Raw genomic sequence first — 44,399 nt, 5'->3', positions numbered from 1 at the left:
CAGGTCAGCGGCCTGAAGAACGGTGACAGCGCCGGCTCGATCCTGACCGGCGGGCTGAACCGCGACGCAGGCGAGAACGTGGGTGTGTATGGCATCAACCAGGGCGGCCTGGTGCTGACCAGTGGCAACTATGACCTGGCCTACCAGGGTAATGACCTGACCATCACCAAGGCGCTGCTCAACGTATTCGCCGATGCCAAGAGCAAGCAGGTCGGCACCGCCGACCCGGCGCTGACCTATCAGGTTTCCGGCCTGAAGAATGGCGATAGCGCCGGTCAGGTGCTCGCCGGCGGGCTCGGTCGGGTGGGCGGCGAAGCCGTAGGCCAGTACGACATCCTCCAGGGTGGGCTTGCCCTCACCAGCGGCAACTACCAGCTCAACTACCAGGGCAACCTGCTGAGCATCCTGCCGCTGCCGGTCACGCCGGGCGACCTGGGGCAACTGGCAGCGCTCTCCGACTTGCGCGAACTGCAGAAGGGGCGCGATCCGGATACCCCCGGGGATGCGGTCTACCGCACCACCACGCTGGAAAACCCGTTCCTCGAAAACCCGTTCTTGCGCGCCTACGCTCTGGGCATGGACGTCAGCGATCCTAACCTGCTGCCGGCTACCGCCGCGGGTCCGGCGGAGGACGCCAGCGCCAAGCGGGTGGGGCAGTTCACCGATCGTCCGCTCAGGGCAGAGGCCGAGAGTGGGGCGGGTTGCTCGAACCAGAGCTACCTGGCCGACTACTGGAGCTGCTTCAACAAGCCTCTGAATTTCTAACCCTTTTCGCAATGCGCACTATCGTCTCCGGGCGGTAGTGCGTCATCTGCCCGAGGTGAATGATGAAACCTTCGCAATGGACGCTTCGCTGGGTGACGCTCTGTGGCTGCGGGATGCTGGCAGCTTCCGCCGCCGCCGTGGAGTTGCCAGGGACTGTACAGCCATCCCAGCTCGATGAACGCTTCAAGCCCCGCAGCGAGCCGCAGGCCAAGCCCGAGGCGCCGCTGGTGGTGCCCAAGCAGGTCGCGCCGCAAGGCAGCGAACAGATCCGCTTCGAACTGCGCGAGATACGCATCGAAGGCAACACCCGCTATGACAAGGCGGTGCTCGAGTCCTATTACCAGCATATGCTCGGCAAGCAGGTGTCCCTGGCCGAACTGGTCGACCTGGCCAACCGCCTCACCGCCAAGTACCGCCAGGACGGCTACCTGTTGACCCAGGTAGTGGTGCCGGAGCAGAGCATCGAGGGCGGCAAGGTACGCCTGCAGGTGATCGAGGGTTACCTCGAACACGTGCAGATCAAGGGAACCGTCGATGGGCCGCGGGTGCGGGTGGAGGAACTGCTCGCACCGCTGACCGAAAAACGTCCGCTGGATGCCGATACCCTGGAGCGCGGCCTGCTGCTGGTCGGCGACCTGCCGGGGGTCAACGTGCAGAGCGTGCTCAGCCCGGGTCAGGCGCTGGGCTCGTCGAACCTCGACGTGGCCTTGCAGCAGCAGCGATACGAAGGCTTCGTCAGCCTCGACAACCGCGGTTCGCACTACACCGACCCGACCACCCTGGCCTTCGGCGCCACCGAGTTCTCCCGCCTGGGCTTCTACGAGCAGATCGACGTGCTCGGTGCGATCTCGCCGTTCAGCGATGCCACCCGCTACATCCAGTTGCGCGGCACGTTGCCGCTGGGCGGCATGTTCGCCGGCGATACCCTGCAGATCATGGGTTCCTATTCGAAGGTCAACCCGGACATCCCGGACTCGGTATTCCCCTTCGACAGCGTCAGCAAGAGCACCGAAGGCAGCATTTCCTACAACCATCCCTTCATCCGCTCGCGCTCGCAGAACCTGAGCGGCGGCCTGGCGTTGCAGTGGAAGGATACCGAGACCCGCCTGCGCGACTTCGCCAGCGACGCCTCGAACCCCGGTCGTGACCATGTGCGGGTGTTCCAGCAACGCCTGACCTATGACTGGGTCGACCGCTGGATGGGCATCAACCTGGCGGAGGTGCGCAACAACATCGGCCTGGACATGTGGGGCGCGACCAAGAAGGACGATGAACGTCGTTCCCGCGAAGTGGCCGACGGACGTTTCGTCTATCTCAACGGCAACATCGGGCGTCTGCAAGGGCTCGGCGGACCCTGGTCGGTGTATGGCGAGTTGCAATGGCAGTACAGCTTCGACCCGTTGCTGCCGAGCGAGCGCTTCGGCGTTGGCGGCAGCGGGATCGGTCGCGGCTTCGCCCCGGGCAACATCACCGGTGACCGTGGCTTCGCCCTGAAGCTCGAACCGCGCTATGGCCAGGCGGTGGGCTATAGCTGGCTGCGCAGCTACCAGGCCTACGCTTTCTACGACTGGGGCAAGACCTACAACCTCGACGTGGACGATGACGAGCAGCAGAAGCTCGGCTCGATCGGTGCCGGGGTGCGCTTCAACCTCACCGACCAGTTGTCGTTCAACCCGGAGATTGCCCGCCAGGTCATCGGCGAGCCAGCCGACCAGCGCGATGGGAAGCGCGAGACGCGGGTCCTGTTCAACGTGGTGGCGCGCTTCTGAACCCTGCCGGCCTCCGTTCCGGAGGCTGCTGACGGAGCCCCTCTCCGGTTCTGCGGAGAGGGAGGTCCGTGCTCAATTCCGAGTGTTTTTCTCAAACTTTCGATTTCTTCGATTCTTCATATCGATGCCGTCAATCCGTGTCGAGGTCGGTCGGAGAGGCGTATTCTTGCTGTAACTGCTGTGCTAGAGCGGTTGTTCGCACTATTTCAAACGTCGATGAATACTATTGGCGCGCTTCGTTTTCCAATCGAGTTTCCCGAACAGAGAATGGCCCCACGTAACGAATACCTGGAGCCACTGCCATGAAACGCCCGCTGATCCTCGCCATCGCCCTTGCTACCCTGACCGCCAATGCCGCCTTCGCCGCACCGCGGGTCGAATCCATCGCCCTGCGCGGTGCCCAACAACTGATCGCCTCCGACGGTTCCGACCGTACCCTCGAGCGCCTGCGCAAGACCCAGGCGCCGCGCGTCCAGGAAGAACGCCGGGTCGCCGAAAGCGGCAGCGAGCAGACCATCGATCGCTTGCACCGCGACATGACCAGCCGCGAGGCGCGCCTGGCCGAGAACGGCAGCGAACAGACCGTCGACCGTCTGCACAAGGACATGGGGCGCGTCGATCTGCGCCTGGCCGACAACGGTAGCGAGCGCACCGTCGACCGCCTGCATCGGGAGATGCGGCGCCCCGCCTGACACCGCGGATCACGCCGCAAGGTGCGAGAAAAGCCCGGCTCGATGCCGGGCTTTCTTATTGCCGAGAAGGTGCGGTGTTCCATGGGGAGGACGGATAACGCCCCAGGCGTTATCGCCGATACGCCGCTGTCGGGGCAGCGACGCGCGACGGCATTGGCCTCAGTGCAGGCGGTCGCGTTGCGCCAGGCTAGGGAACAGCTTCATCCATGCTCCGGTGACCACCAGGGTGCCGATCCCGCCGAGGACCACTGCCGGTACCGTGCCGAACCAGTGTGCGGTGAGCCCGGACTCGAACTCGCCGAGCTGGTTCGAGGCGCCGATGAACAGGCCGTTCACCGCGCTGACCCGGCCGCGCATCTCGTCGGGGGTCTCGAGCTGCACGAAGGCGCCGCGGATGACCATGCTGACCATGTCCGCGGCGCCGAGTACCACCAGCACGCCGAGGGACAGCCAGAACGATTTCGACAGGCCGAAGGCGATGGTTGCCAGGCCGAAGATGCCCACGGAGAGGAACATGATCCGCCCGACGTTGCGTTCGATGCTGAAGTGCGCCAGCCAGAACGACATCGCCAGGGCGCCCACCGCTGGAGCCGAGCGCAGCAGGCCGAGGCCCCAGGGCCCGGTGAGCAGGATGTCCTTGGCGAACACCGGGAGCAGGGCGGTGGCGCCGCCGAGGAGCACGGCGAACAGGTCGAGGGAGATTGCGCCGAAGATGTCCGGTCGGCTGCGGATGAAACGGATGCCGGCGAGCAGCGAGTCGAGGGTGGCCTTGCCCTGGGTGAGCGGCTGGTTGCGTACCGGCAGGCTGAGCGTCAGGACGCAGGCGAGGACGTAGAGAGTCGCGGTCGGCACGTAGACCCAGGAGGCACCGAACGCATAGAGCAGGCCGCCGAGGGCCGGGGCGGCAATGGTCGCCGCCTGCATCGCCGAAGCCGAAGCGGCCACCGCGCGCGGGAACAGCCCGGCCGGTACCAGGTTCGGCAGCAGCGCCTGGGTGGTCGGCATTTCGAAGGCGCGGGCGGTACCGAGGGCGAAGGCGAGGACGAAGATCATGTTGCGGGTGATCTCTCCCGAAGCCGCGCCGAGCACCAGTGCCACCGCCACCAGGGCCTGGCCGGCCTGGCAGAGGGCGGCGATCCTGCGTCGGTCGTAGCGGTCGGCAACATGCCCGGTGTGGAGCATGAACAGTACCCGCGGGAGGAATTCGACCAGGCCTACCAGGCCCAGGTCGAGGACATTGCCGGTCAGTTCGTAGATGTGCCAGCCGATGGCCACGGTGAGCATCTGGAAGCCGCTGGCGGTGCAGACGCGGGCCAGCCAGAAGGCGAGGAAGGGACGATGGCGGAGCAGGGAGCTGGGTTGGCTGGACATGCTGGGGTCGGGCGTTTCGAGAGGAGGGCGGAGAGTAACATGTGGTTACCTCTTGGCTGTTGCCATTGCCGAAATCGAAGATTCAGAGAAGCGCACGAAAAGGTTGGAGCCGGCCTGGCAGGCGACCAAAGTCGAGTGTCCATGGGGCCTTCCAGCGGTAGACGGGACTTTTCCTCGGGTGCGACTTGTCGCTAAAATTAACTCCTGAGTCAGGTTTTTCCGCCTGCGTGCTCCACTTCGTCCGTCCGGACGAGCTGTTCAAGCCTGAATAACGACATGGGTGGGAACCGTACCACCCAGAGGAACTTGCATGTCCAACCGTGATATATCCCGGCGCGCCTTTCTCCAGGGCGGGTTGATCGCCGGCGTGGGTGTCACCCTGGCGCCGCTCGGCAGCCAGGCGTTCGCTGCCTTGTTCGAGAACCAGGTGACCGTTTCCGCCCAGCGCTGGATGGCGGGCAACGGCCAGGTCCGTTTCCGTAACGACGCCTTGTCCAAGGTCTGCGGCAACAAGGTGTTCGCCCGCGATATCCGCGCCAGGGACATGCCCGGCTGGCCGCAGCAGCAAGGCCACGCCATGTTGCTGAAGACCGTTCGCGCCGACCGCATCTACGAAGGCCACGACCTTTCCTGGCTGGGCGCCGAATTGCAGCCGGACCGTATCGTCACCGCCGCCGACCTGGAGAAGGACGGCATCGTCTTCCCCGAGGCGCATTCGCCCGATCCGCTCCTGCCGCCGGGCAAGGTGCCGATGTTCATCGGCCATCCGGTGGCGATCCTGATCTGGAACGACTTCGAGCGCTTCCGCCGGGCCAAGCTCAAGCTCAAGTTCAACGACAAGGCGATCCGCTATGGCGCCCAGGCCCCGCTGTACCAGGGCGATCCCTACGGCAGCTATCGCTTCGTCCGGGTCGGCGGCAAGACGCCCTACGAGGACGACGAGTTCTCCAGCCTGAAGGACTCGATGCTGTTCCCCACCATCCTCAACCGCAAACCGGTATGGACCCGCGAGCCGAAGCTGCACGGCGACCTCACCGAGCAGGGGTTGTTCCATGCCAAGCGCATGGCCGAGCAACTGGAAAACCCGCCGCAGGACTGGCTGGTCTTCGACGAGCGCTACAAGACCCCATCGATCGAGCCGGCGGCATTGGAGCCGGACAACGGCAACGGCTGGTACGACGCGGCCAGCAAGACCTTGCACTTCGTGGTCGCCACCCAGTGCCCGTTCGAAGTCGCCTACGAAAGCGTGCACATGATCAAGCCGTCGCGCTTCGCCCTGGAGAAGCTCAACATCCATCCGGGCTATACCGTCGGCTACGGCTCCAAGGACAACAACATCTTCGTCTTCTATGCCGCGCTCGCCGCGCTGTATGGCGAGGGTGTGCCGGTGCGCCTGGCCAATGACCGCTACGAGCAGTTCCAGAGCGGCATCAAGCGCCACCCGTTCGACATCCGCTACCAACTGGCGGTAGACAGGAACGACCTCGGCTTCCGCATCTTCCGCGCCGACATGAGCGCCGACGGCGGCGGTCGCGCCAACTACAGCGCCTCGGTGGCGGCGGTGGGCGCCACCGCCGCGCAGTCGATCTACTACATGCCGCAGAACGACCTGGCGGTCACCGCCTATCATTCGCGCGGCGTGGAGGCCGGCTCGATGCGCGGCTACGGTACCCTGCAGACCATGGCCGCGACCGAGATGATGGTCGACGAGATCGCTGGCCGGCTGGGCGTCGACGCCATCGACCTGCGTCGTCGCAACGCTCTGCGCTCGGGCATGAAGAACACCCAGGGCGCGGTCCCGGCCGGTGCCCTGCGCCTGCACGAGATCCTCGACAAGGCCGCTGCCCACGAGGTGTGGAAGGACCGCGACGCACGCAAGAAGCGCTTCGACGCGGAGGACCCGGACAACTGGTATGGGGTCGGCTTCGCCATTTGCCAGAAGGACTTCGGCACCGGTGCCGAGGCGCCGATGGCGAGCATCGAGTTCAGCGCCGACGGGCGCATCAGCCTGCGCCACATCGGCACCGAGATCGGTACCGGGATGTCCACCTCGCAGGCCTTCGTGGTCGGCGACTTCCTCGGCCGTCCGGCGGACGAGGTGAAGACCGCCGAGACCGAATGGCCCGAGCTGCGGCTCACCACCAAGGGCAATCCCTACCTGATGAGCCAGGCCGAGCAGGACGCCGCGCTACGCGATCCGCGCTGGGTCGGCAAGCTGGCCTCGCCGTCGTCGGCGACCAACTCGGCGTTCTATTTCAGCCACGCCACCCGCGAAGCCGCGCGCGTACTGTTCAACCACGGCCTGTGGCCGGCGGCCCTGGCGCTGTGGCGCAGCGGTCCGTTCGGCGGCCAGGCCAATCCCTATGTGGTGCGCCGCGAAAACGCGGTATGGGTCGACGGCCAGTTGACCGGCAACGGCCTGGCGCCGATTCCCTTCGCCGAGCTGGCGAAGAAGGCCCACGAGATGGGCCTGGTCACCGGTGTCAGCGTCCACGGCTTCAACCGCTGGAGCTGGGCCGAGGCGGACTTCGTCATCGATGGCGTGCGCGAACGCCTGCCGCTCGACGCCATGGCGGTGAAGTACGGCGACGGCGCGCCGGGAGTGAAGAAGGCGATGATGAACAGCGCCGGCTTCCACCTGCTCGACCGGCAGAATCCGGCTTATCCGGCGACCCAGCTGAACAACGCGATGGTCACCTACTACAGTCCGGTGGCGACCCTGGTCGAGCTGAAGGTGAACAAGGGCAGCGGCGAGGTGCAGGTGCTCGACCACCATTCCTGGATCGAGTGCGGCCGGGTGCTGGTGCCAGAGCTGGTCAAGGGCCAGCTGGAGGGCGGCATCGCCATGGGTATCGGCCATGCGCTGCTGGAGGAAATGCCGCTCTACGAGGGCGGCCCCGCGGAAGGGGACTGGAACTTCAACCGCTACCGGTTGCCGCGGGCGAAGGACGTGGCGGTGTGGAACCAGACGGCGGAGATCCTCCCGCCGCTGTCACCGACCGATCCGGCCAAGGGCATCGCCGAGGTGGTGATGATCCCGGTGGTCGGCGCCATCGCCAACGCCGTGGCGCACGCCACCGGCAAGCGCGTCCGCGACCTGCCCATCACTCCCGCCCGCATCAAGGAGGCCCTCCATGGCTAACCGCAAGCTCCAGATGACCCTCAACGGTCAAGCCGTCGGTCCGGTGGAGGTCGCCGAAGACCTGCCGATGATCGACTACCTGCACGAATACCAGAACCTCACCGGCTCGCGCCTGGGCTGTGGCCAGGGCATCTGCCATGCCTGCGTGGTGATCGTCGACAATCCGGACGGCACCAGCGAGGAAGTACGCACCTGCATCACCGGCGCGCACTACTTCGACGGCAAGAAGGTTCGCACCATCGAGGGCCATGCCCAGCGCGACGAGAACGGCGACATCCGCGAGCTGAACCCGATCCAGCAGAAGTTCGTCGACCAGTTCGCCTTCCAGTGCAGCTATTGCGCGCCGGGCTTCGTCAACGCCGCCACCGTGCTGGTGGAAAAAGCCCAGCGCCAGCCGATCAAGCGCAGCGAGCTGGAGCAGGCGATCGAGGACAGCCTCGGCCATCACATCTGCCGTTGCACCGGCTACGTGCGCTACTACAGCGCCACCCGCGACGTGCTCGACGAACTCGGCCTGGTCAAGGAGGCTTGAGGATGAAGCGCACCCTTTCCGGCCTCGCCCTGGCGCTGGCCGCGCTGTCGCCGTTCCTGGCCTCCGCCGCCGGCGCCGACGCGGCGCTGGTCAAGCGCGGCGAATACCTCGCCCGCGCCGCCGACTGCATGGCCTGCCATACCGCCGAGGGCGGCGCGCCGTTCGCCGGCGGACTGCCGATCCAGTCGCCGTTCGGCACCATCTACGGCACCAACATCACCCCGGACAAGGAACACGGCATCGGCGCCTACAGCGTCGACGAGTTCTTCGCCGCTCTTACCGAGGGCAAGCGCAAGGACGGCGCCTACCTCTATCCGGCGATGCCCTACACCTCCTATCACCTGATCGAGCGCGAGGATGCCGACGCCATCTACGCCTACCTGATGGCCCAGGAACCGATCGCCCGGCCGGCGCCGCAGACCAGCCTGAGCTTCCCGTTCAACGTGCGCATGGGCCTGGCCGGCTGGAACCTGCTCTACGGCAAGAGCGTGCGCTTGCAGCCGGAGGAAGGGCGCAGCGAGGCCTGGAAACGCGGGCAGTACATGGTCGAGGTGCTCGGCCACTGCGGCGAGTGCCATACCCCGCGCAACCTGGCCGGCGCCCTGGAGCAGGACAAGCGCCTGAGCGGCGGCCTGCTCAACGGCTACCTGGCGCCCAGCCTGCTGCCCGGCGACCTTGCCGCGCGCGGTTGGACCCAGCCGGACCTGGCGAGCTTCCTCAAGCACGGCATGAGCGCCCAGGGCAGCATGTTCAACGAGATGTTCCCGGTGGTGCACCACAGCACCCAGCACCTCGACGACGGCGACCTGGCGGCCATGGCCGCCTACCTGCTCGGCGACCAGCCGCCGGCCAAGGTGGTCCAGGCGCTACCCGAGGCGCAGCTGAACGACAGCGGCAAGCGCGGTCGCCAGCAGTACCTCAACGTCTGCGCCGGCTGCCACGGCGGCGAAGGCGAGGGCAAGCCGCATATCGCGGTGGCGATGAACGGCAACACTACCCTGCGCCTGCAAGACCCGCGTAATCTGTTGCGAGTGATCGAAGACGGCATCGTCGAACAGCAGTTCACCGGCTTCGAACGCATGCAACCGATGCCCGGTTTCGCCGGGAAACTCGACGACGAGCAACTCACGGACCTGCTCAACTACCTGCGCCAGACCTGGGGCGGATTGCCCGGTGACCTCGGTCCCCAACAGGTCGCGCAATTGAAGACGGAGAGCGCTTCGGTGCATACCGTCAAGGTGAAGTGAATCGTGCAACACCTCGATCTACAGGTAGTCCGCCAGGCGCTGAAGTGGTCCGTGGGCGGCGAACGGGTGTGGTTCTGTACCGTGCTCACGACCTACGGCTCGGCGCCCCGTGCGCCGGGATCGCTGCTGGCGGTGAACGCCAACGGCCACTGGATCGGCTCGCTGTCCGGCGGCTGCGTCGAGGATGATTTCCTCGAACGGGTCGCCGCAGGCGGTTTCCCCGATCCCGCGGTGATCGTGCGCTACGGCGAGGGTGACGACCCGAACTCGAACGTGCGCCTGCCCTGCGGCGGCATCCTCGACGTACTGGTGGAAAACCTGGCGCCGGACTGCGACGTCCAGGCCCATCTGCGCGAGCTGGAGTCGGCGTTGCTCGGCCAGCGCCGCCTGCTCCGCGAGGTCGAGCTGGGCAGCGGCGCGCGCAGCCTGCGCGACGATTCCAGCCACGGCCCACGGGCGGAACGCGACGGTGAGCGCGTGCGCCTGCGCGTCGGTGCCGCCCAGCGCCTGTTGCTGGCCGGCTATTCCAGCGTCGCCCATGCCTGCGCCGAGTTCGGCAAGGGCCTGGGCTTCGAGGTGATCCTCTGCGACCCGCGCGAAGAAGCCTTGCGCGGCGTGGTGCTGGAGGGGATCGAGATCCGTCGCGAGCTGCCCTCGCTGTTCATCGCCGACGGCGGTTGCCACGCCGATACGGCGGTGGTGGCGTTGACCCACGATCCGAAGATCGACGACCTGGCGATGCTCGAGGCGGTGCGTACCGAAGCCTTCTATATCGGCGTGATGGGATCGTGGGCGACCTCGGAGAAACGCTTCGAGCGCCTGCGGCGCATCGGCGGCCTGGGCGATGCCGAACTGGCGCGGATCCACGCGCCGATCGGCCTCAACCTGGGGAGCAAGACGCCGGCGGAAATCGCCCTGGCGGTGCTGGCGGACATTCTTCGCATCCGCAACGGCATTCCCCGCGAGCGGCTCTGATGGTCGCCGCCGACGAGGTGCTGTGCCTGGTCCTGGCGGCCGGGCAGGGGCGCCGTTTCGGCAGCGACAAGCGCCTGGCGCGCCTGGCTGATGGCACGACCCTGCTGGCGGCCAGCGTGGCGCGGGCGCGCGAGGCGTTCGCCGAGGTGCGGGTGGTGGTGCGTGCCGGAGAGACCCCGGCGAGCCTGGGCCTGCCGGCGCAACAGCGGCTTGTCCACAGCCTCGACGCCTCGTCGGGCATGGGCCACAGCCTGGCCGCCGGCGTCGCGGCGGCGAGGAACAGCCCGGCCCGGGCCATCGCCGTCCTGCTCGGCGACATGCCCTGGATCGCCGCCGATACCCTCGAGCGTCTGGCCGCGATGGCCACTCCCGAAGCCATCGTGTTTCCCCTGTACGACGGCCAGCGCGGCCATCCGGTGCTGTTCGGCCGCGCTTTCTGGGACGCGCTTGCACAACTGGACGGCGACCAGGGCGCGCGCCGCGTGCTGCTGGCCCATCGTCCGGCCTGGCGCGAGGTACCGTGCGACGATCCGGGCGTACTCCGCGACGTGGACACCCCGGCGGCGCTCGGCTGACTATTTTCCCGCTTTCAGGATCACGAACTTCGGATTCGCCGCGACCTGCTCGACCCCGCGGAACAGCCGCTTGAGCTTGGCGTGGTAGCCCAGGTGGCGGTTGCCGACGATCCACAGTTCGCCGCCCGCCGCCAGGGCATCGCGAGCCTGGAGAAACATGCGCCAGGCGAGGAAGTCGCCGACCACCTGCTGCTGGTGGAACGGTGGGTTGCACAGGACCAGGTCCAGCGAGCCCGCCGCCTGGCCGGCCAGGCCATCGTCGGCGCGGAACGTCGCCGGCCGCTCGCCCAGCGCTGCTTGCCAGTTTTCCCGTGCCGACTGCACGGCCATGTACGACTCATCCACCAGGGTCAGCTCGGCCTGCGGGTTGAGCAGCGCGTAGGCGATGCCGAGCACCCCGTTGCCGCAGCCCAGGTCGGCGGCGCGTAGCGCGCCGAGGCTGCGCGGCAGGTGCGGGAGGAAGGCGCGGGTGCCGATGTCGAGACCTTCTCGGCAGAATACGTTGGCGTGGTTGAGCAGCGTCAGCGGCGGCTGCTCCAGGTGATAGCGGGTCGGATAGGGCGAGCGCGGTTGCGGGCGCTCCGCTGCCTCGGCGATCAGCAGGCGGGCCTTCTTCACCGCCAGCGAAGCGTGCATCGGGCCGATGTAGCGTTCCAGCAGGTCGCCGGCGGCGCGTGGCAAGTGCTTGACCATCCCCGCGGCGACGACCTGCGCGCCCGGTGCCAGTTGGCCGTGCAGGCGGATCAGTTGCTCCTCCAGCAACGCGAGGGTCTTCGGCACCTTGACCAACACGTGATCGAAGGGCCCCACGGCGGTTTCGCTGGCCGGGACGAAGCGCACCGAGCCCAGGTCGAGGCCGTTGCGCGCGAGGTTCTTGCGCAGGGCAAGGAAGCCCAGGTGCGAATCGCCGCTGCTGGTGACCTGGACGTGCGGCGCCAGGCTCGCGGCGAGGGCGCCGAAGGCGTCGTTGAGGACCAGCACCCGGCATTGCGCCGTCACGCCCCGTTCGTGCAACTGGTTGAGCAGGTATTCGTCGGCGGCGTCGAACGCCTGGAGGGGCTCGCCGTCCTGCTCGGGCTGGCGGACCAGATCGAGCTGGGCGAAGGGGGTGGCGAATAGAGGCATCGGGTTCCCGGCGGGGCGAATCCCGCTCGTCAATTAACAATCTGTCGAAACTGAGAGCTGGTTGGAGTTCTCCAGCTTGTGCGGCACACGGATATGCCGAAAAATTCTTTACCCGGCTCTGGTTAGTCGTTTCCTTACCGACGAGTCATCCAGCCGGGCACGCCAATAATAACCGGGCTAGGGCTTCGATAGCGCCTGTCATGACCCGGTAGCGCCTGGACGGGCGCCTTCGCCACTTCGAGCGGCGACCGTCACCCAACCCGTTTTCCGAACGAGACCCGTGCGAGCCGTCGCGGGGCTCGTCGTTGCCATCGCACAGGTACATCGATGTTCAAGCCGTTTGTCGGTGTGGCGCTCGCCGCACTGTTCGCCGTTTCCGCCGTCGCCCATGCCGAGGACGCCGGCCCGATCGTGATCAAGTTCTCCCATGTGGTCTCCGACGACACGCCCAAGGGCAAGGGGGCGCTGTTGTTCAAGAAGCTTGCCGAGGAGCGTCTGCCGGGCAAGGTCAAGGTCGAGGTCTACCCCAACTCGACGCTGTTCGGCGACGCCGACGAGATCGAGGCCCTGCGCGCCAACAAGGTGCAGATGCTGGCCACCTCACTGTCCAAGTTCGAGCCCTATACCAAGCAACTCCAGGTGTTCGACCTGCCGTTCCTGTTCGATGACCTGGAGGCCCTGAAGCGTTTCCAGAAGCGCGACAAGAGCCGCGAACTGCTGCGCTCCATGGCCAAGCACGGTATCTATGGCCTGGCCTACTGGAACAACGGCATGAAGCAGCTTTCCGCCACTCGCGAGCTGCACCGGCCGGACGATGCCAAGGGCCTGGTCTTCCGTATCCAGCCGTCGTCGGTGCTGGAAGCGCAGTTCGCCATGCTCGGCGCCACCGCCAAGCAGTTGTCCTACGCCGAGACCCTCAAGGCCATGCAGGCCGGCAGCGTGCAGGGCACCGAGAACACCTGGTCGAACCTCGCCGGACAGAAGATCGACAGCGTGCAGCCGTACATCACCGAGACCAATCACGGTGCGCTCAGCTACATGCTGATCACCAGCTCGGCATTCTGGACCAGCATCCCCTACCAGACCCGCACCGAACTGGAGAGCATCGTCGACGAGGTCACCCTGGTGGTGAACAAGGAAGCCGAAGTGCTCAACCAGAAGGAGCGCGAGCACCTGCTGGCCGCCGGCAAGAGCCGTCTGGTCAGCCTCAGCGCGGAAGAGCACGAGGCCTGGCGCAACGCCATGAAGCCGCTGTGGAAGAACTACGAGGCGCAGATCGGCAGCGACGTGCTGCGTGCGGCCCAGGTGGTCAACCGCAAGCGCTGATCGGCCGCTGGCTATCCCCGTCAGCGGGGATAGCCACAAGCCTTGCGGGTGTTTCTGCCGGGTGCTTTGCGGGACACTAGGGGAGTATCGGTATCCGGAGCGGACCATGACCGCCAGCGAAGAGAAATTCACCCGCCAGACGCTGCTCGACGTGCAGCCTCTGACTCCCAACCTGTTCACCCTGCGTACCAGCCGCGACGCGGGATTCCGGTTCCGCGCCGGGCAATTCGCCCGGCTCGGCGTGTACAAGCCCAGCGGCAGCATCGTCTGGCGCGCCTACTCGATGGTTTCGGCGCCTCATGACGAATTCCTCGACTTCTTTTCCATCGTCGTCCCGGACGGCGAGTTCACCAGCGAACTCAGCCGCCTGCGCGAGGGCGACCAGTTGCTGGTCGATCGCCAGGCCTTCGGCTTCCTCACCCTCGACCGCTTCGTGGATGGTCGTGACCTTTGGCTGCTGGCCACCGGTACCGGTGTGGCGCCGTTCGTCTCGATCCTGCAGGACTTCGAGGTCTGGGAGCGCTTCGAAAGCATCAAGCTGGTCTACAGCGTGCGTGAGAGCAAGGAGCTGGCCTACCGCGAGCTGATCGCCGGCCTCGCCGAGCGCGAATACCTGGCCGAGCATGCCCACAAGCTGCAGTTCATCCCGGTGGTGACCCGCGAGCAGGTACCCGGTTGCCTGAACGGACGTATCACCACGCTGATCGAGAACGGCGATCTGGAGCGTGCCGCCGACCTGGAACTGACCCCGGAGCATTCGCGGGTGATGCTCTGCGGCAACCCGCAGATGATCGAGGACACCCGCGCCGTGCTGAAGGCTCGCGGCATGAACCTCAGTCTGACCCGGCGCCCGGGGCAGGTGGCGGTGGAGAACTACTGGTAGGTGCGTGCCCGCGGAGTAGCGGCGGATAGCGCCGCCGCCCGGCCTGTTGTCCGGCAATGAAAAAGGGCCCGTTCGGGCCCTTTTTCATTGTTCCGCCGACGCGATCACGACTTGTTCTGCTGGGCTTTCAGCAGGTCGCGGATCTCGGTCAGCAGGGTTTCCTCGGCACTCGGCACTGGCGGTTCGGACGGCGCGACGGCTTCTTCGCGCTTGAGGCGGTTGATCGCCTTGACCCCCATGAAGATGGCGAAGGCCACGATGACGAAGTCGAGTACGGTCTGAATGAACTTGCCATAGGCCAGCACCACCGCCGGCACGTCGCCTTCGGCGGCCTTCAACGTTATCGCCAGGTCGGAGAAGTCGACTCCGCCGATCAGCAGTCCGATCGGCGGCATGATCACATCGCCCACGAAGGACGAGACGATCTTGCCGAAGGCCGCGCCGATGATGATACCGACAGCCATATCCACGACATTGCCCTTGACGGCAAAGGCTTTGAATTCACTCAGAAGACCCATGGGTTCACTCCCTGTATTTCGCTAATAGGTAAAGGCAGTCTAATGCAGCCTTCGGCAAGTTGCTCAGGCTGGAAGATTGGTGTTTTGGTTCCCCCCGGCAACGCGAAAATTCGCAAGGCATACGTTTGCGTCGGGTCTTGTGGGGAGAAACGAAGTTTAGAGGAAAAACATTACACTCATGTCGATTTTCAGGAATTCGCCAAGAAAGAAGACAAAGCAACTTCGGCAACTTGGAACTGCGCCATGCAGATGGCGGAAGTTGAAGTTGGAGTGGCGAGGATCTCCGACCTAACTTCGCATGCAAATAAGAAGGTGAACTCGTTTACCGGCGAGCGGACTGGGAGTGCCTGGTGCATCAGCGCGGGCGTTCTTCGGCTGGCGGTCTTTTTTATTTCTTTTTGCGATTCATGGGTGCATTGATATTCCTAATCGGCGCGGTGAGGTTTTTCAATTTAGCGTCGCCGGCGGCGCTCCTTACCTTGGTCGGGCGCAACAAGACGCCTGACAAGCCATTAGGAGCTCTTCCATGAACCCTTCCCTGAACGCCTTCCGTCCTGGCCGCCTGCTGGTGGCGGCAAGCCTGACCGCCAGCCTCCTGTCGCTGTCCGTGCAGGCCGCGACCCTGACCCGTGACAACGGTGCGCCAGTGGGCGACAACCAGAACTCGCAGACCGCCGGGCCCAACGGTTCGGTGCTGCTGCAGGACGTGCAACTGCTGCAGAAGCTGCAACGTTTCGACCGCGAGCGCATTCCCGAACGCGTGGTGCATGCCCGCGGCACCGGCGCCCATGGCGAGTTCGTCGCCAGCGCCGATATCAGCGACCTGAGCATGGCCAAGGTCTTCCGCAAGGGCGAGAAGACCCCGGTATTCGTGCGCTTCTCCGCGGTGGTGCACGGCAACCACTCCCCGGAAACCCTGCGCGATCCACGCGGTTTCGCCACCAAGTTCTATACCGCAGACGGCAATTGGGACCTGGTGGGCAACAACTTCCCGACCTTCTTCATCCGCGATGCGATCAAGTTCCCGGACATGGTCCATGCCTTCAAGCCGGACCCGCGCAGCAACCTCGACGACGACTCGCGACGCTTCGATTTCTTCTCCCACGTGCCGGAGGCGACCCGCACCCTGACCCTGCTGTATTCCAACGAGGGCACCCCGGCCAGCTACCGGGAAATGGACGGCAACAGCGTGCATGCCTACAAGCTGGTCAACGCCAGGGGCGAAGTGCACTACGTGAAGTTCCACTGGAAGAGCCTGCAGGGCCAGAAGAACCTCGATCCGAAACAGGTGGCGGAAGTCCAGGGTCGCGACTACAGCCACATGACCAATGACCTGGTGAGCGCGATCCGGAAGGGCGACTTCCCGAAATGGGACCTGTACATCCAGGTGCTCAAGCCCGAGGACCTGGCGAAATTCGACTTCGATCCGCTGGACGCGACCAAGATCTGGCCGGGCATTCCCGAGCGCAAGATCGGCCAGATGGTGCTGAACCGCAACGTCGACAACTTCTTCCAGGAAACCGAACAGGTCGCCATGGCACCGTCGAACCTGGTGCCGGGCATCGAGCCTTCCGAGGATCGCCTGCTCCAGGGACGGCTGTTCGCCTACGCCGACACCCAGATGTACCGGGTCGGCGCCAACGGCCTGGGCCTGCCGGTCAACCGCCCGCGCAGCGAGGTCAATACCGTCAACCAGGACGGCGCGCTGAACGCCGGACACAGTACCAGCGGGGTGAACTACCAGCCGAGCCGGCTCGATCCGCGCGAGGAGCAGGCCAGCGCCCGCTACGTGCGGACCCCGCTGAGCGGCACCACCCAGCAGGCGAAGATCCAGCGCGAGCAGAACTTCAAGCAGACCGGCGAGCTGTTCCGCTCCTACGGCAAGAAGGACCAGGCCGACCTGATCGCCAGTCTCGGCGGGGCGTTGGCGATCACCGACGACGAGAGCAAGTACATCATGCTTTCCTACTTCTACAAGGCTGACAGCGACTACGGTACGGGCCTGGCCAAGGTGGCCGGGGCCGATCTGCAGCGCGTCCGGCAACTGGCGGCGAAGCTCCAGGATTGATCGCAACCGGGGCGGCCATCCAGGCCGCCCTTCCTCTATCGGTTTGGCGGGAGATGACGACGATGCGAGGTTGGATTCTGGCAGGCTTGCTGCTCGCGGCGCTGGCCGCGCAGGCTGGCGAGGTGCATGGGGTCGAGGTCGAAGCGCGGTTGCGCGACTACTTCTTCGATGCCGCCCGACGCGGTGACCAGGCCATGCTGAAGGAATTCGTCGAGGCCGGCTTCGACCTCGATGTGCAGGATGCCAAGGGCTATACCGCGCTGATCCTGGCCGCCTACCACGGCCATGGCGGAGCGGTGGAACAATTGCTGGAGGCCGGTGCCGACCCCTGCGTCCAGGATGCGCGCGGCAACACCGCCCTGATGGGCGCCATCTTCAAGGGCGAGGTCCGCATCGCCCGGCGCCTGATCGGCGCGCAATGCAGCCCCGACCAGCGCAACGGCGCAGGGCAGACCGCGGCCATGTACGCGGCGCTGTTCAAGCGCGAGGAGCTGCTCCAGGCGCTGTCGGCGCGCGGTGCCGACCTTGGCGCCCGCGATGCGCTGGGCAACAGCGTGGAAAGCCTGCGACGCGGCGAACTGAACGGCACTGCGGCGGCGAAGTGATCGGGGGCAATGTTCGGAGGAGGCCTGCTGGGCTAGTCTGGAGGTGTCGTATACAACGTCAGAGGAGGTCCGTCATGCCGCTCGAGCAACATCCGCTTTCCCGGGAGTTTCCGGATTTTCATGCCGAACTGAAGCAACTTCATGGCAACGACGCCCACTTCACTCGCCTGGCGACGGACTATGAGAGCCTCGACAAGCGCATCTACGAGGTCGAGGGCGGTCGCGAACCCCTCGACGACCTGGCGCTGCAGGGGTTGAAGCAGCAACGGGTGCAACTCAAGGACGAAATCGCCGAGAGGCTGAGGAAGGCCAACGGAAAAGGCCATTGATTCATTCACGACAACGGTATGAAAGAGGGCATGCTCAGAAGGCGCCGCCGAAACGGAAACTCTGTCCGACCGCGACGAAACACAGGCCCACCAGGGTGATCGCGGCGATGTGCCAGCCCAGCTTCGGCAGGCTCTCGGCGTCCAGGTTCGGGATCAGGCGCAGGCGCGCATGCACGCCCAGGGCGGCGGTCGCCGCCAGGAGCAGCAGCTTGAGCTGCAGGGCACGGGCCACCGGCGTGGCGCCGAACCAGTGGTCGAACGGCAGCCACAGGCTGGCCAGCCACAGGCCGCTGACCACCTGCAGCAGCAGGGCGGGGATGCCGATCCGCTCGTAGACCTGCTCGAAGGCGCGGATCGCCTGGGGATCGCGGCGGCGCAGGGCGCCGGGGAGGATGCCGAGGGCCAGGACCAGGTGGCCGCCGACCCAGATCGCGGCACCCAGCAGGTGCAGGAACAGCAGTGTGCGCATGGAAGTCTCCTTGTCCGGCCATCAGTGTCGCGCGAAGCGCGGTCGATCGAGGCTGATCGGAATCAAGCCAGCGGCTATCATCTGCGCTTTGCCCGCGAGAGGAGTTCCCATGGCCAAGGCCAAGCGCATGTACGGCTGCACCGAGTGTGGCGCGACCTTCCCGAAATGGGCCGGCCAGTGCGCGGACTGCGGGGCCTGGAACACCCTGGTGGAGACCGTCGTCGAGGCCGCGCCGAGCGGCTCCGGGCGCGGCGGCTGGGCCGGCCAGCAGGCCAACCTGAAGACCCTGGCGGAGGTCAGCGTCGAGGAGATGCCGCGCTTCACGACCGGTTCCACCGAACTGGACCGGGTTCTCGGCGGCGGCCTGGTGGACGGGTCGGTGGTGCTGATCGGCGGCGATCCCGGCATCGGCAAGTCGACCATTCTCCTGCAGACCCTTTGCAACCTGGCCAGCCGCGTCCCGGCGCTGTACGTCACCGGCGAGGAATCCCAGCAGCAGGTGGCGATGCGCGCGCGGCGCCTGTCGTTGCCGGAAGACAAGCTCAAGGTGATGACCGAGACCAGCATCGAGACCATCATCGCCACCGCGCGCCAGGAGCAGCCGCGGGTGATGGTGATCGACTCGATCCAGACCATCTTCACCGAGCAGTTGCAATCGGCGCCGGGCGGCGTTGCCCAGGTCCGCGAAAGCGCCGCGATGCTGGTGCGCTATGCCAAGCAGAGCGGCACGGCGATCTTCCTGGTCGGCCACGTGACCAAGGAAGGCGCCCTGGCCGGCCCGCGGGTGCTCGAACACATGGTCGACACCGTACTGTATTTCGAAGGCGAGTCAGACGGCCGCCTGCGCCTGCTGCGGGCAGTGAAGAACCGCTTCGGCGCGGTCAACGAACTGGGAGTGTTCGGCATGACCGACAAAGGCCTGAAGGAAGTGAGCAACCCTTCGGCGATCTTCCTCACGCGGGCCCAGGAAGCGGTGCCCGGCAGCGTGGTGATGGCCACCTGGGAAGGCTCGCGGCCGATGCTGGTGGAGGTCCAGGCGCTGGTCGACACCAGTCACCTGGCGAATCCGCGGCGGGTGACCCTGGGCCTCGACCAGAACCGCCTGGCGATGCTGCTGGCGGTGCTGCACCGGCACGGCGGGATCCCGACCTACGACCAGGACGTGTTCCTCAACGTGGTGGGTGGGGTCAAGGTGCTGGAAACCGCCTCCGACCTGGCGTTGATGGCGGCGGTGATGTCCAGCCTGCGCAACCGCCCGCTGCCGCACGACCTGCTGGTGTTCGGCGAGGTCGGGCTGTCCGGCGAGGTGCGTCCGGTGCCGAGCGGCCAGGAGCGCCTGAAGGAAGCCGGCAAGCATGGTTTCAAGCGTGCCATCGTACCCCTCGGCAACGCGCCGAAGGAGGCGCCGGCGGGATTGCAGGTGATCGCCGTGACGCGCCTCGAGCAGGCCCTGGACGCCCTCTTCGAGTGATCCGCCTCAGTCGTCGTGGGCGCTGACCAGCAGGGCCAGCTCGCGCTCGAGGAGTTCCTCGTCGCCCAGGTTCAGTTCCACCAGGCGGCGCAGGTGGCTGATGGAGTCGAGGTCGATGTGCTGGCATTCGAAGCCGAGCAGGCCGTCGCGAGCCCAGGCCAGGCTGATCTCCATGCGGATCAGTACATCCAGGCCCAGGTACAGGCGGGCCTCGAAGGGCCGTTGCGGGTCGCCGTTCCAGTCCTGCGGCTGGCCGACCAGGATGCCGTGCAGGGAGACGTCGTGGAGCAAGACCTCCCAGCGCCGTTCGCCCTGGAGGATCTCGCTGTCGGCGTCGAAGGCGATCCGGTGGAAACGTCGACGTTCGTCGTGCTGGTCACTCATGTCGCGATCCCTCGGTGCGCGCTGCTGGATACCACTATAGCCAAGCCATGCCGGCGGGGAAGTGGCGGAATTCGATCGGCGGTGCCGTCCGTCCCCGCCTGTGCGGCTGGATCGGCGGCATGTGTCCGAGTTTGACAGTTCGTCAAGTCTCGCCAAAGCTGCTAAAGCGTTTTTCTCCAAAATACAACTGCGGAGCGCAGACATGGACAAGCGACTTTTGAGCAAGGGGTTGGTTCTGGGGCTGCTGAGCCTGGGCAGCATGACGGCACACGCCGACGCGGCAGGCGGTAATGGCTGTGGTTGGGGCAACATGGTGTTCGAGGGCCAGCGCGGCCTGTTCCCGCACCTGCTGGCCACCACCACCAACGGTACCTCGGGCAACGCCACCTTCGGCATGACCTCCGGGACCAACGGTTGCAACACCAATGCTCGCCTGGGCTACGGCGGCCGCTCGATCTTCGCCATGAACGGGATGCTCGACAACATCGCCGAGGACATGGCCAAGGGCCAGGGCGAAGCGCTCGACGCCTATGCCGTGCTGCTCGGCGTGGAAGCCAAGGACCGGGCGCACTTCGCCCAGGTCACCCAGCAGCATTTCGGCGAGATCTTCGCGAGCAAGGATGCGACGGGCGAGCAGGTCCTGAGCAACACCCTGGCGGTGATGAGTCGCGACGGCACCCTGGCGCGCTACGCCAAGCAACCGGCCTGAGATTTCAGGCCCAGGAAAGAGCCCGCTACGGCGGGCTTTTTCGTGTGCGCGGCCTGCCCGCCGGAGGTTGCCGCCTCCGTTGCCACGGCAGACGAGCGGCTTGGGCATACGGCGTTTTCCCAGGGCGCTTCCTACGGAGAGGGCAAGGCCGCGCCGAAGTGTTTTCGCCTGGCCGGCCCTTGTCGGCCATGGACTTTTCCGGCGGATTCCTGCGACATTGCGCCTACCGCCATCGTGCGGTAACCGCTCTAGACTAAGGTCGTATGACCCCTGGTCGGTTCGCGGCTAGAATTTTCGCTGCAGAACTGCGCCCTCCATCTGTCGGAAGCCAAACACTATGAACAATAACAATAGCCTGCTACGTCACCTCGCCTGGCTGGTGGTGGCGATCGTGGGCGCCGCGGCCCTGGGCGTCGTCGCCCTGCGTCGTGGCGAAGCGATCAACGCCTTGTGGATCGTGGTGGCGGCGGTGGCCATCTACCTGGTTGCCTACCGTTACTACAGCCTGTTCATCGCCAGCAAGGTGATGCAACTGGACCCCAACCGCGCCACTCCCGCGGTACTCAACAACGATGGCCTGGACTACGTCCCGACCAACAAGCACATCCTCTTCGGCCACCACTTCGCCGCCATCGCCGGCGCCGGTCCGCTGGTCGGTCCGGTCCTTGCCGCGCAGATGGGCTACCTGCCCGGCACCCTCTGGCTGATCGCCGGCGTAGTCCTCGCCGGCGCGGTGCAGGACTTCATGGTTCTGTTCATCTCCAGCCGCCGCAACGGCCGCTCGCTGGGCGAGCTGGTGCGGGAGGAAATGGGCCAGGTGGCCGGGACCATCGCGCTGTTCGGCGCCTTCCTGATCATGATCATCATCCTCGCGGTGCTCGCGCTGATCGTGGTGAAGGCTCTGGCCGACAGCCCCTGGGGCATGTTCACCGTCCTCGCGACCATTCCCATCGCGCTGTTCATGGGCGTCTACATGCGCTTCATCCGCCCCGGCCGGATCGGCGAGATCTCGATCATCGGGGTGTTCCTCCTGCTCGGTTCGATCTGGCTCGGCGGGCAGGTCGCGGCCAGTCCGGAATGGGCGCCGCATTTCACCTTCAGTGGAATCCAGATCACCTGGATGCTGATCGGCTACGGCGCCGTCGCCTCGGTACTGCCGGTGTGGCTGCTGCTGGCGCCGCGCGACTACCTGTCGACCTTCCTCAAGATCGGCACCATCATCGGCCTGGCGATCGGCATCCTGATCGTCATGCCGGAACTGAAGATGCCGGCCCTGACCCAGTTCACCGACGGCACCGGCCCGGTCTGGAAAGGCAGCCTGTTCCCGTTCCTGTTCATCACCATCGCCTGCGGCGCGGTGTCCGGCTTCCACGCGCTGATCTCCTCGGGGACCACGCCGAAGCTGCTCAACCGCGAGCCCGACGCCCGCTACATCGGCTACGGCGGCATGCTGATGGAGTCCTTCGTGGCGATCATGGCGATGGTCGCCGCCTCGGTGATCGAGCCGGGCATCTACTTCGCCATGAACAGCCCGCCGGCGGTGGTCGGCGCCGACGTCAACGCGGTGGCCGCGACCGTCAGCAGCTGGGGCTTCGCCATCACGCCGGAGCAACTCACCCAGACCGCCCAGGACATCGGCGAGACCACCATCCTGGCCCGTGCCGGCGGCGCGCCGACCCTGGCGGTGGGGATCGCGCACATCCTCCACCAGGTGCTGCCGGGCGAGAACACCATGGCCTTCTGGTACCACTTCGCGATCCTCTTCGAGGCCTTGTTCATCCTCACCGCGGTGGACGCCGGCACCCGTGCCGGGCGCTTCATGCTGCAGGACCTGCTGGGCAACTTCGTGCCGGCGCTGAAGAAGACCGAGTCGTGGACCGCCAACATCATCGGCACCGGCGGCTGCGTGGCGCTGTGGGGCTGGCTGCTGTACCAGGGCGTGGTCGACCCGCTCGGCGGGATCAATACCCTGTGGCCGCTGTTCGGCATTTCCAACCAGATGCTCGCCGGCATCGCGCTGATGCTCGCCACCGTGGTCCTGATCAAGATGAAGCGCCAGCAGTATGTCTGGGTCACCATCCTGCCGGCGGCCTGGCTGCTGATCTGCACCACCACCGCGGGCCTGATCAAGATCTTCGACAGCAACCCGGCGGTCGGCTTCGTCGCCCTTGGCGAGAAGTACGCCACCGCGCTGGATGCTGGCCAGGTGCTGGCGCCGGCCAAGGATATCGGCCAGATGCAGCACGTGGTGCTGAACGCCTACATCAACGCCGGTCTGACCGTGCTGTTCCTGCTGGTGGTGTTCAGCGTACTGTTCTACGCCATCAAGGTCGGCATCGCGGCCTGGGGCAAGAGCGAGCGGACCGACAAGGAAACCCCGTTCGAGCCCATTCCCGACGCCTGACCGGCCGCGCTCCCCGGTTCGCCGGGGAGCCTTAACGAGGAACTCGCCATGTTCAACGACCTCAGCCGCATGGGCAAATACCTGGGCCAGGCCGCCCGGATGCTGGTCGGCATGCCCGACTACGACACCTATGTCGAGCACATGCGCAACAAGCACCCGGACAAGCCGGTGATGACCTACGAGGAGTTCTTCCGCGAGCGCCAGGAGGCGCGCTACGGTGGCGGCAAGGGTCGGCCGATCCGCTGCTGCTGAATCCCCATCCTTCCGCGGGCCACGTCTGACGTGGCCCGCGTCTTTTCTGGAAGTTGCGCATGTCCGAAGTAGCCAACGACAACCACGCCCCGATCCCCGTCACCGTGCTCACCGGCTTCCTCGGCGCCGGCAAGACCACCCTGCTCAAGTACCTGCTGCAGGCCGAGCACGGCATGAAGATCGCGGTGATCGAGAACGAGTACAGCGAGACGCCGATCGACGGCCAGTTGCTCGGCGTCGAGCCGGTGCAGGTGATGACGCTGTCCAACGGCTGCGTCTGCTGCTCGATCAACACCGACCTGGAAAAGGCCCTGTTCCTCCTGCTGGAGCGCCGCGACAACGGCGAGATCGACTTCGACCGCCTGGTGATCGAGTGCACCGGCCTGGCCGATCCGGCGCCGGTGGCGCAGACCTTCTTCGCCGACGAGGAACTCTGCCAGCGCTACGTGCTGGACGGCATCATCACCCTGGTGGACGCCGCCAACGCCGAGCGTCACCTGCAGGAAACCATCGCCCAGGCCCAGGTCGGCTTCGCCGACCGCATCCTGGTGAGCAAGACCGACCTGGTCGACGCCGCCACCTTCGAGGCCCTGGGCCAGCGCCTGCAACGGATCAACCGGAGGGCGCTGGTGCATGTGGTCGAGCACGGCCGCATCGACCTGGCGCACCTGCTCGACGTACGTGGCTTCAACCTCAACGCCGACCTCGGTCCTGGCATCGGCCTGCGCCCGCTGCGAGCGGTGGCAGCCAAGGACAGCCGCGATCGCATCGGCACCCTGGTACTGCGCAGCGACACGCCGCTCGATCTCGAAAGACTGAGCGAGTTCATGGACGACCTGTTGCAGTGGCATGGCAATTCCCTGCTGCGCTACAAGGGCGTGCTGAACATCGCCGACGAGCCGCGTCGCCTGGTGTTCCAGGGCGTGCTGCGACTCTACGGCTTCGACTGGGATAGCGAGTGGCGGGACGACGAGGCGCGCGAGAGCGTGATCGTGTTCATCGGCGACAACCTGCCGGAGGACAGTATCCGCGAGGGCTTCGAACGCATCGTCGAAGGCCGCTGAGGCGCATCGACGCCAAAGGAGCGTGGAAATGGACAGGGAGGCATTGATCGGCGCCTGGCGGGACTGCATCCGTGGCGCGGACAAATCCTGGGTGCTGTTCGCCCAGGGCACTTGCGTGATCCTCACGCAGCCGGAGCCGGACCTCGCGGCCCAGGCGCGGGCATTGCTGGCCGAGTGGGGAGCGGTACAGGTCGGCACGCCGGCGGGCGACTTCGGCGTGATTACCCTGGACAACGGCCGGGGCTGGGTGGTGACCGGGCATCACCCGGACATCCTTACCTTCGTCCCTCGCGAGGAACTGGAGGAGGACGCCGGCGAGCTGCTCGTCGGCATGCACGGCCGCTCCCGGCGGGGCGAGGATGCCGAGGCTTTGGCGGTGATCCATGTCGAGGACCGGCGATAACGCTACCCGGCGCCTCCTTCCTCGGAGGAAATGAAAAAGCCCGGCATTTGCCGGGCTCTTTCGTCTTGCCTTGTCGCTTAGTTGCCGTAGACCGGGAACTTGGCGCAGATCGCCTTGACCTTCTCGCGTACGCCGTCGACCACGGACTCGTCGCCCATGTTCTCGAGGATGTCGCAGATCCAGCCGGCCAGCTCGCGGCACTCGGCTTCCTTGAAGCCGCGGGTGGTCACGGCCGGGGTACCGATGCGCAGGCCGGAGGTGACGAACGGCGAGCGCGGGTCGTTCGGGACCGAGTTCTTGTTCACGGTGATGAACGCGCGGCCGAGGGCGGCGTCGGCGTCTTTGCCGGTGATGTCCTGCTTGATCAGGGAGAGCAGGAACAGGTGGTTCTGGGTGCCGCCGGAAACCACGTCGAAACCGCGGTCGAGGAAGACCTGGGCCATGCTCTGGGCGTTCTTCAGGACCTGCTGCTGGTAGGTCTTGAACTCCGGCTGCAGGGCTTCCTTGAAGCACACCGCCTTGGCCGCGATCACGTGCATCAGCGGGCCGCCCTGGGCGCCGGGGAATACCGCGGAGTTGAGCTTCTTCTCGATCTCCTCGTTGGCGCGCGCCAGGATCAGGCCCCCGCGCGGGCCGCGCAGGGTCTTGTGGGTGGTGGTGGTGACCACGTCGGCGAACGGCACCGGGTTCGGGTAGACGCCAGCGGCGACCAGGCCGGCGACGTGGGCCATGTCGACGAACAGGTAGGCGCCGACCTTGTCGGCGATGGCGCGGAAGCGGGCGAAATCGAGGACCTGGGAATAGGCGGAGAAGCCGGCGACGATCATCTTCGGCTTATGCTCCACGGCCAGGCGCTCGACTTCGTCGTAGTCGATCAGGCCATTGGCGTCGATGCCGTACTGCACGGCGTTGTACAGCTTGCCGGAGGAGGAGACGCTGGCGCCGTGGGTCAGGTGGCCGCCATGGGCCAGGCTCATGCCGAGGATGGTGTCGCCGGCCGACAGCAGGGCCAGGTAGACCGCGGCGTTGGCCTGGGAGCCGGCGTGCGGCTGGACGTTGGCGTAATCGGCGCCGAACAGTTGCTTGGCGCGGTCGATGGCCAGTTGCTCGACGATATCGACGTACTCGCAGCCGCCGTAGTAGCGCTTGTGCGGATAACCTTCGGCGTACTTGTTGGTCAGCACCGAACCCTGGGCTTCCATCACCGCCGGGCTGGTGTAGTTCTCGGAGGCGATCAGCTCGATGTGCTCTTCCTGGCGCTGGGCTTCCTGCTCCATCGCGGCAAAGAGTTCGGCATCGTAGCGGGCGAGGGTCAAATCACGGCTGAACATGGCGGTCCTCATAAGGATCGGTGCTGGGAAAAGGCGCGCATTCTAACCCATGCGGCGGGTGCTGGCACATGAAAGGCCATCATGTCGCGGACAAGCGGCGCTCAAGCGCGCCGCACGGCGGCTCAGCCCTCGTTGAACATGAACAGCACGTCGCTGGCGTAGAGCATGCCGAACTGCTCGGCGGGCATCGGCCGGCCGAACAGGTAGCCTTGCACCTCGTCGCAGCCGTGCTCGCGAAGGAAGTCCAACTGGGCCTGGCTCTCCACGCCCTCGGCGATCACCATCAGGTTCAGGCTGTGGGCCATGGCAATGATCGCCCGGGCGATCTGTGCGTCCTGTTCGCCGTGGGGCAGGCCGTCGACGAAGCTGCGGTCGATCTTCAGCACGTCGATGGGGAACTGCTTGAGGTAGTTCAGCGAGGAGTAGCCGGTGCCGAAGTCGTCCACCGCGATGGCCAGGCCGAGGCGCTTGAGCCCGGAGAGGATCTGCATGGCCTCGGCGACGTCGCTCATCAGGATGCTTTCGGTCAGTTCCAGCTCCAGGCAGGCCGGCGGGATGCCTGTCTCGTAGAGGATCGCGGCGATCCGCTCGCCCAACTGGCCATCGGCGAATTGCCGCGCCGAGAGGTTCACCGAGACCTTCGGCACCCGCACCTTGGCCTTGTGCCAGCTGCGTAACTGCTTGCAGGCTTCCGCCAGCAGCCAGTCGCCGACCTGGGCCACCAGGCCGATCTCCTCCAGCACCGGAATGAACTCGCTCGGCGGAACCAGTCCGCGGCGCGGATGCTGCCAGCGCAGCAGGGCCTCGGCCCCGGTCAGGCGGCGGCCGTCGCCGGTGAACTGCGGCTGGTAGTGGAGGACGAACTCGCCCAGTTCCAGGGCGCGGCGCAGGTCGCTTTCCAGTTCCAGGCGCTCCAGGGCGCGGGCGTTCATCTCGGCCTGGTAGAACTGGAAGTTGTTCTTGCCCATCTCCTTGGCGTGGTACATCGCCGTGTCGGCGTTCTTCATCAGCAGGCTCAGTTCGGCGCCGTCCTGGGGCGACAAGGCCACACCGATGCTGGCGGTGACGAAGAATTCACGGCCTTCCAGGGTGAACGGCCGGGCCAGACGGCCGAGGATCAGCTCGGCGACCTGGATCGCCCGTTTCAGGGCGATCTCGCGGTCGCCCTGGGAAGGCAGCAGCAGGGTGAATTCGTCGCCGCCCATGCGCGCCACGGTATCGTCCTGGCTGACGCAGGCGCTCAGGCGGGTCGCCACTTCCTGCAGCATGCGGTCGCCGGCGGCGTGGCCGAGGGAGTCGTTGATCGGCTTGAAGCGGTCGAGGTCGAGGAACATCAGCACCACCCATTGGCCGTTGCGCTCGGCCTGTTGCAGGGCGGTATGCAGACGGTCCTGGAACAGCGTGCGGTTGGGCAGGTGGGTGAGGGCGTCGTAGTAGGCCAGGCGGTGGATGCGCCGCTCGCTGGCCTTGCGCTCGCTGATGTCGCTGAAGAAGCAGACGAAGCTGACCAGGTCGCCTTCCTCGTCGCGCACCGCGGTGATGCCGACCCAGGATGGATAGAGCTCGCCGGTCTTGCGCTTCTGCAGGATCTCGCCTTCCCAGCTGCCGCTGTGCTGCAGGCTGGCGAGCACGTGCTTGAGCTGGTTGGCTTCCTGGCGGTCGGCGGTGAGCAGGCGCGGCTGCTGGTCGAGCACGTCGGCCGGGCTGTAGCCGGTCAGGCGCGAGAAGGAATCGTTGACCTGCACGATGTAGCCGGCCGGGTCGGTGACCATGATCGCCGCCGTGGAGTGTTCGAATACCGTCGCCGCCATCCGCAGCTCGCGTTCGGCGCGGCGCTGCTGGCTGATGTCGCGGGCGATGCCGAGCAGGCCTTCGAAGCGGTCGTGTTCGTCCCACATCAGGACGATCCGCAGTTCGATGGGAATCTTGCGTCCGTCGGCGCGCAGGCAGTCGAGGGCGAACAGATGCTGGCCAGGGTTTTCCCGCAGTTCGGCGAGCTTCTGGCGGTCGCCGATGGCGTGTCGCACGCGGCGCAGCAGGCCGTTCAGGCGGCCGAGCTGGCGCGGGTTGGTGGCGGTCTGGTGGAGGCCGTTGAGCAGCGCCCATTCCGGGCTGTAGCCGAACACGTGCTGTACCGAGGGGCTGACGTAGCTGGCGTTGAGTTCGGCGTCGGTGGAGAAGATCACGTCGCTGATGTTTTCCGCCAGCATGCGGTAGCGTCGGCCGTTCTCGCGCAGCGCGTTGTTCGCCTCGACGGTGAAGGTGATGTCCTTGGCCACGCCGATCAGGCGCGCCACGCGACCGCTGCGGTCGCGGCTGAAGGCCTGCTCGCGGATGTCGAACCAGTGCCAGCGGCCGTCGCGGTGGCGCCAGCGCAGCTGGCTGTCGAGCAGCAGGCCGTCGCCGACCACGTGCTGCAGGTTGCGGATGCGCCAGTAGTATTCCTGGTCGTCGGGGTGCAGCAGGGTTTCCCAGAAGTTCTCGCCCATCCGCGCCAGTTCTTCCTGGTTGTAGCCCAGTTGCTGGCCCAGGTGATGGTTGCTGAAGATCACCCGGCGCGCGTGCAGGTCGTGGATGTAGAGGGTATCGGGCACCGCCTGGACCGCGTCCGACCAGAACTTCTCGCGCTCGATCAGCGACAGTTCGACTTCCTTGCGACTGGTGACGTCGGACAGGCTGAGGGTCACCGCATGCCATTCGCCGGGGTTTTCCGGCAGGCGCAGTTGCAACCACAGGTGCCGCGGCGTGCTCTTGCCGCAGCGCAGCGTGGCTTCCAGTTCGAGTACCGGCCGGCGTTCGATGAGCGCCTCGATCACCTGCAGGCGCAGGCTGTCCGGTTGTAGCGGGCCGTGGTCGAGCAAGCGCTGCCAGGCCTGTTCGGTGGACTCGATCTGCAGCAGGCGGCGACTGACATCGTTGATCTCGGTGATGCGGATCCGCTCCAGCAGCGCCTGCTGCCGCCCGGGTTCGCCGGCGAGCCAGGCGCGCAGTGCGGCGCAGCTGTCCAGGCCTTGTTCCACCAGAGCCTGGCGCAGGGCGGAGAGGTCGAGCACGCAGAGGGCCACGCCGACCCCTTCGAAGATGTCCTGGTAGCGCCGCCGGGTTTCCTCCAGGACGCCGAGGGCGTGCTGTTCCTCGGTGACGTCGCGCAACACCCAGACCTGCCCGCCCTGGAGGATCTGCTCGCGGAGGGTCCAGGCCTGGTCGGCGAGCGCCGGATAGCTGGCCAGCGGATGGCGGCTGAGGGTGAACGTCCGCGGCTCGCCGCGTACCCGCAGCGGCAGCAACTCGCTACGGGTCTCGCCGTCGCCACCGGCGTCCGTCAGCCAGCCTGGCTCGAGGTCCGGCAGCAGGCCCAGCAGGTGATGCTGGCGGGCCTGGGCCGAACTGATGCCGAAGAGGCGTTCGGCCTGGGGATTGAGGTAGCTGAGGCGGCCGTCGGCGCGGGTCACCAGCACCCGCTCGTCGATCGCCGCCAGTGCCGTGGCCGCCTGGCGCAGGCTGCGCTGCGAGGCCAGGGGCATGGCGCGCAGGCCTTGCTGCTCGCGGTGCAGGCGCAGCAGCATGTACACGGTGACGCCGACCAGTAGGAGGAAGATCGCCAGCTCGCCGCCGATTCCCGGCAGCAGGCCGAGCCGCACTCGCGTGCTGTCGTAGAGCCCGCGAAGCTGCCAGTCGCTGTTGCGCAGCGGTTCCACGCCGAGGGTCTGCATGTCGTCGAGCAGCGCCGTGCTCCCTGGGGTATGCCAGAGCACCCGCCCGGCGTATTGGTCTTCCAGGCGCCAGAGCAGGTTGCCGGTGGGGAGGTCGGGACTCCACTGGGCGAGGCTGTCGCTGGCCAGGTGCAACAGCCAGAAGCCACTGTCGCGGCGGCTGCCGGGTTCGCGCAGGGTCAGGTAGAGGGATTCGCCGTCGCGCGGGTCGAGGCAATAGTGGTAGAGGCCGGAGCCGGCGTGCTGGCGCAACTGCTCGGGCAGCGTCGTTTCCGGCGACGGGCTGCCCGTCTGCGGGGCGCTGTCCACCCATTGCAACTGGCGGACCTGTGGCAGCGCATCGCTGATGCGTGGCAACAGCCTGTTCTGGATCTCGCCACGCTCGCTGGGGGGCACGCCCGGGAGCAGGGCGAGGGCGGTGCGCGCCTTGAGTTCGAGGGTCAGGGACAGGCGGTCGTTGAGACGATCGAGCTGGGCCGCGGCTCGCTCGTGTTCGAAGCGTTCCTGCTGGCGCAGCTCCTGGCTCATCTGCCAGAGCAGCAGGCCGAGCATCAACAGGACCAGCAACAGCAGGCCAGCCTTGGCTGCCGGTCGGTCGGGTACGGTCAGTGGGTCGCCGGCGGGAGGCGGCGACGGGGTTAGCGAGGGGGTCGACACTGACCGGAATTCCTGGGGGAGGTGTGATTCGGTAGACAGTTAGGATGCCCGGAAGCAAGGCCAAGTGCCAGTATCGCCGACGAGCGTCACGGTCCTTTCCGGCTGTCGAGGCACTTTGTCGCAGGACCGGTGACGACTGATCTTCCCGAGTGTCGAGCAGGCCTCCGGGCGGCCGAAGTCGACGGCACGCGGATCGGTCCGTGCCATGCGGCGACGAGAGGGGCGCCGCCGCGGGCGCAAGGGTCAGGAGCGCGCCGGATTGGAAGCGCCGTGGAGGAACATCTGCTCCAGGGTATGCGCGGAATTGGAGCTGGCCGCCCGTCCGCGGCGTTCCGCATCGACCATGCCGTAGACCAGGGTGATGAACAGTTCGGTGAACACGGCTGCCGTGATGTCGATGCGAAACACGCCTTTCTGCTGTCCGCGCAGGAAGAAGGCGTCCAGCGCTTCCAGGTAGGACTGCCAGCGTGCGCCTTCGCCGTGCGGGTCGAGGAAGTCCGGGCGGTACTGGAATACCAGGAATACCAGCAGCTCGCGGTGGGTGAGGTGTTCCTTGATCAGGCGCTGCAACGCCTCCAGAGGCTCGGCATGCTCCAGGTCGCAGGCCTGGATGATCTGGTTCAGTACGGTCTCTCCGTGGTCCTCGAGCATCTGCACCAGGTTGTCCCGCGTGCCGCAGAAGCGGTGCAGGGTGGCCTTGCTTACGCCGGCCGCCTCGGCCAGTTCCTTCAGCGTCGCTCGCGGGCGGTCGACGATAGCGACTGCCAGCGCCTTGATGAGTCGCTCGTCATGGGAAATCAGGGTCATCGATGGGTCCCGGTTGGTTTTTCTGATTGTGCGCATTGTGCAGAAAACTGGCCTCGCGTCCAAAGGAATTAGCTGTCAAAAGATCATTTGAGACAATATTGACTCAATTAGCTCGAAAAAGTACCATTCGATCCGTTTTCAATCAACGGTCGGGTGGGTCATGGCTGATTTGCGTGCAATAGGAAGGATCGGGGCGTTGGCTATGGCCATCGCGTTGGCGGGTTGTGGGCCGGCGGAAGAGCGACAGGAGGCCGCCGAAATGGTGTTGCCGGTGGAGGTCCTGACGGTGCAGGCCGAGCCCCTGGCGCTGAGTTCGGAACTGCCTGGGCGGATCGAACCGGTGCGGGTCGCCGAGGTGCGCGCGCGGGTGGCCGGCATCGTCGTGCGGAAGCGCTTCGAGGAGGGCGCCGACGTCAAGGCTGGCGACCTGCTGTTCCAGATCGATCCGGCACCGCTGAAGGCTGCGGTGTCGCGCGCCGAGGGTGAGCTGGCGCGGAACCGCGCGGTGCTGTTCGAGGCGCAGGCGCGGGTGCGTCGCTACGAGCCGCTGGTGAAGATCCAGGCGGTCAGCCAGCAGGACTTCGATACCGCCACCGCCGACCTGCGCAGCGCCGAGGCGGCGACCCGCTCGGCCCAGGCCGACCTGGAGACCGCGCGCCTGAACCTCGGCTACGCCTCGGTCACTGCGCCGATCTCCGGGCGCATCGGCCGCGCGCTGGTGACCGAGGGCGCGCTGGTCGGGCAGGGCGAGGCGACGCTGATGGCGCGTATCCAGCAGCTCGATCCGATCTATGCGGATTTCACCCAGACCGCGGCCGAGGCCCTGCGCCTGCGCGACGCCCTGAAGAAAGGCACCTTGGCCGCAGGCGACAGCCAGGCGCTGACCCTGCGCGTCGAAGGGACGCCCTACCAGCGCCAGGGCGCGTTGCAGTTCGCCGACGTGGAGGTGGATCGCGGCACCGGCCAGATCGCCCTGCGCGGCAAGTTCACCAACCCCGACGGGGTCCTGCTGCCGGGCATGTACGTGCGCGTACGTACGCCCCAGGGCATCGACAACCAGGCGATCCTGGTGCCGCAACGGGCCGTGCGCCGCTCCAGCGACGGCAGCGCCCAGGTGATGGTGGTGGGCGCCGACGAGCGCGCCGAGGCGCGCAGCGTCGGTACCGGCGTCATGCAGGGGTCGCGCTGGCAGATCACCGAGGGCCTGGAGCCGGGTGACCGGGTCATAGTCGGCGGCCTGGCTGCGGTGCAGCCGGGGGTGAAGATCGTGCCGAAGCCGGATGGTGCCCAGACGCAAGCCCAGTCGTCCGTGCCGCAACAGTAAGGGCGGGTTCGCCCCGAGGATTTTCCGATGTCCGAATTCTTCATCAAGCGGCCGAACTTCGCCTGGGTGGTGGCCCTGTTCATCTCCCTGGCCGGCCTGCTGGTCATTTCCAAATTGCCGGTAGCGCAGTACCCCAATGTCGCGCCGCCACAGATCACCATCACCGCCACCTATCCCGGCGCCTCGGCGAAAGTGCTGGTGGACTCCGTCACCAGCGTGCTCGAGGAGTCGCTGAACGGCGCCAAGGGCCTGCTCTACTTCGAGTCGACCAACAACTCCAACGGCAGCGCCGAGATCGTCGTCACCTTCGAGCCGGGCACCGATCCGGACCTGGCCCAGGTGGACGTGCAGAACCGCCTGAAGAAAGCCGAGGCGCGCATGCCGCAGGCGGTGCTGACCCAGGGCCTGCAGGTCGAGCAGACCAGCGCCGGTTTCCTGCTGATCTATGCGCTCAGCTACAAGGAAGGCGCTCAGCGCAGCGACACCACCGCCCTCGGCGACTACGCCGCGCGCAATATCAACAACGAGCTGCGGCGCCTGCCGGGCGTCGGCAAGCTGCAATTCTTCTCTTCCGAGGCGGCCATGCGGGTCTGGATCGATCCGCAGAAGCTGGTGGGCTTCGGCCTCTCCATCGACGACGTGAGCAATGCCATCCGCGGGCAGAACGTGCAGGTGCCGGCCGGCGCCTTCGGCAGCGCACCGGGCAGTTCCGCGCAGGAGCTGACGGCGACCCTGGCGGTGAAGGGCACCCTGGACGATCCGCAGGAGTTCGGCCAGGTAGTGCTGCGCGCCAACGAGGACGGCTCGCTGGTCCGGCTCGCCGATGTCGCGCGCCTGGAACTCGGCAAGGAGAGCTACAACATTTCCTCGCGACTGAACGGCACGCCCACCGTGGGCGGGGCTATCCAGCTGTCGCCCGGGGCCAACGCGATCCAGACCGCTACCCTGGTGAAACAGCGTCTCGCCGAACTGTCGGCGTTCTTCCCCGAGGACATGCAGTACAGCGTGCCCTACGACACCTCGCGCTTCGTCGACGTGGCCATCGAGAAGGTGATCCACACCCTGATCGAAGCGATGGTCCTGGTGTTCCTGGTGATGTTCCTGTTCCTGCAGAACGTCCGCTACACCCTGATCCCGTCCATCGTGGTGCCGGTGTGCCTGCTGGGTACGCTGATGGTGATGTACCTGCTGGGGTTCTCGGTGAACATGATGACCATGTTCGGCATGGTCCTGGCGATCGGCATCCTGGTGGACGACGCCATCGTGGTGGTGGAGAACGTCGAGCGGATCATGGCGGAGGAGGGGATTTCCCCGGCCGAGGCCACGGTCAAGGCGATGAAGCAGGTGTCCGGCGCCATCGTCGGCATCACCCTGGTGCTCTCGGCGGTGTTCCTGCCGCTGGCTTTCATGGCCGGTTCGGTGGGGGTGATCTACCAGCAGTTCTCGGTGTCGCTGGCGGTCTCGATCCTGTTCTCCGGCTTCCTCGCCCTGACCTTCACCCCGGCGCTGTGCGCCACGCTGCTCAAGCCCATTCCCGAAGGGCACCACGAGAAGCGCGGCTTCTTCGGCGCCTTCAACCGTGGCTTCGCCCGCGTCACCGAGCGCTATTCGCTGCTCAACTCGAAGCTGGTGGCGCGCGCCGGACGCTTCATGCTGGTGTACGCCGGCCTGGTGGCCATGCTCGGCTACTTCTACCTGCGCCTGCCGGAAGCCTTCGTGCCGGCGGAAGACCTCGGCTACATGGTGGTCGACGTGCAACTGCCGCCTGGCGCTTCGCGCGTGCGCACCGATGCCACCGGCGAGGAACTCGAGCGCTTCCTCAAGTCCCGCGAGGCGGTGGCTTCGGTGTTCCTGATCTCGGGCTTCAGCTTCTCCGGCCAGGGCGACAATGCCGCGCTGGCCTTCCCGACCTTCAAGGACTGGTCCGAGCGAGGCGCCGAGCAGTCGGCCGCCGCCGAGATCGCCGCGCTGAACGAGCATTTCGCGCTGCCCGACGATGGCACGGTCATGGCCGTGTCGCCGCCACCGATCAACGGTCTGGGTAACTCCGGCGGCTTCGCATTGCGCCTGATGGACCGTAGCGGGGTCGGCCGCGAAGCGCTGCTGCAGGCTCGCGATACTCTTCTTGGTGAGATCCAGACCAACCCGAAATTCCTTTACGCGATGATGGAAGGACTGGCCGAAGCGCCGCAACTGCGCCTGTTGATCGACCGGGAGAAGGCCCGCGCCCTGGGGGTGAGCTTCGAGACCATCAGCGGCACGCTGTCCGCTGCCTTCGGCTCGGAGGTGATCAACGACTTCACCAATGCGGGGCGCCAACAGCGGGTGGTGATCCAGGCCGAACAGGGCAACCGGATGACCCCGGAAAGCGTGCTCGAGCTATACGTGCCTAACGCTGCTGGCAACCTGGTACCGCTCAGCGCCTTCGTCAGCGTGAAATGGGAAGAGGGACCGGTGCAATTGGTGCGCTATAACGGCTACCCGTCGATCCGCATCGTCGGTGACGCCGCGCCCGGCTTCAGCACCGGCGAAGCCATGGCGGAAATGGAGCGCCTGGCCGCGCAGCTGCCGGCCGGCATCGGCTACGAGTGGACCGGCCTGTCCTATCAGGAGAAGGTCTCCGCCGGGCAGGCCACCAGCCTGTTCGCCCTCGCTATCCTGGTGGTGTTCCTGTTGCTGGTGGCGCTCTACGAGAGCTGGTCGATCCCGCTGTCGGTGATGCTGATCGTGCCGATCGGCGCCATCGGCGCGGTGCTCGCGGTGATGGTCAGCGGTATGTCCAACGACGTGTATTTCAAGGTCGGCCTGATCACCATCATCGGTCTTTCGGCGAAGAACGCGATTCTCATCGTCGAGTTCGCCAAGGAACTCTGGGAGCAGGGGCATAGCCTGCGCGACGCCGCCATCGAGGCCGCGCGCCTGCGCTTCCGGCCGATCATCATGACTTCCATGGCGTTCATCCTCGGCGTGATACCCCTGGCCCTGGCCAGCGGTGCCGGCGCGGCGAGCCAGCGTGCCATCGGCACCGGAGTGATCGGCGGGATGCTCAGCGCCACCTTCCTCGGCGTGCTGTTCGTACCTATCTGTTTCGTCTGGCTGCTGTCGCTGCTGCGCAGCAAGCCGGCACCCATCGAACAGGCCGCTTCGGCCGGGGAGTGAACGAGATGCGCAAACCTGCTTTCGGCGTATCGGCGCTGCTGATCGCCCTGACCCTCGGCGCCTGCTCCATGGCGCCGACCTACGAACGTCCCGCCGCGCCGGTGGCCGACAGCTGGAGCGGCGCCGCCGCCCAGCGCCAGGGCGCGGCGATCGACACGCTGGATTGGAAGAGTTTCATCGTCGATGCCGAACTACGCCGCCTGGTGGACATGGCCCTGGATAACAACCGCTCGCTGCGCCAGACCCTCCTGGATATCGAGGCGGCCCGCGCGCAGTACCGAATCCAGCGCGCCGACCGGGTTCCGGGCCTGAATGCCGCTGCCACCGGCAACCGCCAGCGGCAGCCGGCCGACCTGTCCGCCGGCAATCGCTCGGAAGTGGCCAGCAGCTACCAGGTCGGGCTGGCCCTGCCGGAGTACGAACTGGACCTCTTCGGTCGGGTCAAGAGCCTGACCGACGCAGCCCTGCAACAGTACCTGGCCAGCGAGGAGGCAGCGCGCGCGGCACGGATCGCCCTGGTCGCCGAGGTCAGCCAGGCCTACCTGAGCTACGACGGCGCCCTGCGGCGCCTGGCGCTGACCCGTCAGACCCTGGTCAGCCGCGAGTATTCCTTCGCCCTGATCGACCAGCGCCGCGCGGCCGGCGCCGCCACCGCGCTGGACTACCAGGAAGCCCTTGGCCTGGTGGAGCAGGCGCGCGCCGAGCAGGAGCGCAACCTGCGGCAGAAACAGCAGGCATTCAACGCGCTGGTGTTGCTGCTGGGCAGCGACGATGCCGCGCAGGCGATTCCGCGGAGTCCGGGGCAGCGGCCGAAGCTGTTGCAGGACATCGCTCCCGGCACGCCGTCCGAGCTGATCGAGCGACGCCCCGACATCCTTGCCGCCGAACATCGTTTGCGGGCGCGCAACGCGGATATCGGCGCGGCGCGCGCGGCGTTCTTCCCACGCATCAGCCTGACCGGCAGCTTCGGCACCTCCAGCGCGGAAATGTCCGGCCTGTTCGATGGCGGCTCGCGCTCCTGGAGCTTCCTGCCGACGCTGACGCTGCCGATCTTCGATGGCGGGCGCAACCGTGCCAACCTGAGCCTGGCCGAGGCGCGCAAGGATTCGGCGGTGGCTGCCTACGAGGGGACCATCCAGACCGCTTTCCGCGAGGTCGCCGACGCCCTGGCGGCCAGCGATACCCTGCGTCGCGAAGAGAAGGCCCTGCGCGCCCTGGCGAACAGCAGCAACGAAGCCCTGAAGCTGGCCAAGGCACGCTACGAGAGTGGCGTCGACAACCACCTGCGCTACCTCGATGCGCAGCGCAGCAGCTTCCTCAACGAGATCGCCTTCATCGACGGCAGCACCCAGCGGCAGATCGCCCTGGTCGACCTGTTCCGCGCGCTCGGCGGAGGCTGGGACGAGGGACGGAGCCTGGTGGTACATCGAGGCGGCAGGAGTTGAGCGGGTAAACGTGTGGGAAACGGTGCTAGCGGGTGGCAACTGCCGCCCGCTCAAGGGCTGGCAGGTTGTGCGGGGTTCGACGCGCCACGCAGGAACAGCTCCTCGAGTGTGGCGGACAACCCGGCGCTGGCCGCGCGACCGCGGCGCTCGGCATCGACCATGCCGTAGATCAGGACGATGAAGAGTTCGCTGAAGGTCGCCGCGCTGATATCGATACGGAACACACGCTTCTGCTGGCCGCGCAGGAAGAAGGCGTCCAGGGCTTCGACATAGGACTGCCAACTGGCGTCCCCATGCCCGGCGTGGCGTCCCGGGTTCTGCTCGAACATCAGCAGCGCCAGCAGGTCGCGCTGGGCGAGGTGTTCCCGGATCAGCTCGCGTAGCGCTTCCCGCGGCTCCAGGCGCTGCAGGGCGGCGCTGTGGGTGAGGCGTTCGAGGGTACTCCTGGCATGGCTTTCCAGGCGCCGCTTGAGACCTTCGCGGGTACCGCAATGACGGTTCAGGGTTGCCCTGCTCACTCCTGCCAGTTCCGCCAGTTCTCCCATGGTGGCGCGCGGATGATTGACCATCGCGGTGGCCAGGGCCTTGAGCAGGCGCTGGTCCTGAGACGACGGGGTTGGCGCTGGGTCGAGACTGTCCTTGTGCGGGGAGTCGGGTAGCTGGGCGGATCTGGGAGCGAGTGTCATTTTTGAGGTTTTTTTTGTTCTTTTGAGACTGATTTGGATCAATTGTAGCAGGCTGTATCTCCCCACGCCTTGCTTCGCGTCAGGTCTTGAGAGGCAGCACCATGGCCGCGAGCAGTGCCAGGCCCACCCAGATCCCGCACGGGGCGATGGTCGCCGCCTCGCTCAGGCAGAACGCCTTCGACAGGACGAGGGTAGCGGAGACGGTAAGGGCGGCCAGTACGCTGCTCAGCGTCACCGTAGCGGCCTGGAATCGGACGGCGAACATTCGCCGGCAAAGCGCCTCGCCCCACGAAAACCGGGGTGGCTGGCCAGCTTTCTCTCGGTCTGTCATATACTTGGCCGAGTTTTTTTCCTTTTCTTCATGAGGTGCTCGTTTTGGCTCAGTACGTCTACACCATGCATCGGGTCGGCAAGATCGTTCCGCCCAAGCGTGAAATCCTCAAGGACATCTCCCTGTCGTTCTTCCCCGGCGCCAAGATCGGCGTGCTCGGCCTGAACGGCGCGGGCAAGTCCACCCTGCTGCGGATCATGGCCGGCGTCGACACCGAGATCGAAGGCGAGGCCCGGCCGATGCCGGGGATCAACGTCGGCTACCTGCCGCAGGAGCCCAAGCTGGACCCGCAGGCCACCGTGCGCGACATCGTCGAAGAGGCCGTCGGCCAGATCAAGCAGGCCCAGGCGCGGCTGGACGAGGTCTATGCCGCCTATGCCGAGCCGGATGCCGACTTCGACGCCCTGGCCGCCGAGCAGGCCAAGCTGGAGGCGATCCTCCAGGCATCCGACGGACACAACCTGGAACGCCAACTGGAAGTCGCCGCCGACGCCCTGCGCCTGCCGCCGTGGGATGCCAAGGTCGAGCACCTGTCCGGCGGCGAAAAGCGCCGCGTAGCGCTGTGCCGCCTGCTGCTGTCGGCTCCCGACATGCTGCTGCTGGACGAACCGACCAACCACCTGGACGCCGACTCGGTGGCCTGGCTGGAGCATTTCCTGCACGACTTCCCCGGCACCGTGGTGGCGATCACCCACGACCGCTACTTCCTCGACAACGTCGCCGGCTGGATCCTCGAACTCGACCGTGGCCATGGCATCCCGTTCGAAGGCAACTACTCCGGCTGGCTGGAATCCAAGGCCGCCCGCCTGGCCCAGGAAGCCAAGCAGGAAGCCTCCCACGCCAAGGCCATGAAGGCCGAGCTGGAGTGGGTGCGCCAGGGCGCCAAGGGCCGCCAGGCCAAGTCCAAGGCGCGCCTGCAGCGCTTCGAGGAACTGCAGTCGCAGGAATTCCAGAAGCGCAGCGAGACCAACGAGATCTACATCCCGGCCGGTCCGCGCCTGGGCGACAAGGTCATCGAACTGCACAACGTGACCAAGGGCTACGGCGACCGCGTGCTGATCGACAACCTGTCCCTGAGCATTCCCAAGGGCGCCATCGTCGGTGTGATCGGCGGCAACGGCGCGGGCAAGTCGACCCTGTTCCGCATGCTCACCGGCAAGGAGCAGCCGGACTCCGGCACCATCGAGATCGGCGAGACCGTGCAGATCGCCAGCGTCGACCAGAGCCGTGACAGCCTGGAAGGCAACAAGACCGTGTGGGAGCAGGTTTCCGACGGTTTCGAGCAGATCAAGATCGGCAACTACGAAGTCCCCTCGCGCAGCTATGTCGGTCGCTTCAACTTCAAGGGCGCCGACCAGCAGAAGTTCGTCAAGGACCTCTCCGGCGGTGAGCGTGGCCGTCTGCACCTGGCCCTGACCCTGAAGCAGGGCGGCAACGTGCTGCTGCTCGACGAACCGTCCAACGACCTCGACGTGGAAACCTTGCGCGCGCTGGAAGAAGCGCTGCTGGACTTCCCCGGCGCTGCCATCGTGATCTCCCACGACCGCTGGTTCCTCGACCGGATCGCCACCCACATCCTCTCCTACGAGGACGATGGCAAGGTGACCTTCTTCGAAGGCAACTACACCGAGTTCGAGGCCGACCGCAAGAAGCGCCTGGGCGATGCTGCGTCCCAGCCGCACCGCGTGCGCTACAAGAAACTGGCGTAAGCGCGCCTTCGAGAAACCGCCCGCCGGCGTTGCCGGCCGGCGGTTTTTTCATGCCTGGAATTCAACGAGCCATGCGCAGGGGAACATGGGAACTGCGCAGGACACCTCCATCGGCGGTACCCGGGGGGCTCCCAAGCAGCATGCCTGAGCCTTCACCTAACTAAAGATGGGGGTGCATCGACGGCCGCGATGGTGTCAGCTCTGCTAGTGGTCTGCGCAGCCGATCCGTGCGCTCAATACCGCCTGCCCGGAGAGGCCGCGCCATATGGCGAAGCCCGGCGGAATCGAGTACCGGCATTGGCCGGGCGGACCAGCCGCTACCTTCGCTCGGCGCTGGCGCCTCGGGGTAGCGTTGCCGGTGGTGGCGGCTTGTGCGCTGTCTCCATCATCAGCAGTATGGCCGTTCGGCCTGTATCGCCGGCCTTGCGGCGGTACGACCGGGCGGGCCTTGAAGGGATGCGAGCGGTCGGGTGCGAATGCCAACAACAAACAAGCACGAACCATTGATCTCCCTGCGGGGGATCGGCAAGGGCTACCTCCTGGGGGGGCAGCCGCTGCAGATACTGAAAGACGTCTGCCTGGACATCTTTCCCGGAGAAAGCTGCGCGATCGTCGGCGCGTCGGGCTCGGGCAAGAGCACCCTGCTGAATATCCTCGGCCTGCTCGACCGCCCGGACAGCGGCGCCTACCGCTTCGCCGAGCACGACATCTTCAGCGTCGACGGGGACCGACTGGCGGCGATCCGCAACCGCCTGATCGGCTTCGTCTTCCAGAGCTTCAACCTGTTGCCGCGGCTGAACGCGCTGGACAACGTCGCGCTGCCCCTGAGCTATCGAGGGATGCCGCGCCGCGAGGCACTGGAGCGGGCCGAGGCGATGCTCGCCCGGGTCGGCCTGGCCGAGCGCGCCGGCCATCGTCCGGCGGACCTCTCCGGCGGCCAGCGGCAGCGCGTCGCCATCGCTCGCGCGCTGGTCGGCGAGCCGGCGCTGATCCTCGCCGACGAACCAACCGGCAACCTCGACGCGAGCACCGCGAAAGAAGTGCTGGAGCTGCTTCTCACGCTCAACCGCGAGCGCCAGGTGACCCTGGTGGTGGTCACCCATGATCCCAGCCTGGCCGCCCGTCTCGGGCGCCAACTGACAGTGCGGCATGGCGAGGTGCACGAGGACCTGGCGGAGGCCTGCCGGTGAGCGCCAGCCCGTCGCCCCGGCAATTGCTTCACGAGGCCCTCGCCAGTCTTCGCGGGCTGGGGCGCCGCTCGCTGCTGGCGTTGCTGGGCATCGTCATGGGCTGTTCATCGGTGATCGCGATGCTGAACATCGGCAGCAACGCGACCGACGAAGCGATGAGCATCTTCAAGGACATGGGCACCGACACCCTGGTGGTGCAGTTCCCGTTCGCCCCGCAGGCGCCGATGCCGATGCCGGCGTCGCTCGACACCGAACCGCTGCTCCGCGACGTGGCCGGTCTGGAGCACCTGGCGGCGCTTGGCCTGTACTCGGCCCCGGTGACCTTTCACGGACGCACCAGCAACGCCAGTATCGTCGGCGCCAGCGCCGGGCTCGCAGCCGCCGCCAGGCTACGGCTGCGCGAAGGACGTTTCCTCTCGCGCTTCGACGATCACGACACCTACGTGGTGGTGGGCGCGACAATCGCCGAGGCCCTGGGGGCGCCCGGCGATCCGCTGCGCCTCGGCGAGCAACTGACGGTCAACGACTATCTGTTCCGCGTGATCGGCATTCTCCAGCCGCAGGCCAGCGCCGCTCTCTTGCCGTTCGCCGCCAACGACTCGCTGTTCGTGCCGGCGCCGGGCATGCCGCGCCTGCAGCCGGCCGCCGAGGTCAGCCATGTGGTGGCGCGGGTCTCGCCGGGAGCGGACGTCTATAGCGTCGGCGCGGCCCTGGGCGCGGCCCTGACGGCGCGGTTGCCCGGTCACGAGGCGCAGGTCCAGGTCTCGCAGCAGGTGCTCGATGGACTCAAGCGGCAGACCCGGACCTTCACTTACCTGCTGGCCGGACTGGGGATCATCTCCCTGCTCGGCGGCGGCGTCGGGGTTATGAACGTGATGCTGATGAGTGTCGCCGAACGCCGCCGGGAAATCGGCGTGCGCATGGCGCTGGGCGCGCGCCAGCGGGACATCCGCAACCTGTTCCTGATCGAGGCGGTGACCCTGACCGCCGCGGGCGCGCTGTCGGGCGCGGTGCTCGGCGTGGCGGCTGCGTATCTCTACGCCAGGTTCTCCGGCTGGACCTTCTCTCTGGCCTACGCGGCCCTGCCGCTGGGGATGGGCAGTACCCTGCTGGTGGGGCTGTTCTTCGGGCTCTATCCGGCGGTCTCGGCGGCTCGCCTGCAACCGGTCGAGGCGCTGCGCGATGAATAGGTGGGGCCTGGGCGTGCTGTGGCTGGTCGCCGCTCTTCCGGTGGCGGCCAGCGTCAACCCGGCGCTGAGTCCGGACGTACCGAGCATGGCCCGCGAGCAGGGCAGGTCGGTACTGCTCAGCGAGCAGGTGATCGACCTCAGCCTGAGCGACGCGGTCTATCTTGGCCTGCGCAACAACCGTGGAATCCGTAGCGCCTACCTGCAACGGATCGCGCAGAAGTTCGACCTGCGGGTCGCCGCCGACGCCTTCAACCCGAAGCTGGTGGTGCGCGGCGACTATCGCGCCAACCGCGCCACCGAAGACCGCACGAGGACCAGCAATGTCTCGCCCACCGCGACCCTGCTTGGCGAATATGGCACTCGCTTCAGCCTGGCCTGGGTGAAGCAGTTCCGCACCGCCGACGAGGCCGGGCGCTACCGCAGCGATGGCCTCGACCTGACCGTCGTCCAGCCGTTGCTGCGCGATGCGGGCTGGGACGTCACCACCGCGCCGCTGCGCCTGGCACGTCTCTCCGAAGACGCCAATCGCCTGCAACTCAAGGCCAGCGTGTCGCAGACCATCAGCCAGGTCATCGGTGCCTACCGGGAGCTGCTGCGCGCCCAGGAGCAGGCGCGCATCGCTCGCGAAGCCCTGGCGCGGACCCAGGAGCTGCTCGAGGTCAACCGGGCGATGATCCGCGCCGGGCGAATGGCCGAATTCGAGATCGTGCAGACCGAGGCCGACGTCGCCAGCCAGGAGCTCAACGTCGAGGAGTCCGCCAACCAGGTCGACAGCGCACGCCTGGCCCTGCTGCAACTGCTGGCGCTGGACCTGTCGACGCAGATCCGCGCCAGCGATGCGCTGGCCGCCACGCCGATCGAGGTCGACCGCCAGCAGGCGATCAGGACCGCCCTGCAGCAGCAACCGGAATACCTGCAACGCCTGATCGGCAGTCGCCAGGCCGACCTCAACCTGGTGCTGGCGAAGAACCAGCGCCTGTGGGATGTCTCGCTGGTGGGCGGCGCCAGCCAGATCCGCGACCGCTACAGCGAGGGCGGTGGCGACAATTCACGCAGCTGGGACAGCTACGCCGGGGTACAGGTGGAAATTCCCATCGGCGACCTCAGCCGCCGGCAGGCCGAGGTGCGCGCCCAGGTCGACGTGGAGAACCAGAAGATCCTGATCGAGGATGCCCGGCAGACCCTGGAGCAGAACGTCATCGATGCGGTGCGCGACCTCGGCACGCGCTGGCGCCAGTACCAGATCGCCCAGCGCGCCACCGCCTTGTCGCGGCGCAAGCTGGAGATCGAGCGGGAAAAGCTGCGCGTCGGGCGTTCGAGCAACTTCCAGGTGCTGAGCTTCGAGACCGACCTGCGCAACGTCGAGAACACCCAATTGAATGCCCTGATCTCGTTTCTCAATGCGCAGACGCAGCTCGACCTGATCGTCGGCATGACCCTGGATAGCTGGGAGATTTCGCTCAATGACCACTGACCGGTTTTCCTTCCTGCGCCGGCCCGCATTGCCGCTCGCCGCCGGCCTGGCGGTTGTCGCGGCGCTGGCCTGGCTGGTCCTCGCCGGCGGCACCGCGAAACGCACGGAAGGGGAGCGCTGGGTCGCCGTACGGGCGGCCCCGCTGGTGCATCAGATCGGCCTGGTCGGACGCCTGGAACCGGGGCGCGTGGTGACCCTGGCGGCGCCCTTCGCCGGCAATGTCGAGGCGCTGCTGGTGGAGCCGGGACAGCGGGTCGCGGAAGGACAGGAGCTGCTGCGCATGGACACCCGCGAGATCGCCGTGC

General features: G+C 66.5%; 38 protein-coding genes (1 of these 38 running past the window's edge). 28 read left to right on the top strand and 10 right to left on the bottom strand.

What is annotated here, in order from left to right:
* The 3 genes from HMPREF2924_RS03460 to HMPREF2924_RS03450 form a co-directional block, all read left to right on the top strand.
* Positions 1 to 765, top strand: a 765-nt coding sequence (locus HMPREF2924_RS03460) for an MBG domain-containing protein (RefSeq protein ID WP_034002612.1), incomplete at its 5' end; no start/stop codon positions are given.
* Positions 766 to 827: 62 nt separating this feature from the next.
* Positions 828 to 2,534 carry a two-partner secretion system transporter CdrB gene (cdrB, locus tag HMPREF2924_RS03455; protein WP_003094915.1) on the top strand — a complete coding sequence of 569 codons (1,707 nt, stop codon included), beginning with the start codon at positions 828 to 830 and terminating at the stop codon, positions 2,532 to 2,534.
* A gap of 302 nt (positions 2,535 to 2,836) precedes the next feature.
* Entirely contained in the window at positions 2,837 to 3,226 is a 390-nt protein-coding gene (locus tag HMPREF2924_RS03450) for a hypothetical protein (protein ID WP_003106768.1), read from the top strand.
* A 159-nt stretch (positions 3,227 to 3,385) separates the two neighbouring features.
* Here HMPREF2924_RS03450 and HMPREF2924_RS03445 read toward each other — a convergent pair whose 3' ends face one another.
* The gene (locus tag HMPREF2924_RS03445; RefSeq protein WP_003094912.1) at positions 3,386 to 4,597 is read right to left on the bottom strand and encodes an MFS transporter; all 1,212 of its coding nucleotides are present in this window, start codon (positions 4,595 to 4,597) and stop codon (positions 3,386 to 3,388) included.
* A 310-nt stretch (positions 4,598 to 4,907) separates the two neighbouring features.
* On the opposite strand from HMPREF2924_RS03445, the gene HMPREF2924_RS03440 reads away from it, so the two are divergent.
* From HMPREF2924_RS03440 to HMPREF2924_RS03420, 5 genes are read left to right on the top strand one after another with little or no spacing between them, the layout of a single operon-like run.
* On the top strand, positions 4,908 to 7,739 hold the full coding sequence (locus HMPREF2924_RS03440; protein ID WP_003135031.1) for a xanthine dehydrogenase family protein molybdopterin-binding subunit: 2,832 nt from the start codon (positions 4,908 to 4,910) through the stop codon (positions 7,737 to 7,739).
* Positions 7,732 to 8,271, top strand: coding sequence for a (2Fe-2S)-binding protein (locus HMPREF2924_RS03435; RefSeq protein ID WP_003094903.1), 540 nt, complete (start codon positions 7,732 to 7,734; stop codon positions 8,269 to 8,271). Before HMPREF2924_RS03440 ends, HMPREF2924_RS03435 begins: the two co-directional genes overlap by 8 nt.
* 2 nt (positions 8,272 to 8,273) lie before the next feature.
* Positions 8,274 to 9,518 carry a c-type cytochrome gene (locus HMPREF2924_RS03430; protein ID WP_023095003.1) on the top strand — a complete coding sequence of 415 codons (1,245 nt, stop codon included), beginning with the start codon at positions 8,274 to 8,276 and terminating at the stop codon, positions 9,516 to 9,518.
* Between the two features lie 3 nt (positions 9,519 to 9,521).
* Positions 9,522 to 10,493: an XdhC family protein gene (locus HMPREF2924_RS03425; RefSeq protein WP_003135025.1), complete on the top strand. Its 972-nt coding sequence runs from the start codon at positions 9,522 to 9,524 to the stop codon at positions 10,491 to 10,493.
* Positions 10,493 to 11,068 carry a nucleotidyltransferase family protein gene (locus HMPREF2924_RS03420; protein ID WP_009316244.1) on the top strand — a complete coding sequence of 192 codons (576 nt, stop codon included), beginning with the start codon at positions 10,493 to 10,495 and terminating at the stop codon, positions 11,066 to 11,068. The genes HMPREF2924_RS03425 and HMPREF2924_RS03420 overlap by 1 nt, the downstream gene beginning before the upstream one ends.
* Here HMPREF2924_RS03420 and HMPREF2924_RS03415 read toward each other — a convergent pair whose 3' ends face one another.
* Entirely contained in the window at positions 11,069 to 12,193 is a 1,125-nt protein-coding gene (locus HMPREF2924_RS03415) for a methyltransferase (RefSeq protein WP_003135023.1), read from the bottom strand.
* Between the two features lie 327 nt (positions 12,194 to 12,520).
* Between HMPREF2924_RS03415 and HMPREF2924_RS03410 the strand changes: the two genes are divergently transcribed.
* On the top strand, positions 12,521 to 13,519 hold the full coding sequence (locus tag HMPREF2924_RS03410) for a DctP family TRAP transporter solute-binding subunit (protein ID WP_023095002.1): 999 nt from the start codon (positions 12,521 to 12,523) through the stop codon (positions 13,517 to 13,519).
* Positions 13,520 to 13,625: 106 nt separating this feature from the next.
* Positions 13,626 to 14,402, top strand: coding sequence for a ferredoxin--NADP reductase (locus tag HMPREF2924_RS03405; protein ID WP_003110878.1), 777 nt, complete (start codon positions 13,626 to 13,628; stop codon positions 14,400 to 14,402).
* Positions 14,403 to 14,506: 104 nt separating this feature from the next.
* Here the strand turns inward: HMPREF2924_RS03405 and mscL are convergent, their stop codons facing one another.
* On the bottom strand, positions 14,507 to 14,920 hold the full coding sequence (mscL, locus tag HMPREF2924_RS03400) for a large-conductance mechanosensitive channel protein MscL (protein ID WP_003104883.1): 414 nt from the start codon (positions 14,918 to 14,920) through the stop codon (positions 14,507 to 14,509).
* A 42-nt stretch (positions 14,921 to 14,962) separates the two neighbouring features.
* Here mscL and HMPREF2924_RS36005 point away from each other — a divergent pair, with 42 nt between their 5' ends.
* The 4 genes from HMPREF2924_RS36005 to HMPREF2924_RS03385 all read left to right on the top strand — a co-directional run bounded on the left by HMPREF2924_RS36005 (position 14,963) and on the right by HMPREF2924_RS03385 (position 17,922).
* Complete coding sequence (locus HMPREF2924_RS36005) at positions 14,963 to 15,340, top strand: hypothetical protein (RefSeq protein WP_169311271.1); 378 nt, start codon at positions 14,963 to 14,965, stop codon at positions 15,338 to 15,340.
* A 106-nt stretch (positions 15,341 to 15,446) separates the two neighbouring features.
* Positions 15,447 to 16,988, top strand: coding sequence for a catalase KatB (katB, locus tag HMPREF2924_RS03395; protein WP_003094881.1), 1,542 nt, complete (start codon positions 15,447 to 15,449; stop codon positions 16,986 to 16,988).
* A gap of 53 nt (positions 16,989 to 17,041) precedes the next feature.
* Complete coding sequence (locus HMPREF2924_RS03390) at positions 17,042 to 17,593, top strand: ankyrin repeat domain-containing protein (protein ID WP_003141587.1); 552 nt, start codon at positions 17,042 to 17,044, stop codon at positions 17,591 to 17,593.
* A 74-nt stretch (positions 17,594 to 17,667) separates the two neighbouring features.
* Positions 17,668 to 17,922: an HP1242/YdcH family protein gene (locus HMPREF2924_RS03385; RefSeq protein WP_003094873.1), complete on the top strand. Its 255-nt coding sequence runs from the start codon at positions 17,668 to 17,670 to the stop codon at positions 17,920 to 17,922.
* A gap of 34 nt (positions 17,923 to 17,956) precedes the next feature.
* Here the strand turns inward: HMPREF2924_RS03385 and HMPREF2924_RS03380 are convergent, their stop codons facing one another.
* On the bottom strand, positions 17,957 to 18,391 hold the full coding sequence (locus tag HMPREF2924_RS03380) for a CopD family protein (RefSeq protein ID WP_003110876.1): 435 nt from the start codon (positions 18,389 to 18,391) through the stop codon (positions 17,957 to 17,959).
* Positions 18,392 to 18,500: 109 nt separating this feature from the next.
* Between HMPREF2924_RS03380 and radA the strand changes: the two genes are divergently transcribed.
* A complete protein-coding gene (gene radA, locus HMPREF2924_RS03375) occupies positions 18,501 to 19,862 on the top strand; it encodes a DNA repair protein RadA (protein ID WP_003094867.1) in 1,362 nt (453 codons plus the stop codon).
* A 6-nt stretch (positions 19,863 to 19,868) separates the two neighbouring features.
* Here the strand turns inward: radA and mapZ are convergent, their stop codons facing one another.
* Positions 19,869 to 20,246, bottom strand: coding sequence for a cyclic di-GMP-binding protein MapZ (gene mapZ, locus HMPREF2924_RS03370; RefSeq protein WP_003094864.1), 378 nt, complete (start codon positions 20,244 to 20,246; stop codon positions 19,869 to 19,871).
* 202 nt (positions 20,247 to 20,448) lie between these two features.
* Between mapZ and HMPREF2924_RS03365 the strand changes: the two genes are divergently transcribed.
* From HMPREF2924_RS03365 to HMPREF2924_RS03345, 5 genes are all read left to right on the top strand, one after another.
* On the top strand, positions 20,449 to 20,955 hold the full coding sequence (locus HMPREF2924_RS03365) for a DUF3015 domain-containing protein (RefSeq protein WP_003094862.1): 507 nt from the start codon (positions 20,449 to 20,451) through the stop codon (positions 20,953 to 20,955).
* A gap of 337 nt (positions 20,956 to 21,292) precedes the next feature.
* Positions 21,293 to 23,359, top strand: coding sequence for a carbon starvation CstA family protein (locus HMPREF2924_RS03360; RefSeq protein WP_003094859.1), 2,067 nt, complete (start codon positions 21,293 to 21,295; stop codon positions 23,357 to 23,359).
* Between the two features lie 48 nt (positions 23,360 to 23,407).
* Entirely contained in the window at positions 23,408 to 23,611 is a 204-nt protein-coding gene (locus tag HMPREF2924_RS03355) for a YbdD/YjiX family protein (protein WP_003094856.1), read from the top strand.
* Between the two features lie 59 nt (positions 23,612 to 23,670).
* Positions 23,671 to 24,675 carry a GTPase gene (yjiA, locus tag HMPREF2924_RS03350; protein ID WP_003094852.1) on the top strand — a complete coding sequence of 335 codons (1,005 nt, stop codon included), beginning with the start codon at positions 23,671 to 23,673 and terminating at the stop codon, positions 24,673 to 24,675.
* 22 nt (positions 24,676 to 24,697) lie between these two features.
* Positions 24,698 to 25,078 (top strand): hypothetical protein, encoded by a 381-nt coding sequence (locus HMPREF2924_RS03345; protein WP_003135006.1) that lies wholly within the window; start codon positions 24,698 to 24,700, stop codon positions 25,076 to 25,078.
* Positions 25,079 to 25,155: 77 nt separating this feature from the next.
* Here HMPREF2924_RS03345 and glyA read toward each other — a convergent pair whose 3' ends face one another.
* The 3 genes from glyA to nfxB form a co-directional block, all read right to left on the bottom strand.
* Positions 25,156 to 26,409 carry a serine hydroxymethyltransferase gene (glyA, locus tag HMPREF2924_RS03340; RefSeq protein WP_048303919.1) on the bottom strand — a complete coding sequence of 418 codons (1,254 nt, stop codon included), beginning with the start codon at positions 26,407 to 26,409 and terminating at the stop codon, positions 25,156 to 25,158.
* 122 nt (positions 26,410 to 26,531) lie between these two features.
* Entirely contained in the window at positions 26,532 to 30,779 is a 4,248-nt protein-coding gene (gene morA, locus HMPREF2924_RS03335) for a cyclic di-GMP receptor MorA (RefSeq protein WP_070700340.1), read from the bottom strand.
* A gap of 243 nt (positions 30,780 to 31,022) precedes the next feature.
* The gene (gene nfxB / locus HMPREF2924_RS03330) at positions 31,023 to 31,586 is read right to left on the bottom strand and encodes an efflux pump transcriptional repressor NfxB (RefSeq protein ID WP_003094842.1); all 564 of its coding nucleotides are present in this window, start codon (positions 31,584 to 31,586) and stop codon (positions 31,023 to 31,025) included.
* A 160-nt stretch (positions 31,587 to 31,746) separates the two neighbouring features.
* Between nfxB and mexC the strand changes: the two genes are divergently transcribed.
* Genes mexC through oprJ form a run of 3 tightly spaced genes read left to right on the top strand, consistent with a single transcriptional unit; the run spans position 31,747 to position 37,514 of the window.
* Positions 31,747 to 32,910 (top strand): multidrug efflux RND transporter periplasmic adaptor subunit MexC, encoded by a 1,164-nt coding sequence (mexC, locus tag HMPREF2924_RS03325; RefSeq protein WP_003134990.1) that lies wholly within the window; start codon positions 31,747 to 31,749, stop codon positions 32,908 to 32,910.
* A gap of 27 nt (positions 32,911 to 32,937) precedes the next feature.
* A complete protein-coding gene (gene mexD / locus HMPREF2924_RS03320; protein ID WP_003134989.1) occupies positions 32,938 to 36,069 on the top strand; it encodes a multidrug efflux RND transporter permease subunit MexD in 3,132 nt (1,043 codons plus the stop codon).
* Between the two features lie 5 nt (positions 36,070 to 36,074).
* Positions 36,075 to 37,514 carry a multidrug efflux transporter outer membrane subunit OprJ gene (oprJ, locus tag HMPREF2924_RS03315; RefSeq protein WP_003112802.1) on the top strand — a complete coding sequence of 480 codons (1,440 nt, stop codon included), beginning with the start codon at positions 36,075 to 36,077 and terminating at the stop codon, positions 37,512 to 37,514.
* 50 nt (positions 37,515 to 37,564) lie between these two features.
* Here oprJ and escR read toward each other — a convergent pair whose 3' ends face one another.
* Together escR and HMPREF2924_RS03305 are read right to left on the bottom strand one after the other, a co-directional pair.
* A complete protein-coding gene (gene escR, locus HMPREF2924_RS03310; protein ID WP_003134987.1) occupies positions 37,565 to 38,083 on the bottom strand; it encodes a TetR/AcrR family transcriptional regulator EscR in 519 nt (172 codons plus the stop codon).
* A 196-nt stretch (positions 38,084 to 38,279) separates the two neighbouring features.
* Complete coding sequence (locus HMPREF2924_RS03305; RefSeq protein ID WP_023980537.1) at positions 38,280 to 38,465, bottom strand: hypothetical protein; 186 nt, start codon at positions 38,463 to 38,465, stop codon at positions 38,280 to 38,282.
* Between the two features lie 110 nt (positions 38,466 to 38,575).
* Here HMPREF2924_RS03305 and ettA point away from each other — a divergent pair, with 110 nt between their 5' ends.
* From ettA to HMPREF2924_RS03280, 5 genes are all read left to right on the top strand, one after another.
* Positions 38,576 to 40,240 (top strand): energy-dependent translational throttle protein EttA, encoded by a 1,665-nt coding sequence (ettA, locus tag HMPREF2924_RS03300; protein ID WP_003110721.1) that lies wholly within the window; start codon positions 38,576 to 38,578, stop codon positions 40,238 to 40,240.
* Between the two features lie 503 nt (positions 40,241 to 40,743).
* Complete coding sequence (locus tag HMPREF2924_RS03295; protein WP_003103142.1) at positions 40,744 to 41,430, top strand: ABC transporter ATP-binding protein; 687 nt, start codon at positions 40,744 to 40,746, stop codon at positions 41,428 to 41,430.
* Complete coding sequence (locus HMPREF2924_RS03290) at positions 41,427 to 42,620, top strand: ABC transporter permease (RefSeq protein WP_003103140.1); 1,194 nt, start codon at positions 41,427 to 41,429, stop codon at positions 42,618 to 42,620. Before HMPREF2924_RS03295 ends, HMPREF2924_RS03290 begins: the two co-directional genes overlap by 4 nt.
* Positions 42,613 to 44,094, top strand: a complete 1,482-nt coding sequence (locus HMPREF2924_RS03285) for a TolC family protein (protein WP_003110719.1) — start codon at positions 42,613 to 42,615, stop codon at positions 44,092 to 44,094. The genes HMPREF2924_RS03290 and HMPREF2924_RS03285 overlap by 8 nt, the downstream gene beginning before the upstream one ends.
* On the top strand, positions 44,084 to 44,399 hold the start of the coding sequence (locus tag HMPREF2924_RS03280; RefSeq protein WP_003134984.1) for an efflux RND transporter periplasmic adaptor subunit. 962 nt of this gene lie beyond the right edge of the window; only the first 316 of its 1,278 coding nucleotides appear in the window; its start codon is at positions 44,084 to 44,086; its stop codon lies beyond the right edge, outside the window. Before HMPREF2924_RS03285 ends, HMPREF2924_RS03280 begins: the two co-directional genes overlap by 11 nt.

It is taken from the genome of Pseudomonas sp. HMSC063H08, assembly GCF_001813645.1.
In the GTDB taxonomy this organism is placed as follows: domain Bacteria; phylum Pseudomonadota; class Gammaproteobacteria; order Pseudomonadales; family Pseudomonadaceae; genus Pseudomonas; species Pseudomonas aeruginosa.
The sequence above is the reverse complement of the archived record's forward strand: the minus strand, read 5'-3'. Positions and strand labels throughout refer to the sequence as shown.

What these genes read in the sequence shown, in the direction of transcription:
- cdrB (WP_003094915.1), top strand. Translation starts at nt 828, where the DNA reads ATGAAACCTTCGCAATGGACGCTTCGCTGGGTGACGCTCTGTGGCTGC.
- HMPREF2924_RS03450 (WP_003106768.1), top strand. Translation starts at nt 2,837, where the DNA reads ATGAAACGCCCGCTGATCCTCGCCATCGCCCTTGCTACCCTGACCGCC.
- HMPREF2924_RS03445 (WP_003094912.1), bottom strand. Translation starts at nt 4,597, where the DNA reads ATGTCCAGCCAACCCAGCTCCCTGCTCCGCCATCGTCCCTTCCTCGCC.
- HMPREF2924_RS03440 (WP_003135031.1), top strand. Translation starts at nt 4,908, where the DNA reads ATGTCCAACCGTGATATATCCCGGCGCGCCTTTCTCCAGGGCGGGTTG.
- HMPREF2924_RS03435 (WP_003094903.1), top strand. Translation starts at nt 7,732, where the DNA reads ATGGCTAACCGCAAGCTCCAGATGACCCTCAACGGTCAAGCCGTCGGT.
- HMPREF2924_RS03430 (WP_023095003.1), top strand. Translation starts at nt 8,274, where the DNA reads ATGAAGCGCACCCTTTCCGGCCTCGCCCTGGCGCTGGCCGCGCTGTCG.
- HMPREF2924_RS03420 (WP_009316244.1), top strand. Translation starts at nt 10,493, where the DNA reads ATGGTCGCCGCCGACGAGGTGCTGTGCCTGGTCCTGGCGGCCGGGCAG.
- HMPREF2924_RS03415 (WP_003135023.1), bottom strand. Translation starts at nt 12,193, where the DNA reads ATGCCTCTATTCGCCACCCCCTTCGCCCAGCTCGATCTGGTCCGCCAG.
- HMPREF2924_RS03410 (WP_023095002.1), top strand. Translation starts at nt 12,521, where the DNA reads ATGTTCAAGCCGTTTGTCGGTGTGGCGCTCGCCGCACTGTTCGCCGTT.
- HMPREF2924_RS03405 (WP_003110878.1), top strand. Translation starts at nt 13,626, where the DNA reads ATGACCGCCAGCGAAGAGAAATTCACCCGCCAGACGCTGCTCGACGTG.
- mscL (WP_003104883.1), bottom strand. Translation starts at nt 14,920, where the DNA reads ATGGGTCTTCTGAGTGAATTCAAAGCCTTTGCCGTCAAGGGCAATGTC.
- HMPREF2924_RS36005 (WP_169311271.1), top strand. Translation starts at nt 14,963, where the DNA reads ATGCAGCCTTCGGCAAGTTGCTCAGGCTGGAAGATTGGTGTTTTGGTT.
- katB (WP_003094881.1), top strand. Translation starts at nt 15,447, where the DNA reads ATGAACCCTTCCCTGAACGCCTTCCGTCCTGGCCGCCTGCTGGTGGCG.
- HMPREF2924_RS03390 (WP_003141587.1), top strand. Translation starts at nt 17,042, where the DNA reads ATGACGACGATGCGAGGTTGGATTCTGGCAGGCTTGCTGCTCGCGGCG.
- HMPREF2924_RS03385 (WP_003094873.1), top strand. Translation starts at nt 17,668, where the DNA reads ATGCCGCTCGAGCAACATCCGCTTTCCCGGGAGTTTCCGGATTTTCAT.
- HMPREF2924_RS03380 (WP_003110876.1), bottom strand. Translation starts at nt 18,391, where the DNA reads ATGCGCACACTGCTGTTCCTGCACCTGCTGGGTGCCGCGATCTGGGTC.
- radA (WP_003094867.1), top strand. Translation starts at nt 18,501, where the DNA reads ATGGCCAAGGCCAAGCGCATGTACGGCTGCACCGAGTGTGGCGCGACC.
- mapZ (WP_003094864.1), bottom strand. Translation starts at nt 20,246, where the DNA reads ATGAGTGACCAGCACGACGAACGTCGACGTTTCCACCGGATCGCCTTC.
- HMPREF2924_RS03365 (WP_003094862.1), top strand. Translation starts at nt 20,449, where the DNA reads ATGGACAAGCGACTTTTGAGCAAGGGGTTGGTTCTGGGGCTGCTGAGC.
- HMPREF2924_RS03360 (WP_003094859.1), top strand. Translation starts at nt 21,293, where the DNA reads ATGAACAATAACAATAGCCTGCTACGTCACCTCGCCTGGCTGGTGGTG.
- HMPREF2924_RS03355 (WP_003094856.1), top strand. Translation starts at nt 23,408, where the DNA reads ATGTTCAACGACCTCAGCCGCATGGGCAAATACCTGGGCCAGGCCGCC.
- yjiA (WP_003094852.1), top strand. Translation starts at nt 23,671, where the DNA reads ATGTCCGAAGTAGCCAACGACAACCACGCCCCGATCCCCGTCACCGTG.
- glyA (WP_048303919.1), bottom strand. Translation starts at nt 26,409, where the DNA reads ATGTTCAGCCGTGATTTGACCCTCGCCCGCTACGATGCCGAACTCTTT.
- nfxB (WP_003094842.1), bottom strand. Translation starts at nt 31,586, where the DNA reads ATGACCCTGATTTCCCATGACGAGCGACTCATCAAGGCGCTGGCAGTC.
- mexC (WP_003134990.1), top strand. Translation starts at nt 31,747, where the DNA reads ATGGCTGATTTGCGTGCAATAGGAAGGATCGGGGCGTTGGCTATGGCC.
- mexD (WP_003134989.1), top strand. Translation starts at nt 32,938, where the DNA reads ATGTCCGAATTCTTCATCAAGCGGCCGAACTTCGCCTGGGTGGTGGCC.
- oprJ (WP_003112802.1), top strand. Translation starts at nt 36,075, where the DNA reads ATGCGCAAACCTGCTTTCGGCGTATCGGCGCTGCTGATCGCCCTGACC.
- escR (WP_003134987.1), bottom strand. Translation starts at nt 38,083, where the DNA reads ATGGTCAATCATCCGCGCGCCACCATGGGAGAACTGGCGGAACTGGCA.
- HMPREF2924_RS03305 (WP_023980537.1), bottom strand. Translation starts at nt 38,465, where the DNA reads ATGTTCGCCGTCCGATTCCAGGCCGCTACGGTGACGCTGAGCAGCGTA.
- HMPREF2924_RS03285 (WP_003110719.1), top strand. Translation starts at nt 42,613, where the DNA reads ATGAATAGGTGGGGCCTGGGCGTGCTGTGGCTGGTCGCCGCTCTTCCG.